Origin of the sequence: Halopenitus malekzadehii (genome assembly GCF_900108505.1) — an archaeon.
Taxonomy (GTDB): Archaea; Halobacteriota; Halobacteria; order Halobacteriales; family Haloferacaceae; genus Halopenitus; species Halopenitus malekzadehii.
In genome coordinates this window covers 1-56,650 of the sequence record NZ_FNWU01000010.1, presented here as the reverse complement: position 1 = coordinate 56,650, position 56,650 = coordinate 1, and the positions used below count along the sequence as shown (strand labels likewise).

50 protein-coding genes, 4 tRNA genes and 4 pseudogenes (1 of these 58 cut by a window edge) are annotated in these 56,650 nt (G+C 65.4%); 24 read left to right on the top strand and 34 right to left on the bottom strand.

All coding sequences use genetic code 11. The features are described 5' to 3' along the window. Positions 1–1,850, bottom strand: the 5' portion of a protein-coding gene (locus BLW38_RS16305) for a hypothetical protein (protein WP_092817521.1). It extends 22 nt beyond the left edge of the window; only the first 1,850 of its 1,872 coding nucleotides appear in the window; its start codon is at positions 1,848–1,850; the stop codon falls past the left edge of the window. 248 nt (positions 1,851–2,098) lie between these two features. Here BLW38_RS16305 and BLW38_RS12340 point away from each other — a divergent pair, with 248 nt between their 5' ends. Further along, the gene (locus BLW38_RS12340) at positions 2,099–2,629 is read left to right on the top strand and encodes a hypothetical protein (RefSeq protein ID WP_092817520.1); all 531 of its coding nucleotides are present in this window, start codon (positions 2,099–2,101) and stop codon (positions 2,627–2,629) included. Between the two features lie 119 nt (positions 2,630–2,748). On the opposite strand, the gene BLW38_RS12335 is transcribed toward BLW38_RS12340, so the two are convergent. Next, positions 2,749–3,570 carry a restriction endonuclease gene (locus tag BLW38_RS12335; RefSeq protein WP_177167497.1) on the bottom strand — a complete coding sequence of 274 codons (822 nt, stop codon included), beginning with the start codon at positions 3,568–3,570 and terminating at the stop codon, positions 2,749–2,751. Between the two features lie 749 nt (positions 3,571–4,319). Here BLW38_RS12335 and BLW38_RS12330 point away from each other — a divergent pair. Further along, entirely contained in the window at positions 4,320–4,727 is a 408-nt protein-coding gene (locus BLW38_RS12330) for a hypothetical protein (RefSeq protein WP_092817518.1), read from the top strand. A gap of 491 nt (positions 4,728–5,218) precedes the next feature. Here BLW38_RS12330 and BLW38_RS12325 read toward each other — a convergent pair. The 3 genes from BLW38_RS12325 to BLW38_RS12315 form a co-directional block, all read right to left on the bottom strand. Beyond that, positions 5,219–5,292, bottom strand: a tRNA-Phe gene (locus tag BLW38_RS12325). 270 nt (positions 5,293–5,562) lie between these two features. Continuing rightward, positions 5,563–5,633, bottom strand: a tRNA-Pro gene (locus tag BLW38_RS12320). 80 nt (positions 5,634–5,713) lie between these two features. Further along, complete coding sequence (locus BLW38_RS12315; RefSeq protein ID WP_092817517.1) at positions 5,714–7,792, bottom strand: DEAD/DEAH box helicase; 2,079 nt, start codon at positions 7,790–7,792, stop codon at positions 5,714–5,716. A gap of 138 nt (positions 7,793–7,930) precedes the next feature. Here BLW38_RS12315 and BLW38_RS12310 point away from each other — a divergent pair, with 138 nt between their 5' ends. Further along, a complete protein-coding gene (locus BLW38_RS12310) occupies positions 7,931–9,016 on the top strand; it encodes a geranylgeranyl reductase family protein (protein ID WP_092817516.1) in 1,086 nt (361 codons plus the stop codon). Positions 9,017–9,033: 17 nt separating this feature from the next. Here the strand turns inward: BLW38_RS12310 and BLW38_RS12305 are convergent, their stop codons facing one another. From BLW38_RS12305 to BLW38_RS12290, 4 genes are all read right to left on the bottom strand, one after another. Then, on the bottom strand, positions 9,034–10,989 hold the full coding sequence (locus tag BLW38_RS12305; protein WP_092817515.1) for a PAS domain S-box protein: 1,956 nt from the start codon (positions 10,987–10,989) through the stop codon (positions 9,034–9,036). Positions 10,990–10,999: 10 nt separating this feature from the next. Continuing rightward, a complete protein-coding gene (locus BLW38_RS12300; protein ID WP_092817514.1) occupies positions 11,000–12,448 on the bottom strand; it encodes an ATPase domain-containing protein in 1,449 nt (482 codons plus the stop codon). Positions 12,449–12,592: 144 nt separating this feature from the next. Beyond that, on the bottom strand, positions 12,593–13,723 hold the full coding sequence (gene ygfZ / locus BLW38_RS12295; protein ID WP_092817513.1) for a CAF17-like 4Fe-4S cluster assembly/insertion protein YgfZ: 1,131 nt from the start codon (positions 13,721–13,723) through the stop codon (positions 12,593–12,595). Positions 13,724–13,841: 118 nt separating this feature from the next. Next, the gene (locus BLW38_RS12290) at positions 13,842–14,138 is read right to left on the bottom strand and encodes a DUF6432 family protein (RefSeq protein WP_092817512.1); all 297 of its coding nucleotides are present in this window, start codon (positions 14,136–14,138) and stop codon (positions 13,842–13,844) included. Between the two features lie 198 nt (positions 14,139–14,336). Between BLW38_RS12290 and BLW38_RS12285 the strand changes: the two genes are divergently transcribed. Then, the gene (locus BLW38_RS12285) at positions 14,337–14,678 is read left to right on the top strand and encodes a dihydroneopterin aldolase family protein (protein WP_092817511.1); all 342 of its coding nucleotides are present in this window, start codon (positions 14,337–14,339) and stop codon (positions 14,676–14,678) included. Positions 14,679–14,789: 111 nt separating this feature from the next. Here the strand turns inward: BLW38_RS12285 and BLW38_RS12280 are convergent, their stop codons facing one another. The 3 genes from BLW38_RS12280 to BLW38_RS12270 all read right to left on the bottom strand — a co-directional run bounded on the left by BLW38_RS12280 (position 14,790) and on the right by BLW38_RS12270 (position 17,413). After that, entirely contained in the window at positions 14,790–15,860 is a 1,071-nt protein-coding gene (locus tag BLW38_RS12280) for a lamin tail domain-containing protein (RefSeq protein ID WP_245710205.1), read from the bottom strand. Between the two features lie 190 nt (positions 15,861–16,050). After that, positions 16,051–16,338 carry a translation initiation factor eIF-1A gene (eif1A, locus tag BLW38_RS12275; RefSeq protein WP_092817510.1) on the bottom strand — a complete coding sequence of 96 codons (288 nt, stop codon included), beginning with the start codon at positions 16,336–16,338 and terminating at the stop codon, positions 16,051–16,053. A gap of 85 nt (positions 16,339–16,423) precedes the next feature. After that, the gene (locus tag BLW38_RS12270) at positions 16,424–17,413 is read right to left on the bottom strand and encodes a tyrosine--tRNA ligase (RefSeq protein ID WP_092817509.1); all 990 of its coding nucleotides are present in this window, start codon (positions 17,411–17,413) and stop codon (positions 16,424–16,426) included. A gap of 231 nt (positions 17,414–17,644) precedes the next feature. Between BLW38_RS12270 and BLW38_RS12265 the strand changes: the two genes are divergently transcribed. After that, positions 17,645–18,484, top strand: a complete 840-nt coding sequence (locus BLW38_RS12265; RefSeq protein ID WP_092817508.1) for a YqcI/YcgG family protein — start codon at positions 17,645–17,647, stop codon at positions 18,482–18,484. After that, on the top strand, positions 18,481–19,182 hold the full coding sequence (locus tag BLW38_RS12260; protein WP_092817507.1) for a cysteine hydrolase family protein: 702 nt from the start codon (positions 18,481–18,483) through the stop codon (positions 19,180–19,182). The genes BLW38_RS12265 and BLW38_RS12260 overlap by 4 nt, the downstream gene beginning before the upstream one ends. A gap of 596 nt (positions 19,183–19,778) precedes the next feature. On the opposite strand, the gene BLW38_RS12255 is transcribed toward BLW38_RS12260, so the two are convergent. Both BLW38_RS12255 and rnz read right to left on the bottom strand, forming a co-directional pair. Further along, the gene (locus tag BLW38_RS12255; protein WP_092817506.1) at positions 19,779–21,842 is read right to left on the bottom strand and encodes a DUF460 domain-containing protein; all 2,064 of its coding nucleotides are present in this window, start codon (positions 21,840–21,842) and stop codon (positions 19,779–19,781) included. Between the two features lie 189 nt (positions 21,843–22,031). Continuing rightward, entirely contained in the window at positions 22,032–22,967 is a 936-nt protein-coding gene (gene rnz, locus BLW38_RS12250; protein WP_092817505.1) for a ribonuclease Z, read from the bottom strand. Between the two features lie 182 nt (positions 22,968–23,149). Here rnz and BLW38_RS12245 point away from each other — a divergent pair, with 182 nt between their 5' ends. Then, positions 23,150–24,211: an AAA family ATPase gene (locus BLW38_RS12245; protein WP_092817504.1), complete on the top strand. Its 1,062-nt coding sequence runs from the start codon at positions 23,150–23,152 to the stop codon at positions 24,209–24,211. Between the two features lie 103 nt (positions 24,212–24,314). On the opposite strand, the gene BLW38_RS12240 is transcribed toward BLW38_RS12245, so the two are convergent. From BLW38_RS12240 to BLW38_RS15935, 5 genes are read right to left on the bottom strand one after another with little or no spacing between them, the layout of a single operon-like run. After that, the gene (locus tag BLW38_RS12240; RefSeq protein ID WP_245710209.1) at positions 24,315–24,593 is read right to left on the bottom strand and encodes a type II toxin-antitoxin system VapC family toxin; all 279 of its coding nucleotides are present in this window, start codon (positions 24,591–24,593) and stop codon (positions 24,315–24,317) included. Between the two features lie 20 nt (positions 24,594–24,613). Beyond that, positions 24,614–24,739 carry a hypothetical protein gene (locus BLW38_RS16695; protein ID WP_281241172.1) on the bottom strand — a complete coding sequence of 42 codons (126 nt, stop codon included), beginning with the start codon at positions 24,737–24,739 and terminating at the stop codon, positions 24,614–24,616. After that, a complete protein-coding gene (locus tag BLW38_RS12235) occupies positions 24,739–24,987 on the bottom strand; it encodes an AbrB/MazE/SpoVT family DNA-binding domain-containing protein (protein WP_092817503.1) in 249 nt (82 codons plus the stop codon). The genes BLW38_RS16695 and BLW38_RS12235 overlap by 1 nt, the downstream gene beginning before the upstream one ends. A gap of 44 nt (positions 24,988–25,031) precedes the next feature. Continuing rightward, complete coding sequence (locus BLW38_RS12230; RefSeq protein WP_092817502.1) at positions 25,032–26,255, bottom strand: RNA-guided endonuclease InsQ/TnpB family protein; 1,224 nt, start codon at positions 26,253–26,255, stop codon at positions 25,032–25,034. 3 nt (positions 26,256–26,258) lie between these two features. After that, positions 26,259–26,408, bottom strand: a complete 150-nt coding sequence (locus BLW38_RS15935) for a DUF2080 family transposase-associated protein (RefSeq protein ID WP_143040876.1) — start codon at positions 26,406–26,408, stop codon at positions 26,259–26,261. Positions 26,409–26,781: 373 nt separating this feature from the next. On the opposite strand from BLW38_RS15935, the gene BLW38_RS12225 reads away from it, so the two are divergent. Together BLW38_RS12225 and BLW38_RS12215 are read left to right on the top strand one after the other, a co-directional pair. Then, complete coding sequence (locus tag BLW38_RS12225) at positions 26,782–26,964, top strand: hypothetical protein (RefSeq protein WP_245710203.1); 183 nt, start codon at positions 26,782–26,784, stop codon at positions 26,962–26,964. A gap of 191 nt (positions 26,965–27,155) precedes the next feature. After that, positions 27,156–27,896, top strand: a complete 741-nt coding sequence (locus BLW38_RS12215) for a protein sorting system archaetidylserine decarboxylase (protein ID WP_245710207.1) — start codon at positions 27,156–27,158, stop codon at positions 27,894–27,896. A 19-nt stretch (positions 27,897–27,915) separates the two neighbouring features. Here the strand turns inward: BLW38_RS12215 and BLW38_RS12210 are convergent, their stop codons facing one another. Further along, positions 27,916–28,581 carry a riboflavin synthase gene (locus BLW38_RS12210; RefSeq protein WP_092817501.1) on the bottom strand — a complete coding sequence of 222 codons (666 nt, stop codon included), beginning with the start codon at positions 28,579–28,581 and terminating at the stop codon, positions 27,916–27,918. A 93-nt stretch (positions 28,582–28,674) separates the two neighbouring features. Between BLW38_RS12210 and BLW38_RS12205 the strand changes: the two genes are divergently transcribed. From BLW38_RS12205 to BLW38_RS12195, 3 genes are read left to right on the top strand one after another with little or no spacing between them, the layout of a single operon-like run. Then, positions 28,675–28,875, top strand: a complete 201-nt coding sequence (locus tag BLW38_RS12205; RefSeq protein WP_092817500.1) for a hypothetical protein — start codon at positions 28,675–28,677, stop codon at positions 28,873–28,875. 5 nt (positions 28,876–28,880) lie between these two features. After that, complete coding sequence (locus tag BLW38_RS12200) at positions 28,881–29,144, top strand: hypothetical protein (RefSeq protein ID WP_143040875.1); 264 nt, start codon at positions 28,881–28,883, stop codon at positions 29,142–29,144. 24 nt (positions 29,145–29,168) lie between these two features. Further along, entirely contained in the window at positions 29,169–29,471 is a 303-nt protein-coding gene (locus tag BLW38_RS12195) for a DUF7533 family protein (protein ID WP_092817498.1), read from the top strand. Between the two features lie 26 nt (positions 29,472–29,497). Here BLW38_RS12195 and BLW38_RS12190 read toward each other — a convergent pair whose 3' ends face one another. Both BLW38_RS12190 and BLW38_RS12185 read right to left on the bottom strand, forming a co-directional pair. After that, on the bottom strand, positions 29,498–30,298 hold the full coding sequence (locus BLW38_RS12190; RefSeq protein ID WP_092817497.1) for a DUF7260 family protein: 801 nt from the start codon (positions 30,296–30,298) through the stop codon (positions 29,498–29,500). Positions 30,299–30,478: 180 nt separating this feature from the next. After that, a complete protein-coding gene (locus BLW38_RS12185; RefSeq protein WP_092817496.1) occupies positions 30,479–31,639 on the bottom strand; it encodes a hypothetical protein in 1,161 nt (386 codons plus the stop codon). A gap of 247 nt (positions 31,640–31,886) precedes the next feature. On the opposite strand from BLW38_RS12185, the gene BLW38_RS12180 reads away from it, so the two are divergent. The 6 genes from BLW38_RS12180 to BLW38_RS12155 all read left to right on the top strand — a co-directional run bounded on the left by BLW38_RS12180 (position 31,887) and on the right by BLW38_RS12155 (position 38,690). Further along, positions 31,887–33,104: a substrate-binding domain-containing protein gene (locus BLW38_RS12180; RefSeq protein WP_092817495.1), complete on the top strand. Its 1,218-nt coding sequence runs from the start codon at positions 31,887–31,889 to the stop codon at positions 33,102–33,104. 54 nt (positions 33,105–33,158) lie between these two features. Beyond that, the gene (gene pstC / locus BLW38_RS12175) at positions 33,159–34,289 is read left to right on the top strand and encodes a phosphate ABC transporter permease subunit PstC (RefSeq protein ID WP_092817494.1); all 1,131 of its coding nucleotides are present in this window, start codon (positions 33,159–33,161) and stop codon (positions 34,287–34,289) included. Continuing rightward, a complete protein-coding gene (pstA, locus tag BLW38_RS12170; protein WP_092817493.1) occupies positions 34,289–35,908 on the top strand; it encodes a phosphate ABC transporter permease PstA in 1,620 nt (539 codons plus the stop codon). The genes pstC and pstA overlap by 1 nt, the downstream gene beginning before the upstream one ends. Before the next feature lie 100 nt (positions 35,909–36,008). Further along, a complete protein-coding gene (gene pstB / locus BLW38_RS12165) occupies positions 36,009–36,908 on the top strand; it encodes a phosphate ABC transporter ATP-binding protein PstB (protein ID WP_394327083.1) in 900 nt (299 codons plus the stop codon). A 4-nt stretch (positions 36,909–36,912) separates the two neighbouring features. Beyond that, complete coding sequence (gene phoU, locus BLW38_RS12160) at positions 36,913–37,587, top strand: phosphate signaling complex protein PhoU (protein WP_092817491.1); 675 nt, start codon at positions 36,913–36,915, stop codon at positions 37,585–37,587. A 20-nt stretch (positions 37,588–37,607) separates the two neighbouring features. Next, complete coding sequence (locus tag BLW38_RS12155) at positions 37,608–38,690, top strand: AbrB/MazE/SpoVT family DNA-binding domain-containing protein (RefSeq protein ID WP_092817525.1); 1,083 nt, start codon at positions 37,608–37,610, stop codon at positions 38,688–38,690. A gap of 9 nt (positions 38,691–38,699) precedes the next feature. Here BLW38_RS12155 and BLW38_RS12150 read toward each other — a convergent pair whose 3' ends face one another. Further along, entirely contained in the window at positions 38,700–39,902 is a 1,203-nt protein-coding gene (locus BLW38_RS12150) for a M24 family metallopeptidase (RefSeq protein ID WP_143040874.1), read from the bottom strand. Between the two features lie 23 nt (positions 39,903–39,925). Next, complete coding sequence (locus tag BLW38_RS12145) at positions 39,926–41,776, bottom strand: UvrD-helicase domain-containing protein (RefSeq protein WP_092817489.1); 1,851 nt, start codon at positions 41,774–41,776, stop codon at positions 39,926–39,928. Positions 41,777–41,992: 216 nt separating this feature from the next. On the opposite strand from BLW38_RS12145, the gene BLW38_RS12140 reads away from it, so the two are divergent. Next, positions 41,993–42,065, top strand: a tRNA-Arg gene (locus BLW38_RS12140). A gap of 264 nt (positions 42,066–42,329) precedes the next feature. Here the strand turns inward: BLW38_RS12140 and BLW38_RS12135 are convergent. The 4 genes and pseudogenes from BLW38_RS12135 to BLW38_RS12120 all read right to left on the bottom strand — a co-directional run. Then, a complete protein-coding gene (locus BLW38_RS12135) occupies positions 42,330–42,971 on the bottom strand; it encodes a hypothetical protein (RefSeq protein ID WP_092817488.1) in 642 nt (213 codons plus the stop codon). Positions 42,972–43,060: 89 nt separating this feature from the next. Beyond that, positions 43,061–43,426: pseudogene (locus tag BLW38_RS12130) on the bottom strand (TSUP family transporter); the annotation flags it as partial. Between the two features lie 65 nt (positions 43,427–43,491). Continuing rightward, the gene (locus BLW38_RS12125; protein ID WP_092817487.1) at positions 43,492–44,757 is read right to left on the bottom strand and encodes an RNA-guided endonuclease InsQ/TnpB family protein; all 1,266 of its coding nucleotides are present in this window, start codon (positions 44,755–44,757) and stop codon (positions 43,492–43,494) included. 150 nt (positions 44,758–44,907) lie between these two features. Then, positions 44,908–45,258, bottom strand: a pseudogene (locus BLW38_RS12120) (sulfite exporter TauE/SafE family protein); the annotation flags it as partial. Positions 45,259–45,601: 343 nt separating this feature from the next. Here BLW38_RS12120 and BLW38_RS12115 point away from each other — a divergent pair. Then, positions 45,602–46,156: a hypothetical protein gene (locus tag BLW38_RS12115; protein ID WP_092817486.1), complete on the top strand. Its 555-nt coding sequence runs from the start codon at positions 45,602–45,604 to the stop codon at positions 46,154–46,156. A 98-nt stretch (positions 46,157–46,254) separates the two neighbouring features. Further along, the gene (locus BLW38_RS12110) at positions 46,255–46,728 is read left to right on the top strand and encodes a DUF5790 family protein (RefSeq protein WP_092817485.1); all 474 of its coding nucleotides are present in this window, start codon (positions 46,255–46,257) and stop codon (positions 46,726–46,728) included. A gap of 69 nt (positions 46,729–46,797) precedes the next feature. On the opposite strand, the gene BLW38_RS12105 is transcribed toward BLW38_RS12110, so the two are convergent. From BLW38_RS12105 to BLW38_RS12090, 3 genes are all read right to left on the bottom strand, one after another. Continuing rightward, positions 46,798–47,550, bottom strand: a complete 753-nt coding sequence (locus BLW38_RS12105; protein ID WP_092817484.1) for a creatininase family protein — start codon at positions 47,548–47,550, stop codon at positions 46,798–46,800. Between the two features lie 431 nt (positions 47,551–47,981). Further along, positions 47,982–49,994, bottom strand: coding sequence for an ABC transporter ATP-binding protein (locus BLW38_RS12095; RefSeq protein WP_092817482.1), 2,013 nt, complete (start codon positions 49,992–49,994; stop codon positions 47,982–47,984). A gap of 94 nt (positions 49,995–50,088) precedes the next feature. Further along, entirely contained in the window at positions 50,089–50,562 is a 474-nt protein-coding gene (locus BLW38_RS12090) for a DUF192 domain-containing protein (RefSeq protein ID WP_092817481.1), read from the bottom strand. 61 nt (positions 50,563–50,623) lie between these two features. Between BLW38_RS12090 and BLW38_RS12085 the strand changes: the two genes are divergently transcribed. Next, a tRNA-Val gene (locus BLW38_RS12085) sits at positions 50,624–50,697 on the top strand. A 200-nt stretch (positions 50,698–50,897) separates the two neighbouring features. On the opposite strand, the gene BLW38_RS12080 is transcribed toward BLW38_RS12085, so the two are convergent. Then, positions 50,898–51,947, bottom strand: coding sequence for a metallophosphoesterase family protein (locus BLW38_RS12080; protein ID WP_245710202.1), 1,050 nt, complete (start codon positions 51,945–51,947; stop codon positions 50,898–50,900). Positions 51,948–52,098: 151 nt separating this feature from the next. Beyond that, a pseudogene (locus BLW38_RS15930) lies at positions 52,099–52,209 on the bottom strand (RNA-guided endonuclease TnpB family protein); the annotation flags it as partial. 253 nt (positions 52,210–52,462) lie between these two features. On the opposite strand from BLW38_RS15930, the gene BLW38_RS12075 reads away from it, so the two are divergent. After that, positions 52,463–54,772 (top strand): PAS domain S-box protein, encoded by a 2,310-nt coding sequence (locus BLW38_RS12075; protein ID WP_177167496.1) that lies wholly within the window; start codon positions 52,463–52,465, stop codon positions 54,770–54,772. Between the two features lie 340 nt (positions 54,773–55,112). Next, positions 55,113–56,132, top strand: coding sequence for an NADP-dependent oxidoreductase (locus BLW38_RS12070; RefSeq protein ID WP_092817479.1), 1,020 nt, complete (start codon positions 55,113–55,115; stop codon positions 56,130–56,132). 195 nt (positions 56,133–56,327) lie between these two features. Here the strand turns inward: BLW38_RS12070 and BLW38_RS12065 are convergent. After that, positions 56,328–56,650: pseudogene (locus BLW38_RS12065) on the bottom strand (transposase); the annotation flags it as partial.

Below are 56,650 nucleotides of genomic sequence, written 5' to 3'. Positions count from 1 at the left end.
ACCGCCATTCGATCCCGCCTCGACGGCGGCGCTCGACCCAATACGATAGGCGAGATAGATCCCGACGAGCGGGACGATCGCCAGAATCGGCGAGGGCTGGAGCTCGTAGAAGGGGGCATCCACCAGTTCAACAGCCGAAATCCGACACCGATCGAGACCACCGCCAGGCCGGCCGCGACGAGGCCGCTCGGCAGGCCACCCCGCTCGCCGGTCCCGACCGCGACCCCGAAGCCGGCGGCGATCGCGGGCAGAATCACGAGGAGCCCGTAGACCGTCTCCGTTTGCACCGAGACCCACGCGAAGACGGCCGCCCCCAGGAGATCGAGGACGATCCCCAGAACGATTCCAGCGACGATGCCGCCGCCGATCAGTCCCTCTGGAAACGACCCATCGGACCGGTCGTCGGCGGCGGACGGCCCCTGGGCTGCGGCAACGACCGTCTCGGGCTGCGGGATCCCCGCGGTGGCGGTCCAGGCGAGGTAGGTTCCGACCGCGGTCGCGGCGATCGCGACCGGGCTGACCGTCACGAGGGCCACGAGGAGGCCGAGCACGTACCAGACCGTCCCCGCCGCGTGGACGACCGGCGAGCGCTGGGGGAGCCCGAACCCGTGGCCGAGATAGACCGCGCCGGCCACGATTCCCCAGACCCCGAGCGCGGGGAACCCCCACAGCTGTACCCCGACGAGCAACGATGAGAGGACGAGGAGCCCGCCGAGCGCGTAGCTCAGGTAGCTCAGGTAGGTGAGCCGCTCGTGGCCGGCCTCCCGCGGATGAACGAAGACGGGAGCGACCGCGAGAAGGTCCCGAACGTCACCGGGTGTTTCGATCTCCGCGTCCTGGAATCGATCCCTGATCTCGGCCATCGACATCCGGCCGTCGGTCACGTCGCTCCCGGGGTGACCGGGTTGCCTGCCGGCAACCTCGCCACCGACAGCCTCGCCATCGGCAACCTCGCCACCGACAGCCTCGCCATCGGCAACCTCGCCACCGACAGCCTCGCCATCGGCAACCTCGCCGCCGACAGCCTCGCCGCCACCGGCGCCGCCGACCACACCCGTACGCGCGTCGTTTCGCACCGACTCGACGTACTCGTCGAGGAAGACGACCTCGGTCCCGCCGCGGGCTCGCAGTCCGACGCGGAGGACCTGCACCCCGCCGATGACGATCGCGATCGCGCCGAGGCTCGTCGTCAGCAGCGAGAGTCCGCTGAGGGTAAACAGGGTCCAGCCGACGATCCCCGCGAGCCACGCCTCGGTGGTCCGGTAGGTCCGGATCCCGTACCAGGCGATCGCGAACCAGGCCGTCGTCACGAGGAGGGTCGTCGTGCCGCCCAGCGCCGTCGTGGCGAAGTCGAAGAACCCGACGACGATCCCCAGCGGCGTGCCCGAGGCCGCCGCCGTGAGCGGCGCGGAGACGACGGAAACGACGAGGAAGAACCCGAGGATCGCCGTGAGGTACGTGTTCGCCCTGTTGAACTCGCGGAGCCGATCGCTCGACTCGGCAGCCGTCTCGGCGACGGCCTCGGGTTCCGACCGGCCGCCGTGGTCCGCGTTCGATCCTGTCGCTGCGCGGCGTCCCGCGCCGGCGCGCCTGGTGCCTGCCGACCGGGAGCGACGGTCGTCGACGAGGTAGCGGAGCGCGATCCGTGAGGCCGCCCACGTCAAGAACGCGACCGCGGTCACCGCGGGCGGTACGAACAGCACCGCGGTTCCGAGGACGGGCACGTCCAGCGATCCGACGCCGAGCGCGTAGAAACCGACGACGGCCACCACCGTCATCCCGAACTCGATCAGCGCGACCGCGCCGGCAAGCTTCGCGAGCCAGCCGAGTTCCGTGTTCCCCCAACCCATACTCGGAGAATGTTGTTCATTCACAAAAATTTTTAAGCAGGGATAACGGCGGGCGAGAGGCTCCATCAAACGACTTCACAGCGGTCGTGACCGCCGCGCAACGGAATCCGACCTCCAAGAGAGGAAAGAAACGAAAGAGGAAAGAAACGAGATCTGAAAGTGTGCCGACAGCCGACAGCCGACTCGTGACGGCGCCCAGCCAGATTCGGGTCCGGGAAGCCTATGACCCTCACGGTCGCTGAGTGCGTATGGACGCGAACGAGATCCGAACGTGGAGCGACCGGTACGACGAGGTGTACGACGACGACCTGCGGGCGATCGAGGAACGCCTCCACGAGGCGCTTGCCGACCAGGAGTCCATCACTCGCGAGCAGCTCGAGGACGTCGTCCGGTGGAAACTAAACGGACAAACGGGACGGCGTGACCGCAACGTCGAACAGGTACGGTCCGTCCCCGACGAGTTCGTTCGGCGTGTGAGCGAGGCGGCGTTGCTGGTCGACGATCCGACGCTGCAACTGAAGACGCTGCGGTCGATTCCGGGGATCGGCGGCGCGACGGCAACGGTCGTGTTGATGTTTTATGACCCCGAGAACTACGCGATCGGCGACCGCTACATCGTGCACGAGTTCTTCGGGGAGGACCGGGGGATGCGGGTCACCGACTATCCGAAGATCCTCGCGGAGCTCCGCGAGCGGAACCCTGGCGATTTCGACCTCCGGACCGTCGAGAAAGCCTACTACCAGAGATATCGGGTCGAGAACGACGTCGGGAACTGGTGAATCCCGCGCGAAGACACGGTCTCGGCCTCGATACGGTGATCGTGGCACCGAGACGGTCGACGACCAAATGAGATGCAATTTTTTGTGGAGGCGTCAGGAGGTTCGCGGTCGCTGGGTAGTTACTCTTGGATGAATAAATCAACAAATTGAGGTGAGACGGAGAAAACTTCGGGCAAGAACTCGCGCATTGTGCGTAAAATTTCGTCGGCTTCAGGGGGTCTACCACCCTGTCTCCCGACAAATAATCGACCACCACGTTCCTCATCCACACCAACTACTTCAAGATCGTTTCTATTAGCAATTGATTTAATATTCTCCCAATCTTGAGTATCAAACTGTCCAATACTGTTGCGTTCGTTAATAAATCCGTGCAAATTGTAAATATCATCGGTGAGTTGAGGTGATATGACATACCCTGAATCTGAACCGTCCAAATAGACTCCCACAGAAACCGTGCCAGAGTTCTGTTTTGATAGCCGTATCGCCTGATTCAGTATGTCTTTTTTACTTCTATCCCGAATCTCTGACAAGGTTACGTCAGAGTCGTGTTCCGTTTCCGCAGGAATATATTTCTGTAACAGATCATCCGTTTTCAACTCTGTAATCATGGATATGAGCCGTTCGCTGTTGACTGTTTTAACGTTAAGATCAGCCGCAGCCGCTTCCGCTTGCGGAGTGAAATCGCTGGTCGTCACCACAACGACGGCGTCTACGTTATCCGTCCGGTGTCTTAAACTGCTGTACTGCTGTATGTCCGGACGCCCCACCTTGGTGCGAGATGAATATCGCTTTGCTTGTATCAATTGTTTTTGATAGAATGGCGTGTCTTTTTCAGCAATAACATCCACACCACCATCGTTTGAGCCGGACGTAACCGTCGTACTCCATCCGTGTTTCGCCCACAGATCAGCAACCAACTCCTCAAATTCATACTCGTCCATCTCCTGTAATTTTTTGAGGAGTTCCGTATCAGTCAAATTTATATTATCCATAGTGGTCAGTCGTCGGAGGAACGGGAAACAACCATCGGTGATTTATAAAGGCTGCATCCCGACGTTAATTTCGAATCCAATCCGAGCGGAGAAGGGATGCCGCCTCCCGAATTTGAACGGTGTCTCAGACGCCGACTGGCTGCCCTCAAGCGCCGGACGGATTCCGCTCAGACGCCGCTCAGGGCTTGAACCATCGCCCCGATGGTGGGGAACCGTTCTGTGGGGAAACTAACTATGGCAGAACTGGAACACCGCGGTGCCGCAGAACTTCCGCAACTCGCGCCCACTGTCTATGACGAGCGGTTAAGGAACGCCTTGAGATAGTATTGCACCCATCGGGCGGTTGCTCAAGATGACCGCCGACGCTTCTCATACTGTCTGAGAACGAGCGAGGTTCAAACTGATTCACTTGCTCGATTAGATTTGCGTGGATTTGAATAGTCGTTGGTGATGGTAGTCCACTGCCTCTGAATTCGCTCAACGATTTTCTTGCGTCTTTGGCGCCTTGATCCCGTATATTCGACTTCCTCGTCCTTAGGTAGCAAAACGTCGTACACATAACTCCCCGAATTATAGTATAGTGTATACTGTCCCTAAAGTGCTGAAAATATGTGTTTCAGGCTCTCTAATTAATTTAGTCTCGAATCTAAAAGTGAGCCAAAAGACATAAATCAATTCGAAATGTAGTTGTGAGTGCGATGCCCGAAGTACGAACTGAGCTCGATGACGAGGTGTACGAGATGGCGAAGCAGATGAAAGAGGAACAGGGTCGGACTTGGAACGGCCTCATCTCCGCTGCTCTCAGGGAGTTTGCAAATTCGGACTCCCCTGATGAACGTCTACTGGGCCTGAAGCACGACTGGGACGAGGACCAACGGGTTTTCCCTGAACCCGGTAATGACCGACTTGGGTCTTTCAAGGCCGGTTGGACCAAAGCAGAAAACGGTCAGGAGTTCGGTCAGAGGGCACTGAATGGGCTCTCGTGGCATAACCTCGGCTGGAGGTTAGGGATGCTATTCGGCGAGACGCCGACTGAACTGAAAGAAGAACTCTACCAGTGGTGTGTCCAGCAGCAGAAAGAGACCCGAAAAGATACGAAAGAGTAGAGTTTTCGGTAGTGCGGAAAGGTACCATTCTTCCATTACCGCAGACACCTGAATACCGATAGATTGTGTGTCAGTAGTGTCACGACAGTTGTCGAGAGACATCTATCCACCTCCAGTATCGAACCTCTCCTTCGACTCAATTGAACAGGGCCTGTGACAGTTGTGACCCCCACCGGTACTCATATCGACCACCTCGTCCGAGGATTGCTGTGTACCGAGTCGTTCCTCATCGGGACAGTGGTACGTTCGGACGAGGGTGGACACCGCTTAAGCGTGCGCGCACAGACCGATTCTCTTGATAGCCCGTTTCTCCCACAAAAGGGCGGTATCTGGCCTCTGCCAAGGAATTAAGCTTTCTCCGGGCGTTTCAAACAGTACAGAACGCAACACGCCGTCGGGGTCCGTCCAGTGACCGGTCCCCATCGCACAAGGGAAACCGGAATCGCAGGACGGCATTGGCACTCTCAAATCTCATTCGAGCGGTAAGGGTATGCCGCCTCCCGGATTTGAACCAGGGACAGCTCGATCTTCAGTCGAGTGCTCTCCCAGTCTGAGCTAAGGCGGCTCGCATTCGAACCAATGCCGATTCGGGACAAAAGGATTTCGAAACCCGGCGCGGGGACGTCGACCGGAATCCTCAGGAAGCGGGCCGGTCATCGCCGGACAGTGAACCCGGTCCGGGGTTCGATCCACGATCGGACGGGTGATTATCTGATCCGGGGGCAGTATACGGAGCGATGGGATCGAACGAGACGACGGACGACGACGTTACGGCGAATGCCGTGACGTGGTGGCGACGCCCGGACGAGCGAGGAGATGGATCGCAACAGGAAGATGGGACCGCCCGGATTCGAACCGGGGTCACGGGCACCCAAGGCCCGGAGTATACCACTAACCCACGGTCCCGTAGCCCCATCTACAGCGATTACGCGCTAAAGGGTTTCGTTCGTGGGACCGTGCCGATCGCCTGGGTCGCCGCCGATCGTCTACCGGTCGTCCTCACGGAGCTGCAGCTCCGCGACGAGGTCGTAGGGATCGGTTCCCTTCCGAACCCCATCGAGGATGCGGAACGCCTCGTCCGGCGAGAGGAAGTGCCGGGTGACCGCCCGGCCGAGTGGCGTCGGCTCGAGGCCGTCGATGAAGCCCCACTCCAGCAGCTTGCCGACGGCGTGTTTCGTGGGGACGTCGCCGATCATCCGGTCGTTGAGCCGCTTGGCCCGATCGCCGGCGACGGTGATGTTCGCGAGCGTCTCCTCGACGGCGGCGGTCTGGTCGTAGACCGTGTTCACGTCCTCCATCTCGCCTTTCAAGAGCGTGAACGCCACCTCGTCTTCGCTGCGATCCATCGAGTTGTGGTAGGTGCAGTCGGGTTCCACGAGCAGGTAGACGGTGCCCTGATCGTGGTAGTCGGGCCGGCCCGCCCGCCCGAGCATCTGGGAGAACTCCTGGACGGAGAGCCACTCGATGCCCATCGCCAGCGAGTCGAAGACGACCTGGGAGGCCGGGAAGTCGACCCCGGCCGCGAGCGCAGCGGTCGTGACGACCGCCGCCAGGTCCTGGTCGAGGAACCGCCGTTCGACCTGCTTGCGCCGACCGTGGTCGAGGCCGGCGTGATACGGGGCCGAGTCGTACTCGAGCTTCCGGCTGATCTCGTGACAGCGCCGTCGGGAGTTGGTGAAGACGATCGTCTGGCCGCGATAGCCCTTCGAGGATTTCGTGTCGAACGCCCGCTTGACGAGGGTGTCCGCGATCCGTGTCTTCTGTTGGCCGTCGGCAAACGTGACGTGGCGCTCGATCGGGATCGGGCGCTCCTCGAACTCGATGAGGGTCGCCCCGAGCTGTCCGGCGAGCCACTCGGGGTTCCCGACGGTCGCGGAGAGGTAGATCCACTGGGCGCCGTCGTATGACTCGCGGGCGGCGACGCGGCGCTCGCTGTAGTGTTTCAGCCGCGAGATGAGCCCGTCGAGGCGGTGGCCACGCTCTCCCTCCTTGAGGGTGTGAACCTCGTCGATCACGACCGTCCCGACGTCGCCGAGGTCCTTGCCGGTCCGCAGCGCGTGGTCGATCCCCTCGTAGGTCCCGACGATCACGTCCGCGTTCGGATCGAATCGATTGCCGTCGTCGTCGATCCGCGAGGATCCGACCCGGATCGAGACGTCGAGGACGTCGCCGTACCGATCCTGGAAATCCTCGTGTTTCTGGTTGGCCAGCGCGACAAGCGGGACGAGAAACAGCAGCGTCCCGTCGCCCTTCAGGGCGCGGTCGATCCCCGCCAGCTCGCCGACGAGCGTCTTGCCGGTCGCGGTGGCGCTCACGACGAGCTGGTCATCGCCCTCGAGCAGGCCGTTGCGCACGGAGAGGCTCTGGACCGGCAGCAGTTCCTCGAAGCGTGACTGCACCCGATCGGCCAGTGTCGGGTGGAGGTCGAGGTCGGCGGTCCGGACCGGGCTCACGTCGTCGACGGTCGCCGAGACCTCGTCGTATTTGGTGAGGTCGGGATCGAGTCCGCCAGACAGCAGGTTCGCGATCCGGTCGAGGTCCTGGACCTCAAGCAGCAGCTCCTCGAGGCGGTCCTCGGCGGCGCCGGTGAACCCGCCGCCGTTGGTCCCCCCGACGCCGCTGGCGAAGGAGAGCTCGCGGTCGAGCTCCCGCCTGGCGCAGTCCGGACAGATGTGCTCGTCGTTGTGGACGATCGCCGTGTCCGCGGTGATCGGTGAGTAGCGACCATCGCTTGCACACCGGCGACAAGTGCGGACGACCGCCGCCTCGAGCTGGTAGCCGTCGAGTGCCGCCTGGAGACGTTCGCGTCCCTCCGGAGAGGTCTGCTGGGAGATCCGGATCCGGGAGGCGGCCCGCGCCAGGTCGACGAACTCCTCCGGCCGTCGCGGCTCGGCGTCGTCGCCCCGAATCGCGTGGAACTTCCCGGGTCGAGGGCCCGCGTCGGTGTCCTTGAGCTCCAATCGCCCGTGGAGGACACGCGACCCGTCACGGATCGCGGCCACGACGTAGTGACTCCGCGCCTCGTGGAGGAACAGCGTGTCGACGTCGGCCAGCTGCTGTGACACTACCGGTGCGTAGGCGATCGGGGTACTTCAGCGGTTCGTCTCGGGGGATCCCCGGAGGCACAGTCGATCACGGGAGGGACACCTCGAGACGCCCACCGACGAGAAAGCCCTTTGGGCGCCGGCGCCCTCCCTCGGCGTATGTACGACTTCGCCGTGGTCGGCGTCGGCCCCGCAGGCGCGCGGTTCGCCCGTCGAGCCGCCGCGGCCGGCCACGACGTCATCGCCCTCGAAAAGGGGGATATCGGCACGCCGTTGGCCTGCTCGGGCCACGTCTCCACGGACATCTGGGAATACCTCCCCGACGACGCCGCGGACGATCTCCGCCAGAATCGGGTCCGCGGCGCGCGATTTCACGTCGGCGGCCCGGGATCCCGATCCTACCCGTTTTATAAACGCGAGGCAGTCTCGAACGTGATCGACCGGGTCGAACTCGACCGGACGCTGGCCGAGTGCGCTCGTGAGGCCGGCGCCGATGTCCGGGAAGGACACACGGTGACGGGGATCGAGGAGCGCGACGATCGAGTCGTCCTCGAAATCGCCGCGGACGACGAGCCGACCGCGGAGACGATCACGGCGCGGATGGTGGCCGGCTGCGACGGTCCCGTCTCCCGCGTGCGGCGGTCGCTGGATCTGCCGGAGCCGGCGGAGATGCTCCACGGCGTGCTCGCGTTCGACGATGCGCCCGACGACGGCGACTTCGTCGACGTCCACCTCACCGCGCCGAGCTTCTTCGCCTGGCGGATCCCCCGTGGGGAGGCGGGCGTCGAGTACGGGCTTGCCGCCCCGCCGGGCAAGGACGTCACCGAGCTGTTCGATGCCCTCACTGACGCCTACGGCGTCGAGACCGACCGCTTCTGTTCGGGGGCGATCCCGATCGGCCCTCCCGAGACGGTCACGAGCGACCGGGCGTTCCTGATCGGTGACGCGGCCGCACAGACGAAGCCGTTCACCGGCGGCGGGATCCTCTACGGCATAACCGCCGCCGACGTCGCGGCCGAGCGGATCGACCCCGCGGACCCGGCAACCCTGGCCGACTACGAATCGGGCTGGCGCACGGAACTCTCCAGGGAGATCCGACTGGGGAAGCTGATCCGGGCGTGTTACTCGCTTCCCGAGCCCGTCCAGCGCGTCGGGCTCCGCACCCTCTCGGGGGAGATCGGCGTCCATATGGACCGGCCGTCGTCGTTCTTTTCGCGTGAGCAGCTCCGACGGCTGCTTCCGTGAGGCAGTCGAGGACGGCCTCAGGAGCCGTTGGGTTCCGAGTCCGGATGTAGGTCCTCGACGATCGGAAGTCGAAGCGTGATGACCGCACCGCGAGGGTCGTTCGCGGCGTAGGAGACCTCGCCGTCGACGTCGGTGACCGCCCAGCGAACGAGCCACAGGCCGAGCCCGGAGCCGTGGTCGGTCGGCGTCTCCGCGGTTCCTTCGAGCGCGTTCCGTTCGGTTGCGGGGATCCCGGGCCCATTGTCCGCAATGCGGAGGACAGCCTCGTTCCCATCGACGCGAAGCGTGATCCCGATCTCAGGGTCACGATCGGCGTGTGTGATCGCGTTCGTCAGGACTTCCTCGATCGCGAGCTGGAGCCCGCCGTTCGACCGGACCATCGCGGGAGAAAGATCGCTGTGGAGCGTCACCGCCGGGTCGGTCTCAGCCACCGTCTCGAGCAGATCCACGAGGAGACTATCGAGCCGGACCCGCTCGAGGGGGGCGTCCTCACGCATCGCCGAGCGGAACCGGCGGGCCGCGTCGGACAGCTCCATCAGGCTCTCGGCGGCGTTCCGGATCGCTGCGGCGTGCTCGACGGCGTCGCCGTTGCCGCCCTCGATCTCGGCAGCGTGGCCGGTCACGACGTTGAGCCGGTTGCGAAGGTCGTGGCGCAGGACGCGGTCGAGCACCGCGAGCCGCTGTTCCCGCTCGTGTCGGTCGGTCACGTCCCGCTGGAACCCGAGGAAGTACTCGACCTCGCCGTCCGATCCCTCGATGGGCGTGATGTCGAGCTGGTTGTACCACTCGGTGCCGTCCGTGCGGCCGTTGCGGATCTCCACGGAGATCGGCTCGCCGGCTTCGATCGCCGCCCGAATTCGGGCAACTGTGTCGGGATCGGTGTGTTCAGTCTGGAGGAACCGCGGGTTCCGACCGAGCACCTCCTCCTGGGATCGACCGGTGATCCGCTCGAACTCGTCGTTGACGTAGATGAGCGGATTTCCGGATAGCGACGGGTTGGTGATGGAGATTCCGACCGTAGCGGTCTCCATCGCCCGGCGATAGAGTTTGAGCTGATCCTCGCGGGCCTGCCGCCTGGAGACGTCGTGGGCGACGATCTGGACGGTGCGGCCCGAGAATTGGCCGATCCCTGCCGGCCAGGTCGCGTCTTCGTCGTCGACGCGCGCCACCGCAAGCTCGGTCGGAATCGTGTAGTCGTTTCGTCGGAAGTCGACGTCAACGAACTCGATCGATCCCCCCGGCGACATCGCACCGATGAGGTCGAGGACGCGATCCCGGTCGGCGGACGCGACGAATCGCGCGAACGGCTCGCCACGAAGGCCGCCGTCCGCGCCGAGAAGCCGCTCGGCGGCGGCGTTGGCGTAGGTGATCCGTCCGTCGTGAACGAGAAAGACCGCCGCGGGCGTGTGTTCGACGAGCTGTCGGTATCGTTCCCGGCTCCCGGCGAGATCACGCGAGAGCCGGCGCGTGCGGAGCGCGCTTTCGAGCCGGCGTTTGAGGATCGGCGTCCGAAGGGGGATCGAGACGACGTCCGTGACGACGGCGGCAAGCGGTGCCGGCAGCGCGGCAAGCGTCTCGCCGGTGTCACCGGGCGTGAGCAGCAACACGGGAAGCAGCGACTGCGACCGGCTGTGACGTTCGAGGATCGGGTCCCGAACGTCCCCAAGCGTCCGGCGGTCCACGATACAGAGGTCGAACCGGACGGCGTCGATCGCCTCCGGGTCGACCCGAACCGGATCGTAGCCGTGCTCCTCGAGCCAATCCGCAAGCAGTTGCTCGTGGCCGCCTCGGCTGAGACAACACCCGATCCGGGGCCGACGGTCGCCGTCGGTCGGATCGAGGCCGGACCGCTCGGCCGCGAGCCCGAACAACGGCGGCGGATCGGCGCTCATCCCGGCGTCGCCCGACCGTCGTGGCGGTCGCTCGGGGAGCCCATCGAGCGCGGAGCCGTTTCTCGGGTCATCGTCGGTCATCTGACTGATATCAATCGTCCTCGACGAACTCGGGCGTTCCGGTCAGGATCCCGCGGAGTCCGGTCAGCGGTTCTCCGAGAACGATACCGTCGCCCGTGATCTCGAACTCTCGGAGCGTCCGCTCGAAATCGCTCGCGCGTTTTTTCAACACGCCAGCGGCCTTCCGGAGTTCGCCGGCAACCTCGATGTAGCGCAGAAACATAATGTTGTCAGCGAGATAGCTGATCCGGGAACTGGTCGGAGTGAACTCGCCGGTGACGGTCCCGACGTCGTCGACGAGGATCACGGTGACACCCATGTTCCGGAGGTACCGACACAGCGCGTGGAGCTCCCGAACGAGGTCGTCGTCCTCGCCGCGCAGCGAGAGCCGGTAGCCGGAGATCCCGTCCAGCATCACGACGCGGGCATCGCGGTCCTCGACCTCGGTGCGAACCTGCGCCGCGAACTCGTCCGGCGAGACCGACAGTGGCTCGATCTCCTCGACCGCCAGCGAACCCTCCTCGACCATCTCCTCGACCGGCACGCCGATGGAGCGCGAGCGGTGGGCAAAGGTCTCCCGTGATTCCTCGAACATATAGATGACCGACCGCTCGCCACGGGCAGCGGCTTCCTTCATAAAGTGGGACCCGGTCGTCGTCTTCCCGACGCCGCTGGGGCCGGAGATGACGGAGACGGTGCCGCGTTCGATCCCACCCGACAGCAGGGAGTCGAGCGAGTCGACCCCGGAAGAGACCGTCTCCGCCGTGAACGCTTGCGAGTGGATCTCGGGGGTGAGCCGTGGGAACACGCGCAGGCCATCTCCATCGATCCGGACCGTGTGAGCACCCGACTCGAAGTCGGATCCACGGAACTTCGTCACCTCGAGCGTCCGCCCGGTCTCGCCGTGACCGAGTCGGATGCTGCCGTCACAGAGATACTCGAGGTCGTCGACCGACCGGTCGGGCGTCGACTGGGTGGTAAAGAGGACGGTCGCACCGGAATCGGTGAGGTAGCGCATAAAGCCGTTCGCCTCGCGCCGGAAGGCGGTGTCGTCGGAGACCAGCTGGCGAAACTGCGTGAGCGGATCGACGAAGACTCGGTCGGGCTGGACGCGGTCGACGGCGTCGACGATCCGGTCGGCGACCCGGCCAGCCTCCGTCTCCTCAGGGCCGAACAGGCCGTAGGTCCGATCCTCAGTAAAGGAGTCGGCGTCCGCAGTGAGATCGAGAAAGGAGACGTCGCCGAGGTCGAACTCGAGCGACGCGAGGTTCTCGCGAACGTGTTCGGTCGACTCTTCGAAGTTCACGAACAGCGTCGACTCGCCCGCCGCGACGCCGGTCGTGAGGAAGTGCGCACCCAGTATCGTCTTCCCGGTTCCGGGATCGCCGCGGAGCATATATGACCGACCGGGGCGCAGACCGCCGTCGAGCACTCGGTCGAGCTCGTCGATCCCCGTGCCGACCCGATCGGAAGTAACCATTCGATCGGAACACGAGGGGAAGGATATTGAATGTTCCTCCCTTCGGATCGAGCACGACCCGGTCAGGGAAACCGAAATGGGTCCCAGTTCGGTCGGTGAACGGCGCAACGTTCACAGTTCGGTCGTGGGGCGGCGTGGGAACCCTCAGTCCGAATACCTCGGCAATCGCGCCGATCCCGCGCTTCCCTCGTGAACCGGGAGGTCGACACGACGCGCCGGGACGTCCGCCTCGTGGACGCGAACCGCGACCGTATCGCCCGACTCCACCGCGCCGTACTCGACGTATCCGAACGCGATCGGCACGTCCAGCGTCGGGCTCTCGACGGCGCGCGTGATCTCGCCGATCGCGGCGTCGCCGTCGACGATCGCGGCGCCGGCTTCCGGAAGAGATGCGGGCTCGCTCCCTTCATCGAGAGCGCTCCCCGACTCGAGCGCGAGCCCGACCAGTCGGCGGCTCGGCCGCCCCTGGTTCTCCACGCGTGAGACGACCTCCTGGCCGACGTAACACCCCTTCTCGAAGTCGAGCGCGTTGCGGATCCCCGCGACGTTGGGGATCCGTCCGTCGAGCTCGTACTCGAACAGCGGCGTCCCCGCCTCGAGGGTCAACGCGTCCCACGTCCGGTAGCCGAACGGCGCCGAGTTGAGCCCACGGACGAGCAGCGTGTCGAAGACCTCGGAGGCGTCGGCGGCCGCACAGACGACCTCGTAGCCCTCCTCGCCGAGCGGGGCGTCGGTCGCGATCACGGTGACGCCGGCGTCGACCATCGTCCCTCTGACGAACGAAAGCGCGGGCTCCGGCGATCCGGCGCCGTTGAGCACGGAGGCGATCTTCTCGGTCGCGGTCGGTCCGTGGACGCCGAAGACGCCGAACTCGGCGGACGCATCCCGGATCTCGACGTCCTGGATGAAGACGTTCTCCCGCCACTGCTCGACCAGCGGTTCGGCTCGGTTCGGCGGGGTAAACACGAGCAGGCGCTCGCCGGCGTTGTAGACGTACATGTCCGTCTCGATCCCGCCCTGGGGGTCGAGCAGGAGCGCGTAGACGCCCTCGCCGTTGGCCCGGGGAACCGTGTTCGAGACGGCGTCGTCGACGAACTCGACCCGGTCCTCGCCGGTCACGACGACGATCCCGTAGCCCATCTCGATCGTTCCGACCCCGTTCCGGACCGCCCGCCCGACGCTGTCCGGGCGGCCGTAGTGATCGACGACCTCCCGACCGCCGCGGTCGACGAAGGCGGCACCGTGGTCCGTGTGGGCGTCACTGACGAGCGTCATACCGATCCGAAGTTGGCGCGGGGTCAAAAGCCCCGTGACCCGAAGCGACGCGAGACGTCGTGGCCGGGGACGTCGTGGATGGGGACGTCGTCGTCCGCGGCCACGGGCGGGGGGACGGTCACAGGCCGAGCTTCGACCGGATCCGCTGGAGCACGCCGGGGTCGTCCAGTTCCGGCGTCGCGTCGGGGACGACGCGGTCGTGGGGATACACGCGCAGGCGCGTCTCGGCCTGCTCGACGGTGATCAGGCCGTCGTCCTTCAGCTCGCCGAGCGCCGCCTCGATCCGGTCGATGTCGGCGTCGACGGCGGCCCGAAGCTCGAATACCGTCATTCCCTCCTCTCGGCGGTCGACGAGGGCGTCGAGGATCTCGACCTCGACCTCGGGTCGGTCGCGATACGCCGGCTTCGCTGCCATATCGGGGGCAACGGTCGGATCGGGTTTACGTCTACCGGCGTCGATGATCTCCCGGGTCGACGTTGGCGACCGTCCGGAACCGGCGTCGGCGACCGTCCGGAACCGGCGTCGGCGACCGTCCGGAACCGACGTCGGCGATCAGCCACGCTCGCCCGTGGATCAGGGTTTATAACCGCAGGGCGGACGAGGGACGGGGTAATGCCCACCGACGCCCAGCAGGCCTGCTTCGAGGCCGGGATCAAGTTCGGGTCGCTGTACCACCAGTTCGCGGGCACGCCCGTGAGTCCGGCGAGCACGCGCAGCCTCGAGCGCGCGATGGCCGAGGCCATCGAGAACCAGCCGTTCTGTGAGGCGGTAACCGTCACGATCCACGACGACCGCGTCCGGGAGGCGATCGACCACGAGAACGGTTATACCGAACTGACGGGATCGCTGATGGATGTCACGATGCGGATCGACTACGAGGGCGTGACCGTCCGAACGCGTATGGAGATGGCGGACGGCTACCCGCTGATGACGCTCGTCGCCGTCGAGGAGTGACACCCGTCGCCATTGATGAGTGACGCCTGTCGCCATTGAGGAGTGGCGACCGCCGACGCCAGCGTGGTGACGCCTGTCGTCGAGGGATACTGCTCGGTCCGCGACGCCGCCTCAATACGCGTACTCGATCCGGACAGTCCCCGACTGATCCCGGAGGATCACGGTGTCTCCGTCGTTGTTCCAGACGGCCGAGTCGGCGTCCCAGTACAGCTCGGTCCCGGAGTCCGTCCCCGCGCCGGAGTAAACGGTCACCCGGTCCCCCGGTTCGAGGACGACACCCTCGGGAACCGTGTGCGTGTTCCCGGCCGCGTCGGCGAGGGTCCACCCGTCGAGTGAGACCGGCTCATCGCCGCGGTTCTCGAGGACGATGAACTCCCCGTTGCGGTTCTCGTGGTCGTTGCCGGGCGCGTCCGCGGTGACCGACGCGACCGCGATCCCATCGTCCGTCGTGGTGGTTCCGCCACCGGCCTCGTATCCCCAGACGCCGAGGCCGTCATCACGGGCGGCCGCCTCCGCGGATCGGTAGGCGGACCGCTCCGTGAACGGCGTGTCGTACAGCCGGGCGTATCCGCGGTCGATCAGCCGGCGGTTGAACGAGACCTCCGTCGTGTCGTTCTGCGAGACGTACACCAGCAGCCGGCCGTAACTCCCGCGAGCGTCCGCGTTCGGGTCGGTCTCGATGTACACCTCCTCGCCGTCGAGGCGGTCCTCCGCGTACGCGCTCGCCCGATCGGCCCAGCCGGACAGCCACGCCCGGCCGTCGGCGTCGTCGGGGATCGACTCCCACTCGTCGGGCGAAACCGACCCGGACCCAGTCTCAGGCGTGTCGACGCCGAGCAGCCGGATCGTATCGCGCGTTCCGTCCGGCAGTCGGACGTGCATCGTGTCGCCGTCGACCACCTCGGTGACCGTCACGGTCGTGCCGGCAGCGGCGTCGAACTCGGCGGTCGCGGTCGAGGCCGGTCGGTCGGCGCCACCGCCGTCACCTCCCGGCAGCGACGGAACAGCGGCGATCGCCGGACCGCCGACGATCGCGGCGACCGCGATCACGCCGACGAGGAGGACGACGCCGACGCCGGCCGCGACCTCAAGCTCCCCACGATCACGGCCCGGCGTCGCTCCCGGATCGGGATCGGAACCGGAGTCGGGAGTGGAAACGGCGTCGGGCCGGTTCGTGTGCATCACGAGTGATGACTCGGCGAGCGCCCTAATCGTTTCCCATCCGAGGCGTGAGTGGGAGTCTAGCTGAAGAGGCGGACGCGTTGCCGAGGAGGATGCGTTGTCGAGGAGGATGCGGACCGGCACGGACGCATCGCTGGGGACGGGATCGTCGAAAAACCGCGATCGAGCCGTCGCCGTCAGCGCGGCGACGCTATTGGATGTGTCCTTCCTCGCGCAGCTGGTCCGCCTCGCTCTTCTCGTAGCGCCAGGCGATGTCGGCCTTCTCGTCCTGCCAGTCCCACGGTTCCACGAGGACGATGTCCCCCTCGCGGATCCAGATGCGCTTTTGCATCCGGCCGGGGATACGGGCGGTTCGCTCCGTGCCGTCTGCACAGCGAACGGTGACGCGATTCGCTCCGAGCATGTTCGTGACCTCGGCGAACACCTCGTCCTCGTCGGGCATTCTGAGGTCACGTCGGCCCTCGCCGTCGTCGCTCATGGGCCCCGGTTCGATCCGTCGCGGTTTAAACCCGCCGGACGCTGGCTGGCCCGGAAGCGGCCGTGGGAGGGGCTGTGGAGACGGCCTACTGATCCTGGAGCTGCTCGCGGCCGGGCGCGATGAGCCGATCGAGGGCGTCCGCGAGGGCGGATTTCGCGTCGGCCGGGTGGAGCTCACCGGACTCGAGGTCGGCCTCGAGGGCGTCGTAGGCCTCGTACTCGAGGTCGCCGCCGTACTCGTCGGGGCGCTCGACGACGACGCTATCGAATCGGGGGAAGACGTGGTACTCGAAGATCTGGAGGACGGGGTTCTCCCGCTCGCGGCCCTCGTCGTCGGGGTCGGGATCGGCCGTGGGCGGACAGTACGCCTTGTTCACCTTCTCCTCGATCTCCGCCGTGGCGTCCTCCATCGAGATGGTGACGCCGGTGCTCGAGGACATCTTCCCGATCCCGGAGGCGAGATCGGCGATGAGCGGCGTGTGTAGGCTCGTCGGCGGCGTGCGGTCGATGCTCGGCAGGACGTCCCGCGCGAGCATGTGGACCTTCCGCTGTTCCATCCCGCCGACCGCCAGATCGACGCCGAGGTAGGGAATGTCGAGCGCCTGCATCAGGGGGTAGACGGCCTGGGAGACCTTTACGGAGTCGCCGGACTTGATCTCGGCCATCGCCCGCTCGGCGCGCGCGAGCGTAGTCTCGAGCTCCAGGGCGTGCAGGTCCAGGGTGTAGTCGTCCTCGAGCTGGAAGTCCGACCCGAGCACGAACTGCGTCTTGTCGGCGTCGAGACCATAGGCGATGAACTGGTCGCGCATCCGCTCGGCTGTCCGGCGGATCGCCTCGAAGGACCCCTTGTCGTTGAGGTAGGCGTGAACGTCCGCCAGGAGGACGGTGACCTCGAAGCCGGCCTCCTGGAGGTCGATCAGCTTGTTCGCGGTCAGCATATGCCCGATGTGGAGGACGCCCGAGGGCTCGTAGCCGACGTATGCCCGCTTCCCGTCGGGGTCGTCGGCCAGCGCCTCGATCTCCTCCTCCGTGACCACCTCGGCGGCGTTCCGGGTGATCAGCTCGTAGGCGTCCATACACGCTCGGTCGGGAACCGTTCGGATATGCCTTCTGAAAGCGACCCCGAACGATGGTCCGGATCCAGTGGATCCGATCGACGCCGTCGGAGCCGACTCGGCCGTGATCGGGCAAGACGTGGTCGGACAAGCCGTGATCAGGCGAGCTATGATCGGGCGAGCCGTGATCGGGTGTCCACCGATCCGGGACTCGCCGATGAACGGAAATACGTCCGTCCCGGATCGGGACGTATGACCGACCCGATCGTTGGCGGGCTCCACACGCAGGAGACGATCGCGGCGCGCGTCGACGACGGAACCGCGCCCGACTGGGTGGCCGACCACTGGCGGACGTTCCGTGAGGGGCTGCTCGGCGAGCGGAACGGGTCCCCGTTTCCGTGCTACTTCGGCGCGCGCTCGGTGGAGGCGGGTGCACCCCTCTATACCGCCGTCGACTCGATGACCGATCCGGCGGCGCTGGTGGATCTAGGCCGAACGCTGCAGGCGTATCTCGACGTCTATCCGGAGTACGACGACCACGCCTCGCTGGTGACGTTCTTCAAACCGCCGGACCGACCGCTGTCGGAGGCCGCCTATCACGAGCACCTCTGGAACGTCCTCCAGTTTCTCCACGTCCACGACCCCGACCCGTGGCCAGACGGGATCCCGACCGACCCTGACGACCCCTACTGGGAGTTCTGTTTCGCCGGCGAGCCGATCTTTCCGACGTGTCGGGCACCGTTTTATGCGGACCGCAAGAGCCGGTACTGTCCGATCGGCCTCGAGATCACCTTCCAGCCGCGAGCCCTCTTCGAGGAGCTGGACGTCACTGCCGACACCGAGAAGGGCGATCGTGCCCGCGAAATCATCCAGGACCGGCTCGCCGACTACGACGGCGTCTGTCCGCACGCCGACCTCGGCGACTGGGGCCATAAGGGCGACCGAGAGTGGTCCCAGTATATGCTCTCGTCCGACGAGGACCAGGCTCCGTCGGAGCCGCCGATCGCGATCAGCCGCGAGCATCCCAAGTCGACGCGGCTGGTCGAGACGGAGCCGGTGACTCCGTCGATCCCGCAGGAGGCGCAGCGATGACCGACGAACGGGGATCGACGGGAGCGGCGAACGGAGATCGCGGAACCGGGCCACGGGACCACGAATCCGGGGCACGGAACCACGAATCCGGGGCACGGAACCACGAAACCGGGCCACGGAACGGCGACGCCCCCGTCCTCGTGCTCGTCGACTTCCAGCGCGGGTTCGACGAACCCGGCTGGGGCACCCGCAACAATCCCGACGCCGAGGCGAACGCGCGAACGCTGCTTGCGGCCTGGCGTGAGTCGGATCTCCCGGTCGTACACGTGCGCCACGACTCGACTGAGCCGGACTCGCCGCTTCGCGGGGACCAGCCCGGGTTCGCGTTCAAGGAGGGATTCGAGCCCGCCGACGGTGAACGCGAACACCTCGTCACGAAGCGGGTCAACGGCGCGTTCGTCGGGACCGACCTCGAGGAGTGGCTCCGCGAGCACGGCTCCGATAGGCTGGTGATCTGCGGGCTCACCACCGACCACTGCGTCTCGACGACGACGCGGATGGCCGAGAACCGCGGCTTCACGGTGACCGTCGTTCGGGACGCGACCGCGAGCTTCGACCGCGACCTCGACGGCGAGTCGTTCGGCGCCGACCTCGTCCACCGGACCGCGCTAGCGCACCTCGAAGGCGAGTTCGCCCGGATCGAGACGGCGGCGTCGGTTCGAGAACGGGCGATCGACCACGGCTCGGAGTCGGCCTGATCCCGGACGGGACCGTTCCCGGTGGGACTGATCCCGAATCGGCATCGATCGGTTTTTACTATTAAGAGTGTTTAAGGAATACACTTATATACTACTTGAGTGTCTTTTTCTCACGTGAGAAAGGAGACAAAAGGACTCCTACGAGTCATAAAATGACAGAATCGTTTGATTGGTGAGTGGCGAAGGGACCGATGGAGGAGAGGTGATCGACCACGGGACGAACGAAAGCGATGGAGGACCGACGACCGCCCGAGACGTACCGGCCGCCGACCCACGACGCCTGATGGCCAGACACACAGCGAGGTCCTGAGACACGTCCGCACTGTGGATCTGCACCGGGATCGCCCGCCGACCGGCCCCGCTCCAACCGATCCGCCGTCTCAGCCGACGGCGGTGCCACGCGCAAAATCGCCGCTGGCTCCACGACGACACGGGGGCTCGGCGGGGCGATCCCACTCAGACACGTTTCCGCTCGTTCATATCGCCCGTTCGGCCTGACGACCTGACGACCTGACGACCTGACGACCTGACGACCTGACGACCCGACGACCGACGTCGCCGCTGACCTGACGACCCGACGACCGGCGCCGCCACCCTCACGACCGCTCGGCCCGGTGCTCGGAGATGATCTGATCGACGAGCTCGCTCTGTTGCTGGCGTTCCCGCTCGCGTGCCCGTCGCTCCCAGTCGTCGATGGCGGCCTCGACGTCGCTCTCGCGGGCGACCGCGAGGTCGTCGACCTCCTGCAGGGCGACGTCGTCGGCCGGCGCGACCGGGACCGACTCCTCGAAGAGGACGGCGTCGGCCGCCTCGGAAAGCGTCCCCTCCTTCAGAACGAGGCGGGGTTCCGTCTCCGCCAGCAACGCGGCAGTCTGCCGGCCCGCACCCGAGGCATCCCGGAGATAGACCACGTCGCCGGCGGCGAGGCCGTACTCGCGGTCGGCCGTCTCGATCGCGGCGCGGGTGAACTGCTCGACCGCCTTGACGGCCACGAGGTCGCGCCCCGCCGCGACGTCGGCGAAGTCGGAGTGGTCGAGCTTCCAGAGCGCCTTGAGCCGCTCGAGCTTCTCGGCGAGGCGGTCGGCGCGCTCGCGGGCCTCGTCGCGCTCGCGCTCGAGCCGGTCCGTCTCGCGCTCGAGCCGGGAGACCGCGCGCCGCTCACGGGCCTCGATCCGCTCCTGGCGTTTGGCCTCGGAGAGTTCGGTCTCGAGGTCCTCGATCCGGTCGTCGCGGTCGTCGAGTTTGTCGGTCAGGTCGTCGACGTGCCCCTCGAGTCGCTCGACGCGGTCGCGGAGCCGGCGTATCTCGCGTTCCTCCTCGGTGCGTTCGGGTTCGGCGTCGCTGTCGCCGCCACCTCCGTCTCCCTCGTCTGCAGACCCCTCACCGCCCCCGTCGCCCGCGTCGTCGCGGAGATCGTCGATGACCGTCTCGACCGACTCCTCGCCTGACACGACGCGGGCGATCACGGCCTCCCGGTCGAGCCGTGGTGGGGTCTTCTCGGCGATCCGGTCGAACTGGTCGGCGTGGTCGTCGAGCGCGTACAGGGCCGCCGCCAGCGCGTCCCGCTCGTGGTCGTTGTCGGTCGCGAACTCGCGGGTCCGGTGGAGCTTCTCGTCGACCGGGAGGTCGCTGTCGGGGATCCACCCGGCCGCGTCGAACGAGCGCCGGATCGACTCAACGGTATCGGGCATCGGCTCGACGTCGGCCGCGACGATCGTCGGGCGACCGCGCTCGATCACCCACTCGATGACCTCGGCGGTGTCGGCGGTTCTGGTGGAGTACACGTCGTGGACCGTTTCGTCGAGGCCGACCACGGCCGCCGCGGTCGTCGTGCCGGGATCGATCCCGACGATCACGTGGTCGCGCCGCTGCACGAGCGGTTCATAGGCGATCCCGTCCCGCCGTTCGCGTTCGACCTCGACGCGGACGTCGCCCGCCCGGGAGTTCGAGACGGGGATGTCCTCGGGGCGGGCCGAAACCGTGAAAACGGCGTTGGCGTAGCCGCCGTACTTCTCGGTCACCTCGCGGTCGTACTCGAGGTTCGCCGACCGGAGCTCCGATTCGACCTGTCGGCTCCGCTTTTTCACGTTGCCGTGGATCCGGCGGGTGTACCGGTCCTGGCTCCACCCGCCCTTGCCGGTCGATCGACCCCGAGCGACCTTCACGGTGGTCTCGTCCGTGAACGCCGTCACCTCGTGGCCGACGTTGGCCGCCGCGAGCCGGGCGGCCGCCTCCGCCTCCGCCATCGGGTCGGAGTCGTAGGGGATGCCGTGGCGGGAGGCCACCCGCGAGAGGGGTTCGGGTCGTTCGGCGCCGGTCACCTGGACGAGCCGAGTTCCGTCCGGTAACGACCGGAGGAGCTGGACGAGCTCGCCCGTGTCGGCCGCCAGCTCGTAGGCGTTGTCGGTGGCGATCCGGGCCGGCTCACGCTCGTCGATCAGTCGGAGGAGCTTCCGGAGGGAGACGACGTCGCGGTCGACCCGGGCGATCGGTCCGTCGACGTCGGGACGCTCTGCCTCCGGCACCGCGTCCTCCTCGGCTGCGGACAGCGGGGTGAGGGTGACGAGCGCGTACGCGGGAGCGTCCCCGCGGACGTCGCCGCTTTGGACGTCGACTCCGAACACCGGACGGTCGAGGGCGCGAACGGTCCGGGCAGTCACGTCCGGCGGTAGGCGATCGACGGATAAATACTCCACGGCGAGGGGGATCGACGCTGACCGGGAGTCGGAGGACCGGTTCCAGTACGCCGTGTTCGATGATTAATGGATCCGCGACGAATGGCTGTTTGCCGGATCGGCAACGAATGGCTGTCTGCTGGGTCGTGATCGACGATCTCGACGATCGGTGGCTCAGTCGTCCTCGGCGTCCGGATACGGAACGTCGATCGTCCGGCCATCACCCGGAACGAAACACTCGCGGGCAAAGGCCTCGCGGGCCTCCCGTTCGATCGCCGAGGCGTCGCCGGCGTACCGCGAGGAGACGTGTATCAGCGCGAGCCGCGCCACGCCGGCGCGGTCGGCGATCCCGGCGGCTTCACGACCGGTCGAGTGGGCAGTTTTGCGCGCGCGATCCGCCATATCGTCGGCAAAGGTGGCGTCGTGGATCAGCAGGTCCGCGTCCGCGGCGACCTCGACGGTGCGCTCCTGCGGGCGGGTGTCGGCGGTGTAGACGATGCGGCGGCCCGGACGAGGCGGACCGACGACCTGCTCGGGACGGACCACGGTGCCGTCCGCGAGTTCGACGGGCTCGCCCTCGTGGAGCCGGCCGAACTTGGGCCCAACGGGGACACCCAGCTCCTCGGCCTTCGGTCGATCGAACCGCCCCGGCCGGTCGTCCTCCTCGAGGACGTACCCCTGTGATCGCGTGCCGTGTGACGTCTCGAAGGCGTGGACTGCGTACTCGTCGGCGTCGAGCGCGACGGTTCCGGGTGCGACCTCGGAGAACCGCACCTGAAAGGCGGGGTCGTGACCCGCGGCGTGAACGAGGTCGTGGAGGTGTCGGGTCGTGTTCGGCGGGCAGTGGATCGTCAGGGGCTCGGTGCGATCGTTGAAGTCCATCGTCTGGATCAGGCCGGGAAGTCCGAGGACGTGGTCACCGTGGAGGTGTGAGATGAAGATATGGTCGACGGTGAACCCGGTACCGAACCGCATCATCTGGCGTTGGGTCCCCTCGCCGCAGTCGAAGAGCAACCGATCGCCATCGCGGTTGCAGAACACGGCGCTTGGGGCTCGTTCGGTGGTCGGGACGGCGCCGCCGGTCCCGAGGAAGGTCACGCGCAAGGACATACCGTCAGGTGCGAGCGGCGCTTATAAACCGGTGTCGAAAGGGGGGCTGGCGGACGCCGCCGACCGGTCGACCGGATCACTGCCACCGATCGGCCGACTGGGCCACTGCCATCGACCGAGACGCAGCCGATCGACCTCACCGATCGACCGATTCTTGACTGCGGGTCCCCGAGGACCCAGTAATGGACGGACCGCTGTGGACGAGCCGGCACGCGCCCGACCTTGCGGAGATCCAGCAGGCCGAGGCCAGGGAGCGGTTCGATCGCGCGCTCAGCGAGCCGATGAACCTCGTGGTGCAGGGGCCGCCGGGCGTCGGCAAGACGGCCGCGACCCGGGCGCTCGCCCGTGCGGCGCACGCCGATCCCGACAACGACCTGATCGAGATCAACGTCGCCGACTTCTTCGGGCGGACGAAAAAGGAGATCCGCACCGACCCGCGTTTCGAGTCGTTCCTCACGGGGCGCAGCGGGATGGCGAAGCGCGACATGATAAACCGGGTGCTCACGGAGTCGGCCGCCTACGCGCCGATGAGCGGCGACTACAAGACGATCGTCCTCGATAACGCCGAGGCGATCCGTGAGGACTTCCAGCAGGCGCTGCGGCGCGTGATGGAACGGCACCACCGGACGACGCAGTTCGTGATCACGACCCGCCAACCGACGAAGCTCATCCCGCCGATCCGGTCGCGGTGCTTCCCGATCCGGCTGCGTGCGCCGACGATCGACGAGACGATCGACGTGCTCGCGACGATCTGCGACCGCGAGGACGTCGACTACGACGACGACGGCCTCGAGTTCGTCGCCAGCGCCGCGGGTGGTGACCTCCGGCGAGCGATCCTCTCCGCGCAGGCGACCGCGGTCGAGGGTGGGGAAGTGACAATGTCGACCGCCTACGAGACGCTCGGAGAGATCGGCCACGACGAGGCGATCCGCGAGGCGCTCGCGGCCGCCGTGGACGGGGACCTCGCCGACGCCCGGAGCACGCTCGGCGACCTGCTCGACGACGAGGGGTACGACGGTCCGGGCCTCCTCCGCGAGATCCTCCGGGTAGCCCGCGCCGGATCGACGTACGGCGGTGCGGAGCTCGCACGCCTCCACACGCTTGCCGGCGACGTCGACCTGCAGCTCGCCGAGGGGCTCGACGACCAGCTCCACCTCACGCACCTGCTCGCCGCGTGGGCGGCCGGCCGGGAGACCATCGCGGTCGATCTCCGGGACTCCGAGGCGACGAGCGTGGCAGCCTGAGGGATCGGGACGCGCGGCGGCCTGAGGGGTCGACGTTCGTGGCCCGACGGTTCGGGGCGGTGTAGCGGCCTGAAAGCGTATCAGAAGTGCTACAGAGGGAGCATCACTCGAATGGGTTATCCGGAGTGGTGAGACGAGTGAGTTCGGGAATCCCGTCAAATCCGTCGTCGAAGCTGTACAGATGGTCGATCCCCTCACGCTCCATCGTTGCGACGATGACGGCATCAGTCAACGAGAGCGATTCGTACCGTCGAAACACCGATCGACCGGCGTTAAAATCCGCTTTTGAGGTCTGCAGAAGTGAGAATCCGCTGCTCTCGATGAGCGCATCAAGAGTCTCGATAGCCACGTCGTGTCCCGCTCTCGCCTGGAGATAATTGATGACTTCCTCGAGAACGTCGCTCAGGACGTATGCCGTCGGGAGGGTCGATCTATCGCGTCCGCGATCTCGGTCCCTCGCTCGTGGTTCTGGTCGCGTGAGAGACGGGCAGCGATGAGGACGTTCGCATCAACGACGACCGTCGACATCACGAGTCCCCAGCGATGAGATCGTGGTCCTCCGCGGCGTCGGTTGATTCGCCGATGTCAACCGGATCCAGCCGTGAAAACGCGCCGTAGCGCTGTTTGACGAGTTCGACCGAGATCGTCCCGTCCTCGTCCACGTGCCAGCGGAGTTTGTCACCCGCTTCGACGCCGGCGGCTTGACGTACCGCCGCCGGAACCGTGATCGAGTAGCTCTCGTTGACCGTCGTTTCGTTCTCGATCTCGTGGGACATATCCGGGTGTACGCGGCACTTACGAAAGTGACTTCCTCCCCACCCTACTCGCTCGCTTTCGCTCGCTCGTTGAGGGTGGGGCTTCCTGTTTCCACGACGCGCTTTGCAGGGACCGAAGTGGTCCCCGTAGGGAGCGCAGTCTCCGCAGGCGTTGATTCGGGACAGCCCGTCCCTACTTGCTTGAGACCGCGAACGAGGATGTTGTAGGCCGCGTTCCAATCCCTGTCCGCCGTGAACCCACACGCCGGGCAGGAGTGTTCGCGGACCCACAACGGCTTGTCTGTCTCGACACCGCAGGCCGCGCACTCCTTGGTCGTCCCTGCCGGCTCGACCGCGACGAAGTGCGTGCCGTCGCGTTTGCACTTGTATTCGAGCATCCGCAGGAATGTTCCCCACGCTGCTCCGGCCCGGTTGCGGGAGTTGCCGGGGAGTTCGATCAACCCCTTCGCGTCGAGATTTTCGACGGCCACGAGGTCGTACTCCCGGGCGTAGTACGCCGAGAGTTTGTGGAGGAAATCGCGGCGTTTCCGTTTCAGGTCGGCGTGGCGTCGGGCGACGGTACGCTGTTGGTCGCGGTAGTTGTTCGACCCGTGCTCCTTCCGTGAGAGGTTGCGTTGGGCGCGTTTCAACCGCTCGCGTTCGTCGCCGAGGTCCGGCGACTCGACGGCGGTTCCGTCGGTGTCGTGGGCGTACTTCAGGACACCTACGTCGATGCCCACTACGTCGGTGAGTTCGTCGGGTTTCTCGGGCGGGTCGTCGGGCGTTTCGACGCCGAGGATGGCGTACCAGTCCCCGGTGGGTTCCTGCTTGACAGTGACGGTCTTCACGTCGGCGTCGTCGGGCAGGTCGCGGTGGAGGGTGAGCGGTATCTCGCCGAGTTTCGAGAGCCACAGTCGCGTCCGACCACTCGTGTTCTTGAGTTCGAAGCCGGATTGACTGTAGGTGAAACTGCGGTACTCGTCCGGTCCCTTCCAGTTGAGGGTGCCGACGCGGTAGCCGTTGTCTTTGCGACCGCGAAGGGTCGAGAGGTTGTCGTACAACCGCTGAACGACTTTCTGAAGGACTTTCGAGTGAACGTCTTTCAGGTCGGTCCACCAGTCCTTGAGGTCCGGCAGGCGCTTCTGTTCCGAGTAGGCCGAGGTGTCGTCTCCCCGGTTCAGTCGGTGGAGAAAGTGATTGTAGACCTGCCGGCAGGTATCGACGGTCCACGCTAACCGCTCTTTGAGGGCGTCGGTCGGATTGAGCCGATACCTGTAATTGTAGTTCATGGCCTACTCGTCGTCTGAGCCACGGTCGGACACACGAACGACCTTCACGTCCTCGCCGAGCCACCGTTTCGGGACGTAGACGTGAGCGCCGTTGCCGGTGGCTTTCACGTCGCGGTCCACGACTTCGTGACCGTCGAGTTCGAACTGGCCCATACACTACGTATAGACTGAGTAGGTACATAAGCGTTACGGAACGTGGGGCTGCGGACCGGCTGTATCGCACGCAAGAGAGACGATGACGGCGCTGTATCCCCACCCTACTGCGCTCCTTGTCCGCTTCGCGGACTGCAGTGCTCCTTGAGGGTGGGGCCTTAGCGCCTGTATTCAGGTAAAAAAAAAAACGTGCCGGGATTCACTGCGGTCCGGTATGAGCCATCTCGCCTTCGTCCGCGGACCGTCGTCGTGGACGTTGACGTGGAGCTGTTCCTTGGAACGTTGTTTCCACGACCAACGGCGAAAACTGGAAGTTCTGTGGCGGCCACGAGAGGGGACGGACGTACAACGTGTACACTGGATCGATGACCTGGTGACCCTCGGTTGGCACAAGGACGATGACCATCCGGATCTCGGGACGACACACTTTCAGCGAGAGACAGGTGAGGAAACGATCCACGACCCCGGACACATCGAGGTCGAAGCGCCACTGGGATTCCTCGAGATCTGTCTCGATCGACTCCCCGAAGAGCTCCACGAGACGACCGAGTGCTGACGACGGCGTGAGCCGCCTCGGATCTCGACCCGGAGAGGTCCCGTGGAACTACTCGTCACCCGCAGCGACCCCCGGTCTTTTGACCGATGCGGCGCGTAAGTCGATCCACAGTGTCCCACGACCGATCGACCACGCCACAAGCCGGTTCGGATGCCCCTCCGTCGGAATCTCGGTCGGACGCCCAGCCGCCGCTGGCCCGTCTCCTGCCGTTCCCGGTCGTCGACGACGCCTGGCGGCTCGCCCGGCCGCCGGCGCTACTCGGCGCGGCGGTGCTCGTCTTCGTCCCGCCCGCGGGCCTCGCCCTCCTCGCGCTCGCGATCGGGGTCCTGTGGTTCCATCGCGATCCGCCGCGATCGCCGCCGGACCTCGACGGGTCGGGAGGGTCGAACGGGACGATGGAACCGGATGACGCGAGGGAGTCGGACAGGACGACGGAGCCGGACAGGACGACGGAACTGGACGACTCGGGAGAACCGGATGAACCGACGGAACCAACAACGATCGCCGCCGTCTCACCTGCTGACGGGACGGTATCGGTGGTCCGTGAGGAGGGCGACCGCCTGCGCGTCGGGGTCTTCATGAACGTCACCGACGTCCACGTGAACCGCGCACCCCTGTCGGGAACGGTGGCGGCGGTTCGCCATCGGCCCGGCGCTTATAAACCCGCCTTCAGCAAGGACTCCGACCGGAACGAGCAGCTCGTGATCGACTGCGACGATCACGAGGTGTTCCTCATCGCGGGCTGGTTCGCCCGCCGGATCCACCCTCACGTCGCGGCCGGCGACGAGATCGAACGGGGCCAGCGTATCGGCCACGTCTCGTTCGGCTCACGCGCCGACGTGCTGTTCCCGCCGTCGGTGAGCCGGTCGGACCTGTGCGTCCGGGAGGGCGAGACGGTTCGGGCCGGCGAGACCGTGCTGGCGCGGATATGAATACGTCCCGCGGGACGTCCTAGACGTACCCGTCGATCATCCCCTCGACGTACTTCGCGATCACGTCGACCTCCAGGTGGACCGGGTCGCCGGGCTCCTTCTCCGAGAGCGTCGTGAGTTCGTAGGTGGTCGGAATGATCGCCACGTCGAAGGCGTCCTCACGGCGGTCCGCGACCGTGAGTGAGATCCCGTCGAGGGCGACCGAGCCCTTTTGAACCACGTATCGTGCATGGTCGACGGGGAGCGCGAACGTGAACCGCCAGTCCTCGCCGACGGGCTCGATGGCCTCGACGGTCGCGACCGTGTCGACGTGGCCCTGGACGAGGTGGCCGTCGAAGCGCCCGTCGGCCAGCATCGCGCGCTCGACGTTGACGACGTCGCCGACGCCGAGGTCGCCGAGGTACGTCTTCGCGACCGTCTCACTCGCGAGGAACACCTCGAAGACGCCGACGTCGTCGCCGGCGCCGGCGTCCGTGGAGCGATCGGGGCCCGTCGCCGTCCCGTCGTCCGCGACGCGCACGTCGTCCCCGTACGCCTCGACCGTCAGACAGACGCCGCTGACGCTTATCGACTGGCCGTGATACAGCTCCGAGAGGCCGGGGGCAGCGATCGCGATCCGACGCCCGTCCGCGGTCTCCTTGACGCCGACGACCTCGCCGGCGGTCTCGACGATCCCGGTGAACATAGGATCGCTTCGAGCGGGGGCGTGAAGTCGGTGTCGTCCCGCTGTAATTACATATAATGAATATTTATAAGCTCGGAGCGACGACCGGGTCATATGAGCGAGTACACGACGATATCGCTGCGCAAGGAGTTCGTGGCGGACGTCGAGGAGTACATCGAGGACGAGCCGTTCGGCTCGGTCAAGGAGTTCGTGAAACACGTCGTCGTCCGGGAGATGGAGTCGACCGACGAGATCTCCGAGTCGGAGGCCCGCGAGATCGGACAGAAACTCCGCGATCTCGGGTATATGGAGTGACGACCGTGTCGTCGTCACCGTTCGGGCTCGAGAAGGACGCCGTCGAGGACGTCGTGGTCGCGATCGCGAGCGCGTTTCACGTCGACGACGCCACGAGCCCCTCGCGGGAGGACCTGCGGCTCGCGCTCATCCCGGCGTTATTCATCGGTATCTACGGCGTCGGCCGGCTGGCGATGGGTCCCACGGCGATCCCAGCTGCGGGCGCATCCCTCGTCTGTGGCCTCCTGATCGCGGACGGCCTCTTCTGGCACTCGCCGCGGCGCTTATAAACCGGCGGCGGATACCGATCGGCGATGCGACTCGGCCTCCTCGACACGATCGGCCTCGCGACCACGCTGATCTTCGCGATCCCGGTGGCCAACTACGGCGTGGTGCGTGTTCTCGACGGGGAGACGACGCTCGGCGTCGCGATGGTCGTGATCGCGGTCGCGATGGTCGTCCTCCCGCAGTACTTTCTGGATCCCGAGCGGATCCTCCGCGGACTCCTGGCGGGGCTGCTCCCGAGCCGGCTCCGAGCGGCCGGAAGCGACGACGCCGAGGAGCCGGCCGCGGGAAGCGCCGATCGGGCCGACGTCGACGGATCGTCCGAGGAGTGAGGGGATCGACGGCCGTCTGACGGGGATCACCACTCCGCGATCGCCGTCTCGACCCGAGACCGGACCGACGCGGCACGGTCGGTCAGATCGGCGATCATCGCCAACACGGGATAGGTCGCCTCGCAGTCGACGTAGAGGTATCGTGGAACGTCCCGGGTTTCGCCCGGAACGCGAAGATCGCGGCGCTGGCGACGGATGGCCGCTTGTCGTTTCTGCGCGACCGTCTCACACCGGTCACGCAACGTCCCCGCCCGGGCGTGGTATGCCTCGAGGGCGCCGAAACCGCTGTCGTCGACGTCGACACCCCCCAGGTCATCGACGTCGCGGGCCAGCGCCGGGAGCCGGGTTCCGAGTTCGTCGAGAGAGGTCGCCTCCGCATCGAGCGTGTCGAGCAGATCCGCGCGGCGGTCGCGACGAACGCCGGCGACGCGCCCGAGTTCCCGCTTGATCGCGGGATCGAAGGCGGTCCCGGTAGTGAGCGTGACGGACAGTTCGCGCCCGAACTCCGCCGCAAGGCTTTCGGGATAGGTATCGTCGTAGTCGACGGCGTAGTGTGGGACGCTCATCACCGTCTCCTCGTAGGCGTCGCGCACCGCACACAGTCCGGGCGTGGCAACTGACACGTGGGCATCGCCGACGAGAGGCGTCGACACCGAGGTCCGAGTCGTCTCCCGCGGACCGATCTCGGAGAGCCGCTTTCGAAAGGCGGCGAACGCCTGCCGTTCGTCGACGACACGACGGCGCTCGGTCCGAACCGTCTGCCGGAGGTCCGCGAGCCGATCGCCGATCCGCTCGTCGTTCGGTCGCGTCGCCGATCCGGTTGCCATACGTTGACGCCTCGCGGATCGGGGTTAAACGCTTATAAGATATCTATTGCGTTCCGTGGAGTGGTAGCCGTCGATCCGAGCGGTAGGGATGGCTATATAGCACACGGAGCGGGGCCACAGGCGTGAACGGAAACGGTGCCGCGAGCAGAGCACGCAGGAACGGAGCGCGTCGACGGATTCTCACCGCTCGATCCCGGAGAGCGCCTCCCGAACGCGACCCCAGGGAACGGGCGGGTCGAACCGCGCCAGCGCCCGCTCGGTCGCGGCGAGCCGAGCGCCGATCCGGTCGTCCCAGCCGGGTGCAGCCAGCTCCGAAAGCGTCACAGCAAGCGCGGCGCGGCGACGCTCGGCGGCGTCGATCCGCCCCGGGATCGGTGCGGGAACAGACACGTCCTCGCGGTCAGTCATCTCCTGTATGTCCGCCGTCTCCGATCGGAGGTCGGCCACCAGCAGGTCGAGCACGCGCGTCCGAACGAACGCGTCCGCCCACGCATCCTCGTCAGTCCGGTCGACCTCGAGCGTCCGGTCGCCGTCCTCGTCGATCCACTCGCCACCGTCGTCCATCCACTCATCATTCCCGTCCATCCACTCACCACCGTCGTCCATCCACTCGTCATTCCCACCATCCATCGTTGGCGGGGTCCGAGCCGCCGTCGAGGACTCCTCCAGCCCTTCGACCACGGTCGACAGCTCCTGGAGCGACTTCTCGAGCGCCTCGACGTCGGCCGCGAGCGCCTCGGTGCGCTCGGCGGGTGACCCGAGCCAGGACGCGAACGCGTCGACGTCGGTCGCGAGGTCGTCCGCGACCCGGACGACGCGCTGTGCGTCAGCGGCCGCCTCGCGCAGGTCGACCGCCGATCGGTGGATCTCCACGGGCGTACCGAGCCGGTCGCGGGCGGTCCCGACCGTCTCGCCGAGCTCGGCAGTGCGGCGCTGCAGGGCAGCAAGGCGATGCTCGAGCGTCCGAAACCGACCCCGAACCGTCCCGAGATCCGACATCGGTTCGGCCGCCGCCCTCACGTCGTCGACCGCCCGGGTCGCGAGGTCGACACGCGTCTCCGCAGTGGCGAGGATCTGGGAGACGTCCGAGACGGTGGCGTCGACCGCGTCGTGGGTGAGAACGCCGTCGTCGGAGACGGGGTCGAGGTCCCGTCGGACCGCCGCGGGATCGCGATCGGTTCCCGCGGCGACCGCCGTGGCGACCGATTCGACGGTCGGGTCGTGATCGAGGAGCGACTCCGCAGTCGACGTGTCGGTAGCAGTCGGATCGGCGGCGGTCGATGCCGTGTCGGCGGCAGCCGCATCGGCGTCGGTCGGAGCGGAACTGTCTGTCTCGGTCACGGGCAAGGGTTCCGCGCGACGTCGTGTATATCTTCCGTCAGAACCGATCGGTTCGGACCGTTTCACACGGGATCACTACTGATCCCTATATAGGACTCGTAACCATCAATAGCCGTCCATTCCCCGGAATATCGGACCGTACGGTTCGGTGGGGTCCCGGACCACTACGCGCGAGTCCGGACCGATACGAATGGAGATATATCAGAAATATAAACCCGTTTACAAGGACCCGCGGATCGTTTCAGTGATGTCAGACCGTAACTGGGCTGAACCCGGCGTATCACGGCGAAAGTTCCTGGTCACCTCCGGCGGCGTGATGGGGGCGGCCGGGTTGGCCGGCTGCAGCGGAAGCACGGGGACGGACGGCGGCAACGGTGGCGGCAACGGGAACGGCGGCAACGGTGGGTCCGGCAATGGGAACGGCGGCAGCGGAAACGGCGGGAACGGCGACGACACCGAGACGGGGAGCGGGAGCGGCCCGGCGCTGCTCACCGCCGAGGGATCCTCGACGGTCTATCCCATCTCGAACACGGGCAGTTCCTACTGGAACGCGAACGCGCCGCCGAGCGACGGCGAGTACTGGGGGTCGAACGACGAAACGTCGGTCCCAGGCTGGGACGAGATCGAGACGGACATGTACCTCGCCGACTACTTCGCGAGCCAGTTCGGCTTCGAGCCGACCGGCCAGCGCTCGAACCCGCCGTACAACACGACGGTGAGCCTGAGCCACTCCGGAACGGGCTGTGAGGCGGTGCGGGACGAGCTGGTCGACATCGGCAACTCCTCGGGGCCGATCACGGCGGAACTCGGGCTCAGCGAGTCCGAGGCGGACGAGCAGTTCGTCGACCACGTCGTCGGCCGGGACGGCCAGCCCGTCGTCGTGAGCAGCGACGTCTACGAGAACGGCGTCCAGCAGCTCACCGGCGAGCAGATTCGTGGGATCTACCAGGACGAGATCACGAACTGGTCGGAGGTCGGCGGTCCCGATCAGGAGATCTACGCGATCGGTCGTGCCGAGGGGTCGGGAACGGACACGTCATTCCGGCTGAACATGCTCGGCAGCGCCGACGCGTCGATGTCCGGGGTCGACACCCGGTTCGGACAGAACCAGCAGGTCGCCGAGGCGGTCGCGAACAATGACGGCGCAATCGCGTATATGGCACTCGCGTTCACGAGCGACGCGGTCCAGCCGATCGCGATCAACTTCGAGGGGACAGTCTACGAACCCGACCGGGACGCTGAGAACACGATCTTCGACAGCGAGTATCCGCTCAACCGCGACCTCCACATGTACACGAAGGTCACCGATGCGACGCCGAGCGGGACCGACCGCCGCGAGGGCGCGTTCCTGAACATGTTCTTGACCGAGTTCGGCCAGACGGTCTTCGTCGAGGACAACAACTACATCCCGCTGCCGACCGCCGACATCGAGTCCGAGGCGGAGAAGCTGCCGGACCCGGCCTGACGAGCGAGAACTGACCCGTCGGGACACGTCGATCTTTAGCACTATCCATTCATTATGACACGAACGACCGATACACGAGACGATCCGGCGAGACGTGCGAGACGGTGGCGAAAGCGGATTCACGCGTTCCGGTCGGAGACATCAACCGCCGCGCTCGTCACCGTCGGCACGATGACGGTCGCGCTTGTGGCCTCGCTCGTCGGGTTCCTGCTGGCCTCGCCGTTTACGGCCCTCCCCGTCGCCCTGTTCCTCCTCGCCGCCGGCGTTGGCTGGGTACGGTATCAGGGATTGACCGCCCGGGTGTTGACCTTCGCGATGACGATCGCAACGGTACTCATTCTGCTGTTGATCACCGTTTACATCACCGTCGAGTCGATCCCCGTGATCCGCTACGAGACCACGACCGTGTTCGGCGTCCCGGTGCCGGGGCTGCGGCTGTTCACCGAGACGCGGTGGGACGCGGTCGCGGAGCCCATCCGGTACTCGATGGTGCCGATGATCCACGGGACCGTGATGGTGACGACGATCGCCACCGCGGTCGCCGCCCCGCTGGGCGTCGCCGCCGCGCTGTTCCTCTCGGAGATCGCGCCGGGAGCAGTCCGCGAGGTCGTCAAGCCGGGCGTCGAGATCCTCGCCGGCATCCCGTCGATCGTCTACGGGTTCATCGGCTTCACGATCCTGAGCCCCTGGGCAAGCGAACAGTTCCGGACCACCGGCCAGGGATCGTACCTCTTCGTGGGAATCGTGGTCGGACTGATGGCGCTCCCGACGGTGGTCTCGGTGGCCGAGGACGCGTTGAGCAGCGTCCCCGAGTCGATGAAGAGCGGCTCGCTGGCGATGGGGACGACCGACTGGCAGACGATGACGTCGATCACGATCCCGGCGGCCTTCTCGGGCGTCTCGGCGGCGGTCCTGCTCGGCGTCGGGCGGGCGATCGGGGAGACGATGGCGGCAACGGTGATGCTCCGGGGCGTCCCGCAACTGACCGAACCCCTGTACAACGTCTTCTACGGCCAGGAGACGCTCACCTCGCTGATCGCGAACAACTACGGGAACGCACACGGACTCCAGATGGACGCCCTCTTTCTAGCGGGCGTGATCCTGTTCATCACGGTCCTCGCCATCTCGATCGGCTCACAGTACATCGAGTGGCGGATGCACCGGAAGCTCGGGGGTGAGGTCTGATGGCGGGAGCAACGCGAACGCCCCTTGTACGCGCGGACGCCTCACGTCCCGAGGCGGTCGCCAGTCTGGCGATGGCGATCGCGGTCGGCCTGATCGCGGTCGGGATCGCCTCGCTGTTCGGCCTCGTTCCGATCGACGCCGCGATCGGCGGCGTCCCGACGGTGACCGCTCTCGGCGGCCTCCTCGTAGTGCTCGGCGCGGCAGTCATCGGTCTGGGCGTCGGATCGGCGCTCGGGTACATCGAGACGGAACCCAGCCCGAACGCCGGTCTCGTCGCGACCGTCGGGTTCGCGTTCGTCTGGTTCGTGCTCGGCGGGCTGACCGCCTCGCTGGTGCTCGAAGGGGGACTGGCGTGGCTTCCGGCGGGGGCGGTGACGGGTGGCGCCGCGTTCGCGATGACGGCGGCAACACGGGAGGACATCGGATCGACGCTCCCTGCCGGTGCGGTGGCTATCGTCGTCGGCGGAACGTTCCTGACCGGGACGATCGGCCCCGTGTGGGTGTGGGATCTCGGGTTCGAACAGCAGGCGTCCATGACCGCGACGTTCCTCGTCCCGGCGGCGACGATCGCTTGCGGACTGCTCGCCGGCTGGGCCGCCGCGACGGCCTATGGCGGCTTCGGCGCCCGCGGGCGGCGGATGGGCGCGTACCTGCTCATCTACGTGAACGCGAGCGCCATCATCGGCGTGCTGTTCCTGTTGATCGCCTTCACCGCCGTTCGCGGCATCCCGGGCCTGCTGACCGGCGCGACGGTCGGCTCCGGCGTCGGGCCGACGGTGTCGGTCCTCGGCGTCTCGGTCACGCTCCCGGTCGCGGTCCCGTTCGTGATGAACGGCGTCTCGCTGCTGAACGACTTCCAGGGTGTTCTCCCGGCGATCGTCGGCACGGTCTGGCTCGTCGTCGGCGCGGTCGTGCTCGCGGTTCCGCTGGGCGTCGGCGCCGCGGTGTTCCTCACCGAGTACGCCGAACGCGGGCGGCTGACGCAGGCGGTCGAGGTGGCGACCAACGGGCTCTGGAGCACCCCGAGCATCGTCTTCGGCCTGTTCGGGTTCACCTTCCTCGTTCCCCGGTTCGGCGGGAACAAGTCGCTGCTTGCGGGAATGGTGACGCTCGGATTCATGCTGCTTCCGCTCGTGCTCATCACGAGCCGGGAGGCGCTGTTGGCGGTGCCGGACGAGTATCGGGACGCCAGCGCGGCGCTCGGCGTCTCGAAGTGGCAGACGATCCGGAGCGTGGTCGTTCCGGCCGCGCTTCCGGGAGTCGTCACGGGGACGATCCTCGGCGTCGGCCGGATCGCCGGCGAGACCGCGCCCATTCTGTTGACGATGACCGGCGGCACCTTCGTATCCGGTGACCGGGCGGCCGACGTCATCGGCGGCTTCGCGTTCACCAGCCAGCCCCCGTTCGTCACGAACCCCGAGTTGCTGCAGGCGACCACGGCGTTACCCTTCCAGCTGTACGCGCTCATCACCGCCGGCGTCGGGCTCGGCGACAACGTCTCGAACCCGGTCGAGTTCCAGTGGGCGACGGCGTTCGTGCTGTTGCTCGTCGTGTTGTCGTTCTACGCGGTCGGCATCGGCGCACGATACTACTTCCGGAGGCGACTTCGACATGAGTGAAACCACACCGACGACGAAGACGGACCGACCCGCGAAAACGGACCAGTCGACGGAGGCGGACCAACCGACGGAGGCGGACCAACCCGCGAATGAACCGGACGTGACGACGGCCGCCGACGCCACGAACGGCGACGGCGCGACCCACACCACGGCCGGCGAGACCGACGAGCAGGTGCGCGAGGAGTGGCGTGAGTACGACTTCGAGGGGATGGCGAAGTTCGCAGTCGAGGACCTCGACGTCCATTACGGCGACGACCACGCGCTGCAGGGCGTCTCGATCGAGATCCCCGAAAACAGCGTCACCGCGCTCATCGGGCCCTCGGGCTGTGGAAAGTCGACGTTCCTTCGGAGCCTCAATCGGATGAACGATCGGATCAAGAGCGCCCGCGTCGACGGCTCGGTCCGGATCGACGGGCAGGAGATCTACCAGGACGGGGTAAACCTCGTCGAGCTGCGAAAGCGGGTCGGGATGGTGTTTCAGTCGCCGAACCCGTTTCCCAAGTCGATCCGCGAGAACATCGCGTACGGCCCGGAGAAACACGGCGACATCGAGACCGGTCCCCTGGCACGGCTGCTCGGACGCAGCGACGCGGCTGCCCGCGACCGGCTGGTCGAGGAGTGTCTCCGGGACGCCGCCCTCTGGGAGGAGGTCAACGACCGCCTCGACGACAACGCGCTCGGGCTCTCGGGCGGCCAGCAGCAGCGGCTCTGTATCGCGCGCTGCCTCTCGGTCGATCCGGAGGTCATCCTGATGGACGAGCCCGCCTCCGCGCTCGACCCGATCGCCACCGCGAAGATCGAGGACCTCATCGAGCAGCTCAGCGAGGAGTACACCGTGGTCATCGTCACGCACAACATGCAGCAGGCGGCACGCATCTCGGACCAGACCGCCGTCTTCCTCACCGGCGGCGAGCTCGTCGAGTACGGAGACACCGACCAGGTGTTCGAGGACCCACACAGCGAGCGCGTCGAGGACTACATCACGGGCAAGTTCGGGTGATCGAATGCCACGGGAACGCTACCAGGACGCCCTCGAGACGCTCCGTTCCGACGTCCTCGAGATGGGCGAACAGGTTGATACGCAGCTCGAGACGGCCCTCGAGGGGCTCTCGAACGGCGCGGAGTCGCCGGCACAGTCGGTCATCGAGGGGGATGCCGCGATCAACGAGCGGTATCTGGCGCTCGAGACCGACTGCGTCGACCTGTTCGCGCTCCAGCAGCCGGTCGCCGGCGACCTCCGGTTCGTCACGGCCTCGTTCAAGATCATCACCGACCTCGAACGGATCGGCGACCTCGCAGTCAACCTGGCACGGTATGCACGCACGAGGGATCGCTCTCTCGATCCCGACGTCGCCATCGACACGATCGGCGAGGAAGCGCGGTCGCTTCTTGCTCGCAGCCTCACCGCCTACGGCGACGAGGACGCGGCGGCGTGTCGGCGCATCGCCGCCGACGACGACGGGATCGACGCGCTGTGTCAGCGAGCCAGCGAGAGCGTGACACGGGACCTGATCGAACGACGCGTCGAGGACGACCCGTGGGCGGTCGAGCGCCTGCTCGATGACGTTTCGAGCGTCCTATTGACGATCCGCGATCTCGAACGGGCCGCCGATCACGCCGTGAACATCGCCGCACGAACGCTGTACATGGTCGACGGCGACCCCGAACTGATCTACTGAGAGAAATGCACACCAACACGGTGGAAACGCGCAAGGTACAGACGGTCGGAAACGGAACGTACACCGTCTCCCTGCCGAAGGAGTGGGCCGAGGCGGAGGACGTCACGGCCGGGGATACGGTAACCCTCCATCGCCACACCGACGGCATCCTGGCGATCCAGGCACGGAACCGAAACGGCGTCCACGGCCGGAACGACGACGCCGACACGCGATCCGAGGTGAACGTCCGAAACGGATCCAGCGTTCGAACGACTGCGCTCGATCCGCCGTCCCTCGAGGGCACGCTCCGGGCGGCCTATGCGGCCGGCATACGGACGGTGGAGATCGCCCACGAGGAGCCGCTCGACGCCGAGCACCGACACGCCGTCGAGTCGGTGTGCAGGAGCCGGATCGGGACGTCGACGGCGAAGACGGACGTCCCCGGGACCGCCGTGCGAATGCTGCTCGATCCCGAGGAGGTCTCGGTCACCCAGTCGGTCCGTCAGCTCGCGTTTATCGTCGAGGCGACACAACGGGCCGCGATCGAGTCGGTCGCGGCGGCAACCCAACGGGCGGCCGTCGCGGAACGCGCGGAACACGCCGAGCGGCTCTCGGCGATGATCGATCGGACGGTGGCACTCGGGATGGCCGATCTCGAGGCGGCCGACGCGATCGGCGCGTCGCGGTCGGCACTGTTCGAGTCGTGGACGGCGATGCGCGAGCTGGCGCGCGTCCGCGAGGCCGCCGCCGACGTCGCCGAGGCCGGATCGCGAATGGACGACCCGCCGGCCGAACCGCGGCTCGACGAGCTCCGGGAGATCGCCGCGACGGTCCGGTCGGGCGTGTCCGACGGGACTTCGGTCATCGTCGGCGATACCGGCGACGAGACGGCACGGCAAGTGCTCGAGGACGCGGAGCAAGTCCGTGAGCGCATCGATGCGTTCGATCGCCGGCTGGCAACCGCCGAGGATCCCACGCCGGAGCTGCGGGCAGTGCTGTCCCGACTCCGGCGCACCGCCGAACGCGGCGGGGCCATCGCGGAGTTGGGTCTCCGACGTCCGATCCGGCAAGCGGGCGAAACGACGGGCCGGACGGCGGAGGCGCCCGGATCCGCGTCGCAGTAGCCCCGCCACTCAATACCGGTCCGAGGCAAGGGCCGTCGGGCACTCCGACAGGCGCTCGACGACCGAGTCACGAACGACGACGAGGTCCCGCAGCCGGATCGCACCGTGGTCGGGATCGCGAACGCTCGCCTCGACCGCCAGCACGGTTCCTGGCCGAAGCGACGCGCTCGAGTCGGGAGCGGGCTGTTCCCGGCGGGCGAGCCCGACGCCGTAGCCACCGGCGTGGGTGGTGCCGGTGGTCCGGTCCGTGAGGGTCGGATCGAACCCGTAGGCGCCGATCTCGGCGGCGACCTCCTCACGCAGCAGCGATACCGGGTCGCCGGGATCGACGGTCTCGATCCCGGCCGCGAGCGCGGACTCGACCGCGAGATGGGCGCGTCGTTCCCAGCCGCCGTCCCCGTCGACGACGACCGTTCGCGTCAGGGTCCCGTGATAGCCCGCCGGGCCGCGCGGCGCGAGCGAGACGACGATCGGCTCGCCGGCTCGAAGGGCGTCATCGTCGGTCGACGGCGACCGAACGGCCGTGTTCCCGGCAGGATCGACGCCGGCGCGAGCCAGCGCCGAGTTCGCCTCCCGTCGGAGCCGGTCGGCCGACAGGGAATCACCCTGCCACCGAAGCGATCGCGAGGCGTCGGCGACATCGCACGCGGCCAGGATGGCGAACACCGCACGCATCGCCGTCACGGCGGCGGACTGGGTCGCCTGCAGACGGTCGATCTCGACGGGGGATTTGACCACACGCGCGTCCCGAACCGCGGCCGTCGAGCTGACGTCGTGGCCGGCGCGCGCGAGGTAGACCGCGGCGTCGTGCGGAACGGCTCGGGGGACGACCACGTCGGCGTTCGAGCCGACGAGCGACGTGATCGTGGCGGCCGCGCGCTCGCCGACCGGGGCCCCGTCGTCGGCGTCGATCGGCCGCACGCCGCGATCGATGCCAGCGGCCTTCGAGGTCTCGTGAAATCGGGTTGTGGGCGCCGTGAACTGCTCCGAGCAGGGATCGGCCGGGGGACACACCACCGCCTCGGTCGCGGTCACGACGACCGCGGCCCGCGCCTCGAACGATCCGAGTCGGGCGAGATACTGCAGATCCGCGTCGAAGCGGTCGCCGACGACGACGAGCGCGTCCGCGTTCGCGGCCGCGAGCGCGTCGACGACACGGGTAACGGACTGGCTCACGAGGCGCTCGCGGACCCCGGTGTCCGGTCGAGCCATCGCGGCTGGATCCGGCCCGACGGTCACGGCTCCGGTTCGGGAGCGGCCAGTTCGGCCTGAACCTCCTCGACCAGCTCGGCGGGCGGCTCATCGCGCAGCTCATTGAACAGCAGGACGCTCACGGGGAGCGTCGGCGCGCCGGTGATGAGGTTCTCGAGGATCACGAGCCGCTCGCGGGCCCGGGACATCCCGACGTAGAAGACGCGGCGCTCGTTGTCGGTGAGCACCGGCACCGGACTGGTAGATTTGGTGAACTCTTCGACGCCGTCGACGTCGGTCGGATCATCCACGGAGGCGGCGAGCTGTTCAACCACCTTCTCGGTAAGGTCCGTCGAGACGAAGACGTGGTCGGCCTCGCGGCCCTTCGCGGAGTGGATTGTGCCGATCCGGACGCGACTCGGGTCGACGTCCTGGTAGTCGCCGTCGAAGTAGGCCTCCACCGAGTTGCGCTGGAAGCTCGTCACCTTCCGGACCATATCGCTGGCGCTCGCCCGGTCGGGCATAAACGGCGCGTACTCGTCGATCACGTCGGAATCGACCTTGATATCGGTGATATCGTCGGTGTCAGCCGTCTCCTCGCGATCGTCGAGGTAGTCGTAGAAGTCGTCGCGCTCGTTCGTCCCGAACGTCGACTCCTGAAGCATATCCGCAAGCCGGCGGGCCTCGAGACCGGTAACGGGCTCGCCGTCGTTGTACTTCTCGATCGCCCGGACGTAGTCGGTGAGCCGATCCGTCCACATCCGACCGTCCGTGAGCAGCTTGAACGGGATGCCGTGGTCGATGAACTCGTCGATAAAGTCGAACATCTGGTAGCGCGCCCGGAACAGACACATCACGCTGCCGTCGTCGTCGTCGATCGTGTACCGGACGTTGCGGACGAGCTCGAGCATCGAGGGGCTCTCGATGGCCTCGACGTCCCCGCCCTCCTTGCGCGGCCGGAGATCCTTCTCCTGGCGCTTGTCGATGTGGCGAATCTCCGCGTTGACGACGTTGAGGATCCGGGAGGGCAGCCGGTAGGAGTTGGGGAGCACGACGTCCTCGTCGACGTCGGTATCGAGCAGGAGGTCGGGATCGGCACCCTGCCAGGCGTAGACGACCTGGTCGTCGTCGCCGGCGATGAGCGCCTTCTCCACGTGGGGGAGCCACTCCTCGAAGACGTCGTACTGCAGGGTCGTGATGTCCTGAAACTCGTCGATCACGAGGTAGTCGACGTTCGGAACGAGCGAACGCTGGGCGACGCGCTCGAGCATATCCGCGAAGCCGACGAGCTCGTGCTCACCCTTGTAGGCCCGCCAGGCACGGATCGTCTCGGGGACGTCGATCCGGTCGTCGTCCGCGGACCACGTCGGCGTGTACTTGTTCCCCTCCTGGGCGTTCGGGTCGGTCTCGGGCGGCAGGCGAACCTCCTCGACGTCCCACTGGAAGGGCACGTCGTACCAGTCGGCGACGTCGCGTTTCGTCCGCTGGAGCCACTGGGAGGTCGCGATGATCTTGTTGCCGATCGTCGTCGATCGCGCGGTTCGGCGGTTGGCGCCACCGTACTCGTCCTCGAACTCGATCCCGAACTCCTCACAGAAGTCGGATTTGTCGTCCTCGCCGACCACGTCGCCGCGCGAGAGGTTGAGCAGCTCGTAGGCCTTCGCGTGCATCGTGCAGACGTTCCCCTGCAGCGAGCGCGGGGAGATGTCGAGTCGCTCGGCGAGACGATCGCGGACCTCCGCGGCGGCCGCACGGGTGTACGAGACCACGAGCACGTCGCGAACGTCGACGTCGTCGTCCTGGAGGAGGTCGTCGACGCGGTCGAGCAACGCGGTCGTCTTCCCGCTGCCCGGACCACCGAACAGACGGGTCACGGTCGGGTCGGCTTCGGTCATTGTACCCCTACAGGGGTCCCGGCCGGATAAACGACGTGGGTTCGGCCAGCTGCGTCGAATCGCGGCGTTCGGGGCCATCACCGTCGCAGATCGTGGTCCCTATCGCCACGGTTCCGGTGACCCGCTCCCGCGTCGGATCGGCGACCGTGTTCCCGGACCCCACACACGCCGACGGACCGTAACCATCTTAAGTATCTCCCGGTTACTGGAAGATGAGTCCTGGTAGGGTAGTGGACTATCCTCTTGGCTTGCGGAGCCAGGGACCGGAGTTCAAATCTCCGTCAGGACGTTCACTTCGTTCGTTTCACTCACTCCGTTCACGTCCTGACTAGCTCCACGCTCGCTTCGCTCGCGTGGAACTCCGTCAGGACGTTCACTTCTGATACGATGATCTTTGACCACGAGGTCACTGAAGAGGTGTGAAGTACCTCGTGGTCAAGTGGTTCGAGAGGCGGAGTCTCTCGTCATCAGCCATCACTTCTGGCGGATGGTCTGCGACCACGAGGCCACCGAGGAGTTGTGGAACCCCGGACGCTCACTTCTGACACGATGATCACGTGTCGCTGCGGACGGGCGTCGGTCCATCGGTGTTCTCCGGATAGTACGGTTCCGTGATCGAGGCGATCTCCTCAACCGTGGGAACGGCGCCAGGATCGACTCGCTCCACCGCGAACGGTTCGAGCTGATACACCTGTTCGCCGATGAGGCGGGCGTCGTCGTCGTAGGGCCAGAACATCGCCTGGCGGCAGGTTCGCTTATACATCGCGTCGGGATCGATTCCCTCGACGTCGTTCCGGTAATACGGCTTGCCGAGCCCGTCGGCGATGAGATCGTCGCCGGACAGAAACTCGACGTACGTCGCCAAGTCGGCGATCCCCCACTCGTTGACGAACAACTGGTGGCCGTCCTCGTCGGAGAGCAGGAAGACGTCCTCCTCGCCGGCCTCGTAGAACGCCTTCACCTCCTCGGTGCCATCGAGTACGATCGGCGCTTCCGTACCGAGACGCATCACGTACTGCGGATCGTCGACGATCATCTCGGGATCGAAGATGGCTTTCCAGTCGCCGCTCACTTCGAGGGCGGCGTGGTGGAGGTAGTTCCACAGCATCGCCCGTCGGTGCGGATCACGCTCCTCCTGTGCTGCCCGTTCGATGTCGCTGATGTGGCCGAGGTGGCCGTCCGGGTAGTGGGTCATATGAGAACTATTGCCACCAACCGGAATAAATATACCCGGGGGATCCGGTGACGTCCGCACGGATTGTCGAGCGAAGGACGTTCGCCGACCTAGAAGCCACCGGCCGCCATCACGAACAGCGCGACGGCGATGATCGCAAAGAGCACGCCGACGCCCTCCTTGATGAGACTCGTGTCCAGCGTCGCTGAGATGTACGGCGCGATCTGGCCGCCGGTGACCGTCGCCGGGACCGTCCAGACGACCATATTCCACGGAGTTGACGCGAGGCTCATACTGTGGCCGCCGGGGACGTACTGGCCGCCGAAGACGTGGACCAGTGACGCCAGCACCGCGGTCAGCGCGACGACGATGTGGTTGGTGCCGATGGCGACTCTCACCGGCACCTCGGTCCGAAGCATCGAGATGATGCCCAGTTCGCCGATCCCGAAGCCAGCGAGTCCGTAAACTACCCCACCCTACTCGCTCACGGCTTCGCCGTTCGCTTCGTTGAGGGTGTCGTCAGAAGCGGAGCTTCTGACTGCTAACCAGAACCTTCAGTTCTGGTGATGGGGCTTTCGCGTGGACTCCCGCTCTGGCCGGAATTTTCGGCAGGAGATTCATATTCTCCGTTCGCGTTCAGCGTCCCGCGATTCAAGCGCACGCCTACGGGTGCGCCTCCGCCGTCCCCAGTTTGGTTACGGCGGAGATACCGCAGTCCGACGTTTTTCGCCGCGTTGTAGTCAGCGTGGTTCTCGTAGCCACATTTCAGGCACGCGAACACCTCGCCGTCGCGGTTGTCCGGATGCGTAAACCCACAGTGTGAGCAACGGCGTGACGTATTCTCCGGGTCCACCTGCTCCACGTCGATGCCGTTGGGTTCGGCCTTGTATTCGACGTACTCGTACAACCGCTCAAAGGCCCACTTGTGTCCCCACGAAGCACCCGAGAGGCGGTCGCGGATGCCGGTCAACTCCTCGAAGGCGATGACCGTACAACCGTTTTCGGCGGCTTCTTCGATGATGCCGTTCGCAATCCGGTGGAGCATCAGTTTGAACCGCCCCGTCTCTTTGCGCCCGACCGACTGGATGTTCTCGTGGGCGTGACGTGACCCACACTGCTGGAAGGATGCACGGCGTTTCTCGTACTCGCGCCGCCAGTGGTCGAACTCGCGACCGCTCCAGAACGTGCCCGTCGAAGTGACCGCGAGTTGGTTCACGCCGAGGTCAACGCCGAGGACTGTCCTGTGCCCGGTCGTCGCCTGTTCCGGCGTGTCGGACTCCACCACCGCCTTTGTGCGAAGATGGAGGAACCACTCGCCGTCCCTGTTGTGGAGTTCCGCTCCCGTCACCACGTAGTCGTCGTTGTCGAGATACCGGCTGTGAGGTGTGTCGCGGTCCTCGTCTGGCAGAACGTACACGACTTCGATACGTCCATCTACGGTCGCCAGCGACACGTACTCGTCGTGGAACGTGGCGCACCGCTTGTCGTACACCACGGTCGGCTTCGAGAAATGTGGTTTGCCAGCGTACTCGCCCTGTTTCCAGCGAGCGACGACGCCCTGAACGGCGTCGGCGGCCTTGTTGCGGGCGTTCTGGACGAGATTGGCGTGCAACCGTGTCCGGTCGCGGACCTCGTCGTAGGTTTCCTCCTGCAACTGTGCCTTGCTGGTCGTCTTGTATTCGCCCTGCCAAGCGTGGTCCACGACGTAGTTGGCGGCCCACAGAAACTCATCAACTGTTTCGCGGAGAAGTGCGGCGTCGTCGCTGTCCACGTCGAGTTTGACCGGGACAGTGCGCCGCACCTCCATACGTCAGATGTGTGGCTGGTGGTTTATTAGCGTTGGGGAGAAAAGGCGGCCACAGTCCGTGGTCTGCGTAGGAATTGTCGGCTTCCTCTCCGGCCTACTCGTTCGCCTCGCTCACTCCTTGCGGCCGGAGGCTCCGCCTCGAAACCGCGGCTGAATGAACGCGAGCGCGGAACTGGAGAGGCCGAACGACTCGCTGATGAGCCCGACCTTCACGAGCGTCTCGGGCGTGAGTGTCTCACCGGCGATGAGCGGGAACAGGAAGATGAGGAACGGGACGAAGAGTGCGGATCCGCTGATACCGACCGTATTGACGATGGTAGCGCCGACGAGGAAGGCGAAGAAGAGCCACCAGTACTCCAGCCAGTAGCTCAGTCCCGACGCTTCCGTCGGAGCCACGAAATACACGCCCACCACGAACAGCAGCGGGGCGAGGAACACAAACACGTGCTGATACTTGAGGAAGGTCTTCTGGACAGTATCTGACGGCGAGGACGTGCTCATTGCGAGTTAGCGCTACGGTCAGGAATTCTGACATAAATGCGTTTTCTTTCATAGTATGTGTCTCGATGATTCGTGTAGAATTCCAAGATACCGTGTGTCCTGATGTAACAAATCCGGACCTGTATTCAGCATACACGTTGTGTCAATTTATAACACATTCAACGGAGCACACCATCGACTCGCGGCGACTGGAACGGTCGATCAGCGAACTCGGGCACGGTGAGGGAGCCACGTTGGTCGAGTATCCGCCGTGCTGCGGTCCGGAGACGTCGTCGTGATTCGTCGGCGGAGAACGTGCTCGGCGAGGACCGCATTTATAAGCGACCGAGCTAACCCGAGAGATATGCGGAGACGGATCTCACGCCGCGCCCTCCTCGGAACCCTCGGCTCGATCGCGCTCGGCGGCTGTCTATCCGGCGGCGACCGAGCGACGCCGACGCCCGCGCCGGATACGGACGGTGACGGCGTTCCGGATCACGGCGACGACTACCCGACCGACGACCGACGAGCAGTCCGAACGTTCCGGTCCACGGGAGCGCCGACGCTGCAGCCGGGCGAGTTCACGGCGATCGCGATCACGAACGCGCCGACTGCGCGCGGAGACGTCCTCCACTACGAGGTGACCGTCGCCGGATCGACGCCGGTCGACTGTCTCGTCCTCGAGCGGGACGCCTACGACGCGTACATCGAGGGCGCCCGCGACGTGCGGATCGTGAACGAATATAGCCGGATCGGGGTCCGTGAGGCCGAGATGACCGTCGAGCTCGACCGGGGCGAGTACCTGTTCGTCCTCGACCATACCGCGTTGAAGACGGATCCAGGATCGAATCCGGTCACCGTGGAGCACGTCGTCGAGATCGCCGAACCAGCGCCCACGACGAAAGCGGAGCCGAAGTGATCGGCATCGATCGATGTGGCCGTACCCTTCGTTTCGTTGCGCGTTTCACTTCCGCTTTCGGGGTCGCTTTTAAAGGGTGACGGGGAGAATCGGTACGTATGAGCCAGTCGACGTTCGACGACGACGACCTGTTCGGCGAAGCAGCCGCCGAAACGCGCGCGGAGGTCGAGAGCCACCTGGAGGCGGCACGCGCCGAACTTCCCGACCCCGACTCGATCTGGGAGACGGAGGCTGAGAACGTTCTGGGCGTACTCAACGGCCTCAAATCGGCCCTTGACGCCGGCGAGGCGACCGACCATCTCCGACAGGCGAAGAAGGCCTACGTGCTCGGCGAGCGCGCGGACGCCTTCGAGGACGCCGAGGACCTCGAGGCGGCGATCGACGACCTGGCCGACCAGATCACCGACCTCGAGGACGCCGCCGAGGACGTCGGCGACCTCACCGGCACGGTCCCCGCCATCCGCGACGCGCTCCAGGACGCGGCAGCGAACGAGGCAGCCGAGACGGACACGGACGCGGATATGGACGCCGAGGAGGCGGACGCGGCCGAGGCCGAAGAAGCCGAGGAGTAGCGCTCCACGGTCGCTCGGACTGTACGTCGGACGAGCGTCGATCAGGCAACGCCGGTCAGGCGATATCGATCAGTCGACGTCGAGGTCGCGGTCGGCGACCGCCGCCGCGAGCTCCACGAGCGACTTGCTCGCGAGCTCGAGCAGACGCTCACCGCGCTCGCGGTCACCCTCCCGCGGATCGCCGACGACGCCGTTAGCCGTGAACGCGTCGGAATCGTGCTCCAGGTTGACGCCGGCGACCCACTTGCCCCAGCGGTCGGCCGCGTCGGCGGCTGCCGCCGCGATCCGGTCCTCGCGAACGAGGTCCGGGTGGGTCGCCCGGAGGAGCGCCGTCTCGAGGGGACCGCCGTGGCCCATATCGCCGGCGTGCTCGCCGACCGCCGCGAACCAGGTGAACGCGACCGCGTAGCCGCCGTGGTCCGGATCGCGGGAGAACCGGCGGGCAACCTCCGCGAGGGCGTCGACGTTGCCACCGTGACCGTTCACGAACACGACGCGGCCGATCCCGTGGTGGACCAGCGAGGCGGCCGTCTCGCGGACGTACGCGCGGAAGGTGTCCGGGGACACCCACAGCGTCCCGTCGAAGCCACGGTGCTCCTCGGCGATCCCGACCGGGATCGTCGGCGCCACGAGGAGGTCGCCGGAGCGAGACTCCGCCGTGGCGTATCGATCCGCCGTCTCGGTCGCGACGGCGGCGGCCGTGAGCGCATCGGTTCCAAGCGGCGCGTGGGGGCCGTGCTGTTCGGTGCTGCCGACCGGAACGAGCGCCGCGTCGATCGTCGCGTCGCGGACGTCGGTCCAGGTCGAATCCGAGAGGTGCATATCAGCATCCAGGGGGTCCGGGGTCTTTATTCAACACATTTCCGAGAATACGAACACCAAACGGGGCGGTATAGAACAGTTAGAATGCGTATATCGCTCCTTGGGAGCCGATCAAGACAGAGTATGTGAGTACCAACCGAAGATACTTGGTCGACCTTGAGTTATCCCGAAAAGTGGAACAAAACCTGTTCACGTATCTGAAAGGGGTCGGGTTGGTTCTTGCTCTGTTTTTTGCCCTCTATCCAGCCATTCTCATCGTTCAATTACTAACGAACACAGTTACGGAATCCATTGTCCAAATAACGGTTCTGTTAGTCCTGTCCGTTATCGCGTGGGTCTGGATAATTCGTCTCTATCGGGCGTATCGCTCCGTTGGATTGACGATGAAAGCCTCTGAATAGCGAGGAGTCACAGACTGCATCCCGGAACCGTCAGTCGTCGTTGCCGGCCTCCGCATCGGTCTCGGTCGCGGACGTCCCGTCGGCCGCGGCCGCCTCGTCGGCGTCGATCGCCGCGGTTCGCTCGGTGGCGCGTTCGATGAACTCCTGCGGGAGGTCGTCGATCTCGCCGGCCTGGACGCCCCAGAGGTTCGCGTAGAGCCCGTCGGTCTCGAGCAGCTCCTCGTGGGTTCCGCGCTCGACGATCTCGCCACCCTCCAACACGAGGATCGTGTCGGCGTCCTTGATCGTCGAGAGCCGGTGGGCGATCGCGAAGGTGGTGCGGTCGGTCGTCAGCCGGTCCAGCGAGCGCTGGATCAGCATCTCCGTCTCGGTGTCGACGTCCGAGGTGGCCTCGTCGAGGACGAGGATCTCCGGGTCCGCAAGGACGGCGCGGGCGATCGTGAGCCGCTGGCGCTGGCCGCCCGAGAGTTTCACGCCGCGCTCGCCGACCATCGTGTCGTAGCCATCCGGCAGGTTCTCGATGAACGAGTGCGCCTCGGCGGCCTTCGCGGCCTCGACGACCGCCTCGTCGCTGGCGTCGAAGGTGCCGTAGGTGATGTTCTCGCGAACCGTCCCGTAAAAGAGGTACGAGGACTGGCCGACGTAGCCGATCGACCGCCGGAGCGACGGGAGCGTGACGTCCCGAACGTCCTGGCCGTCGATCCGGATGGCACCCTCGTCGACGTCGTACATCCGGAGCAGGAGCTTGAGTACGGTCGACTTCCCGGCGCCGGTCGGACCCACGAGCGCGAGCGTCTCGCCGCCCGCAACCGTGAAGTCGACGTCCGAGACGGTCGGCTCCGCGTCGTATCCGAAGGTGACGTCGTCGTACTCGACGCGGCCCTCCTCGACGACGAGCTCGTCGGCGTCGGGGTTCTCGCCGAGCCGGGAGGGCTCGTCCATCAGCCCGAAGACGCGGGCGGCGGAGGCGCGGGCGCGCTGGTACATATTGATGATCTGTCCGAACTGCGCCATCGGCCAGATGAACCGCTGCGTGTAGAGGATGAAGACGACGAACATCCCCGGCGAGAGGTCGCCCGAGAAGGGGCCCGGCGGCCCCTGAAAGACCCACAGGCCGCCGACGATGAAGGTGATCACGAAGCCGATCCCGGCGATCAGTCGGAGTGCCGGGAAGAAGGTGATCCGCGTCTCGATGGCGTCCCAGTTGGCGTCGAAGTACTCGCCGGAGACGTCGTCGACGCGGTCGGACTCGTAGCCCTCGGTCGTCGCCGACTTGATCACCTGGATGCCGCCGAGGTTGTTCTCGAGCCGGGAGTTCAGCTTCCCGACCGTCGACCGCACGGCGGCGTACTTCGGCTGGATCGTCCGCACGAACAGATAGGTGAAGCCGGCGATGATCGGGACCGGCGCGAGCGCGACGACTGCCAGCTGCGGGTTGATCCACAGGAGGATTCCGCCGATCCCGAGCACCATCACCGCCAGCCGGAACAGCGAGTTCATTCCGTCGTTGAGGAAGCGCTCGAGGCGGTTGACGTCGTTCGAGAGCACTGACAGCATCTCGCCGGTCTGTTTGTCGGCGAAGAAGGTCATGTTCAGCCGCTGCATCCGGTCGTAGGTGTCGGTCCGGACGTCGTGTTGCACGTGCTGGGCGAAGGCGTTGAATCCCCGATTGCGGAGCCAGTGGAACCCGGCCCCGAAGAGGAACGCGCCGGCCACAACCGCGACGATGAACCGGAACTGCGCGAACTGCTCGGCCGGGAGCCACGCCTCCGGCAGGAGGACGAGCGGGATCTGCTCGGCGAAAGCCGGCACCTCGCCCGCCTCACGCTGAGCGGGCGTGACGAAGATGACGTCGACGGCGATCCCGAGCATCAGCGGCGGCAGCAGGTCGGCGAGCCGCGCGACCACGCTCGCGAGGATCCCCACGATCGCGTGCCGGCGGTAGGTCCAGCCGTACTCTCGAAAGAGCCGCTTCATCGGATTTTCGACCGCTTCCCGCTGGTCCTCGAAGGGATCGTCGTCCTCCCACTCCGGGGCGCTCATTCGGATCCCCCTACCGGCGTCCCGGCAAAGAGGCTTCGCTTCGGAGAGTTACAGCGAGTCGCGCCGGACAGTCACAGCGAGTCGCGCCGGGCGGTCACAGCGAGTCGTCGATCACGACGCGGTCGCCGACCTCGATCCCGCGCTCCTCAAGGTAGCCGTACCGGACCTCGAGGACGTACTGGCCGTGACCGTCGTACCCCGTGTAGGGTTCCGACTCGGGCTCGGCCGAGTAGGCCGTCGTGATCGTCCCGTCGGCGTCGATAAAGACGATGTCGATGGCGAAGGACATGTTCCGCATCACGTAGGTCCGGTTGCCGGGATCGTCGTAGGTGAACAGCATCCCCTCGTTCGGATCGAGTGACTCGGTTTCGGAGAGCCCGGTGTAGCGCTTATCGAACGTGTCGGCGATCCGGACGTCGACGGTCGCCAGACGATCGCCGGTTTGCGCGTCCTCGATCTCGACCGTGGTTCGGTCGTAGTCATCATCAGGCTGCCAGAGATCGACGACGAGGAGTCCGAGTGCGGCGGCGACGAGGACCAGGACGATGGCGATGAGGCGGCGGTTCACGGGTGGGGTTCGTGGCGCGGAAAGAAACCGTTTTCCGCTCCGGGAGCGATCGAAACAATACGGGCTTGTGGTCTAGCTGGTTATGACGCGGCCTTTACAAGGCTGAGGTCGGCGGTTCGAACCCGCCCGAGCCCACTATCGGCGCCGCGAACAACTCGTGAGCGGCGCCGCTGTGCCTGTTCGAGGGCGGGGTTCGAAGCAGGGAGCGGGAGGTGAGCGAGCGGAGCGAGCGAAGTGAGGTTCGTTACCCAGGGAGAGTCGTCGTCGACGTCAACTCTCTCATCGGAACCAGGCTCAACGGATAGAGTTCCAGGAGACACTCGATATAGCCCGTCTCACGACAACTTCTGTCGCTCGATCTGAACCGCTTCCTCCGAAATCGTCACTAACCACGTCGATGGTTGATTCTCCCGAGTGGATTTGCTGATCTCCGCAGTCGGACCGGTAACGAGTAACGGCGTCTCGTAGCCTGCTATCGACCCACGGCTCCCGACGTGCATATGCCCCGAGACGATCAGGTCCAGCCACTCATCAGCTCGGTCGAGGAAGTCCCTGAGATCGAGGTGATTTGGATCGTTTCGATGGATCGGCGACCCGGTCTCGTCGACCGCCGGATAGGGCGTATCATGAAGGACGAGGATCGATGTTGAGGGATCCCCGCCGGCAACGGCCTCCGGTAGTGAACCCGAGAACTCTCCAGCTCCGTAATCGAGCCCCGATATGTGGACGGAATCCCGCCCGAGAGTCATCGTTTTCCCCCCGAGATGAATCCCGGGTCCTTGACGTAACGTCTCGTTTCCAGCCTCGTTGTCGTGGTTCCCGTGGATGAAGTACAACGGTATCCCCACGTCGTGGATCCACTGGATCTCTTTGCGAACGTGGTCTTTGTCCACCTGAGTTATCCTGTGGTCGAACACATCGCCGGCGTGCACCACTGCGTCGACGTCGAGAGCGCGAGCACGGGCAAGGCTCCGAGTAAACGTGCGTCGATTGTCTACCGCGTGGGCCCATCCCGGCTTCGTGCTGCTCGCCCGATGACGATATCCGACGTGCGTATCGCCGACGACGAGCACTTGGCACGTGTCCGGTTCGGGAACACGTTTGACAGTGAAATCGGCGTTACTGTGGATACGTAACTCGGGACCGGACGCGTCGATGTACCGCTTGGCTCGTCCACCCCAGATCTCGTAGGTTGAGTCGGGACGCCAGTCGGTCGTAACATCGTGCGTTTCCCAGAGTACGACTTGTAACTCCTCCCCGTCGGCGTCGGTAGCGATGAGTTCTACGTCGCGAGGTGGCTCCGGGTCGGTATCGATGGTACGGACAGTAACCGCTACCGGCCCTTTTACACCCTGATTGTGTCGAAGACCAGCACTCGTCGTCACGATTGATTGCAAGTCGGATATTGTTTTAGATGTATTGATCAAATCGACGTGAGAAGCGGCCGTTACTAGATGTCTGTTTTGTAATATGCATCGTCATTGTACGTGGGATGCACCTACTACACCGTATGATATGCAGGTGAACGACCCCACCCTACTCGCTCACCGCTGACGCGGTTCGCTCCTTGAGGGTGGGGCTTCCTGTTTCTACGACGCGCTTTGCAGATACAGGCGTATCCACAGGGAGCGCAGTCTCCACAGGCGTTGACGAGAGCGCAGCTCTCGTTAACGCTACTCAGTCGCTTCGCTCTCTGCGTTGTCGTCCGAAAATCTTCGATTTTCGTGATCACGAGAGAGCGAAGCTCTCTCGAACGACTCCTTGAGGAAGGGGACTTAGCGCCTAATTCCAGTTAATCCGCCGATAGTTGTATCTGTACTCGCTACAAGTATTTCGGACAGATATGTCTGGCAGTGCTATGGTCTATCACCGTCTCTATGAGGTGATGGACGATTCGGCTATGTCACTGGCCGAAAAACAACAACGGGCCCTCGCAATCGGCCGGGAGTTCTTAGGGGTTGAACATAGCCACATCCAACGCCGCGACGGCAATTCCACCACGGACACCGTCGTCGCCAGCGACGGAGACAACCCGGAGCTCACCGATGGTGTCACACTTGATCGCGAAACGACTTATTGTCGGCGCGTCATCGATTCTGATGGCCCCGTCGCACTCACTGACGCCCCCAACCAGGGCTGGGACGATGATCCAGCCTTCCAGCAACACGGACTCTACTGCTACCTCGGAACGACGATCTTCGTCCACGGCGACGTGTACGGCACAGTCTGTTTCTCCTCCCGAAATCCCCGAGAAACGGCTTTTGCCAGCGAGGAAAAGGCCGCCGTCGAACTCCTCGCAAGACTTCTCGGGCGAGAAATCGAAACGTCCCACCACGAACAGCGTATCACAGAAGCACAACAGGCCCAGCAACGAGTTGAAAACAAATACGAGGCACTCCTCCAGCAGGCACCTGACGCAGTGTTCCTCGCCGACACGGACACGGCCATTATCTCCGAGGCCAACGAGAAGGCAGCCGGACTGACCGGCTACGCACAATCCCAACTGGAGGGAATGTCGGTCCTTGACCTACATCCGCCAACCGAGCGTGACCGGTACGCGCAACTGTTCGACACGGAGTCGGTCGGTGAATCGGAGCTGTCCGGCGACCCGCGTGATCGGTTTGCGGATGGGATGCCACTATCCCTCAGATGCGCTGACGGAAGCGATCTCCCCATCGAGATGAGTATGGGTGTGATCCGTATCGACGGCCAAGAATTCATACAGGGCATCGTGCGGGATATTTCGGCCCGGCGCGAACGTGAAACGGAACTGGAGCGAACCAAGGAGTTCCTCCAGCAAACCCAAGAAGCAGCCAATATCGGCGGCTGGGAATACGATCTCCGCTCGAAAACGCTCCGGTGGTCAGACGAGGTCTATCGCATCCACGGCGTTCCGCTCACTCATAACCCCGATATCTCGGACGGACTCGATTTTTATCATCCGGAAGACCGCCCAATCGTCGAAGAAGCGTTTGAGAAGCTAACGACCGGCGGGGAGCCCTATGATCTGGAACTCCGGCTCGTGACCGACGACGACACGGTTCGATGGGTGCGGGTGATCGGACGCCCCCAGTATGCCGATGACGAACAAGAAATCGTGGCCGTACGGGGCGTTTTCCAGGATGTCACCGAGCGCAAAGAACGCGAGCTCGACCTGCAGATGAAGAGTCAGGCCTTAGAAGAGTCAACCGTCGGCATCACGATCGCCGACGCAGACCAAGACGACCTTCCCATCGTCTATGCCAACGAGGGATTCACGAGAGTGACCGGGTACCCCACAGGGCGAGTGCTGGGAGACAACTGCCGGTTCCTCCAAGGCGAGGAAACTGACGAAGCCACTGTTACCGAGATTCGGGAGGCGATCGATTCGAATACGCCGATTCGGACGGAGATTCTCAACTACCGTGCCGACGGGACACCGTTCTGGAACCAGCTGACGATCGCGCCAGTCACAGGTGTCGACGGTGAGACTGTGTCACACTTTGTCGGGATTCAGGAGGATGTCACAGCAAAAAAACGGAGTGATCGGCTGATTGAGGTGCTCAATCGCGTCCTGCGCCATAATCTTCGAAACGATATGAATGCGGTTCAGGGATTCGCCGACGAAATCGCACAGCGAACCGAGGGCGATCCCGCCGCGATGGCACGACGGATTCGCGATATTGCGACCGATCTCACAGACCTGAGTGAAAAAGCCCAAGACTTCCAGACGGCAGGAAATAACGCCGAACCGCTCGCTCCACGTGATATTCTGGCGGATGTCAAGGAGGTCGTGAGCGAGTTGCGAACAGAGTTCCCCGAGACCGAGTTCAGCATCGAGACGGATCCCTGCGAGGACGTGATGGCAACAGAACGTCTGCGATTGGCGCTTCGGGAGCTTGGGGCGAATGCCGCACAGTACGGTGGGTCCGCGGGCGTAACATACACGGTAGAGATGACTGAGGATGGTGAAGTGGCCGTTCGCGTGCAGGATGGCGGTTCAGGACTCCCCGAGATGGAACGACGGGTACTGGAAGCTGGCCGCGAGACGCCGCTGGAACACGGGTCGGGGTTGGGGCTGTGGCTGGTCAACTGGATCGTCACGGGACTCGGTGGGGAGGTGACCACCACCGTCGATGACGGGACGACGGTCACGGTGCGACTGTCGCCGACGACAGATGAAGCGGTTCCGGAGCACCGAGACGCGGCACTCAGCACTCGGAGCGAATGAACAGTCACATCATAGATCAAGCGGAGATCTGGGAACGAGCGGACGGGTATTTCGAGATCGACGACGAGCTGTCGGACATCCCGTGAGACGACCGGCGTCTCTGTCTCGACGCACACGACGTCGCGGAGACGACGGACCACCTGATGGAGTCAGCCACCACCACTCCGACCGATCTGGTTGACGACGGGTATCGGGAACTGATCCTCTCCGACACGTCGCTCGTGGATGTGGTGTCGCTCGCCACTCGTTCATAGAGGGCTGTCCGCCGAAGATTGGAGACAGACCGCCGCTCGATTCCGACGAGGGGAAGTCTCTTTGATGCGACGAGCCGAAAGGGGGTGTGAAAGAGACGAACCACAGTTGGTACTTCGTCGAACGGCCAACCGGTGAACCGGACGCGGACTGTTTCGAACTCAGAGAGGAGGCCGTCCCGGAGCCCGCCGACGGTGAGCTGCTCGTCCGTGTCGAGTACCTCTCCGTTGACCCGTATATGCGCGGCCGGATGCGGGACAGCGAATCGTACGCGGAGCCGTGGGACGTCGGCGACGTCCTGAAAGGAGGCGTCGTCGGCGAAGTCGTCGAGAGCACCAGCGAGCAGTACGACGACGGCGACCTCGTGACCGGGGAGGGAACGTGGGCTGAGTACAGCGTCCTCGATGCGGATGACGTCGCCCCAGTCGATCCCACGATCGCTGATCCGCCGGCCTATCTGGGCGTGCTCGGGATGCCGGGTCGGACGGCGTACTTCGGGTTGCTCGACGTCGGCGACCCCACCCCCAGCGACACCGTCGTCGTGTCCGGAGCGGCGGGTGCGGTTGGATCGATCGTCGGGCAGATTGCGACGTTAAGCGGCTGCCGCGTCGTCGGATTCGCCGGGTCGGACGAGAAGACCGACTGGCTCACCGAGGATCTCGGGTTCGACGCCGCGATCAACTACAAAGAGACCGACGACTACGAAGCGGCGCTTGCGGAGGCTGCACCGGACGGCGTCGACGTCTATTACGACAACGTCGGCGGACCGATCACCGACGCCGTGTTCACGAACCTGAACCTCGACGCTCGGGTGGCCGTCTGCGGGCAGATCGCACACTACAACGACGAAAGCGTCCCGACGGGCCCGCGAAAGCTGCCGCTGCTCATCGCGACGCGTGCGAAAGTCGAAGGCCTTCTCGTCGCCGATTACGCCACCCGGTTCGGGGAAGCGAGCGAACGGCTCGCAACGTGGGTGGCAAGCGGCGAGATCGAACACCGTGAATCGGTCGTCGAGGGCTTGGAGAACGCACCGGATGCGTTCCTCGGACTGTTCTCCGGCGACAACATCGGGAAGCAAGTCGTCCACTTGACATCCTCCCCGCGCTAAACAGTGGTTGCCGAATCAAATCTCATTCTGTACCACCCAAGCCGTTGAGCTCGCAAATCTCCCGATCGTGGGAGATTTCGCTGTAACAGATCCAGTGGGAGAGCGAGGGAACGCCGCGCCAGCGGCGTTCCCGAGCGATGCCTCTCCGAAATGAGGCGTACTCACCGGTCATCCCGGTCAGATTCGAGTGTGAACTCAGCCGTCGTCTGTTGAGAGAACGAATCTCCGGAAGATCCGTGTTGAGATCAGCGGTGTCTCTGGAACTGTTTCAGCTGAAGCTAAGATGTTGGCTAACACCCACAGATTGTACAGCGACACCGCAAACAGAAAGTAGAACAGTCGCACCGAGAACGTCGTCGCCGACGTTCTCGGGAGAGAATCACCGAGCTGTCGATATGACGTTTCGATCCCCCAGCGGCGGCGGAACGCCGCCGCGTATGCTCTCGCTGTCGATCGGTCTACGTCTAAGCTCGTCACGAACCAGACGTGCTCGTCTTCGCTTGTGCGGTGCGGAACCG

What these genes read in the sequence shown, in the direction of transcription:
- BLW38_RS12135 (WP_092817488.1), bottom strand. Translation starts at nt 42,971, where the DNA reads ATGACCCACTACCCGGACGGCCACCTCGGCCACATCAGCGACATCGAA.
- BLW38_RS12180 (WP_092817495.1), top strand. Translation starts at nt 31,887, where the DNA reads ATGTCAGACCGTAACTGGGCTGAACCCGGCGTATCACGGCGAAAGTTC.
- BLW38_RS12290 (WP_092817512.1), bottom strand. Translation starts at nt 14,138, where the DNA reads ATGGCAGCGAAGCCGGCGTATCGCGACCGACCCGAGGTCGAGGTCGAG.
- BLW38_RS12125 (WP_092817487.1), bottom strand. Translation starts at nt 44,757, where the DNA reads ATGGAGGTGCGGCGCACTGTCCCGGTCAAACTCGACGTGGACAGCGAC.
- BLW38_RS12245 (WP_092817504.1), top strand. Translation starts at nt 23,150, where the DNA reads ATGGACGGACCGCTGTGGACGAGCCGGCACGCGCCCGACCTTGCGGAG.
- BLW38_RS12330 (WP_092817518.1), top strand. Translation starts at nt 4,320, where the DNA reads ATGCCCGAAGTACGAACTGAGCTCGATGACGAGGTGTACGAGATGGCG.
- BLW38_RS16695 (WP_281241172.1), bottom strand. Translation starts at nt 24,739, where the DNA reads ATGTCGACGGTCGTCGTTGATGCGAACGTCCTCATCGCTGCCCGTCTC.
- BLW38_RS12285 (WP_092817511.1), top strand. Translation starts at nt 14,337, where the DNA reads ATGCCCACCGACGCCCAGCAGGCCTGCTTCGAGGCCGGGATCAAGTTC.
- pstC (WP_092817494.1), top strand. Translation starts at nt 33,159, where the DNA reads ATGACACGAACGACCGATACACGAGACGATCCGGCGAGACGTGCGAGA.
- BLW38_RS12145 (WP_092817489.1), bottom strand. Translation starts at nt 41,776, where the DNA reads ATGACCGAAGCCGACCCGACCGTGACCCGTCTGTTCGGTGGTCCGGGC.
- BLW38_RS12115 (WP_092817486.1), top strand. Translation starts at nt 45,602, where the DNA reads ATGCGGAGACGGATCTCACGCCGCGCCCTCCTCGGAACCCTCGGCTCG.
- pstA (WP_092817493.1), top strand. Translation starts at nt 34,289, where the DNA reads ATGGCGGGAGCAACGCGAACGCCCCTTGTACGCGCGGACGCCTCACGT.
- BLW38_RS12210 (WP_092817501.1), bottom strand. Translation starts at nt 28,581, where the DNA reads ATGTTCACCGGGATCGTCGAGACCGCCGGCGAGGTCGTCGGCGTCAAG.
- BLW38_RS12190 (WP_092817497.1), bottom strand. Translation starts at nt 30,298, where the DNA reads ATGGCAACCGGATCGGCGACGCGACCGAACGACGAGCGGATCGGCGAT.
- BLW38_RS12335 (WP_177167497.1), bottom strand. Translation starts at nt 3,570, where the DNA reads ATGGACGAGTATGAATTTGAGGAGTTGGTTGCTGATCTGTGGGCGAAA.
- BLW38_RS12265 (WP_092817508.1), top strand. Translation starts at nt 17,645, where the DNA reads ATGACCGACCCGATCGTTGGCGGGCTCCACACGCAGGAGACGATCGCG.
- BLW38_RS12340 (WP_092817520.1), top strand. Translation starts at nt 2,099, where the DNA reads ATGGACGCGAACGAGATCCGAACGTGGAGCGACCGGTACGACGAGGTG.
- BLW38_RS12110 (WP_092817485.1), top strand. Translation starts at nt 46,255, where the DNA reads ATGAGCCAGTCGACGTTCGACGACGACGACCTGTTCGGCGAAGCAGCC.
- BLW38_RS12310 (WP_092817516.1), top strand. Translation starts at nt 7,931, where the DNA reads ATGTACGACTTCGCCGTGGTCGGCGTCGGCCCCGCAGGCGCGCGGTTC.
- rnz (WP_092817505.1), bottom strand. Translation starts at nt 22,967, where the DNA reads ATGTCCTTGCGCGTGACCTTCCTCGGGACCGGCGGCGCCGTCCCGACC.
- BLW38_RS12270 (WP_092817509.1), bottom strand. Translation starts at nt 17,413, where the DNA reads ATGGACGCCTACGAGCTGATCACCCGGAACGCCGCCGAGGTGGTCACG.
- BLW38_RS12235 (WP_092817503.1), bottom strand. Translation starts at nt 24,987, where the DNA reads ATGTCCCACGAGATCGAGAACGAAACGACGGTCAACGAGAGCTACTCG.
- BLW38_RS12150 (WP_143040874.1), bottom strand. Translation starts at nt 39,902, where the DNA reads ATGGCTCGACCGGACACCGGGGTCCGCGAGCGCCTCGTGAGCCAGTCC.
- BLW38_RS12095 (WP_092817482.1), bottom strand. Translation starts at nt 49,994, where the DNA reads ATGAGCGCCCCGGAGTGGGAGGACGACGATCCCTTCGAGGACCAGCGG.
- BLW38_RS12195 (WP_092817498.1), top strand. Translation starts at nt 29,169, where the DNA reads ATGCGACTCGGCCTCCTCGACACGATCGGCCTCGCGACCACGCTGATC.
- BLW38_RS12260 (WP_092817507.1), top strand. Translation starts at nt 18,481, where the DNA reads ATGACCGACGAACGGGGATCGACGGGAGCGGCGAACGGAGATCGCGGA.
- eif1A (WP_092817510.1), bottom strand. Translation starts at nt 16,338, where the DNA reads ATGAGCGACGACGGCGAGGGCCGACGTGACCTCAGAATGCCCGACGAG.
- BLW38_RS12205 (WP_092817500.1), top strand. Translation starts at nt 28,675, where the DNA reads ATGAGCGAGTACACGACGATATCGCTGCGCAAGGAGTTCGTGGCGGAC.
- BLW38_RS12230 (WP_092817502.1), bottom strand. Translation starts at nt 26,255, where the DNA reads ATGAACTACAATTACAGGTATCGGCTCAATCCGACCGACGCCCTCAAA.
- BLW38_RS12075 (WP_177167496.1), top strand. Translation starts at nt 52,463, where the DNA reads ATGTCACTGGCCGAAAAACAACAACGGGCCCTCGCAATCGGCCGGGAG.
- BLW38_RS15935 (WP_143040876.1), bottom strand. Translation starts at nt 26,408, where the DNA reads ATGGGCCAGTTCGAACTCGACGGTCACGAAGTCGTGGACCGCGACGTG.
- ygfZ (WP_092817513.1), bottom strand. Translation starts at nt 13,723, where the DNA reads ATGACGCTCGTCAGTGACGCCCACACGGACCACGGTGCCGCCTTCGTC.
- phoU (WP_092817491.1), top strand. Translation starts at nt 36,913, where the DNA reads ATGCCACGGGAACGCTACCAGGACGCCCTCGAGACGCTCCGTTCCGAC.
- BLW38_RS12105 (WP_092817484.1), bottom strand. Translation starts at nt 47,550, where the DNA reads ATGCACCTCTCGGATTCGACCTGGACCGACGTCCGCGACGCGACGATC.
- BLW38_RS12305 (WP_092817515.1), bottom strand. Translation starts at nt 10,989, where the DNA reads ATGACCGACGATGACCCGAGAAACGGCTCCGCGCTCGATGGGCTCCCC.
- BLW38_RS12280 (WP_245710205.1), bottom strand. Translation starts at nt 15,860, where the DNA reads ATGCACACGAACCGGCCCGACGCCGTTTCCACTCCCGACTCCGGTTCC.
- BLW38_RS12300 (WP_092817514.1), bottom strand. Translation starts at nt 12,448, where the DNA reads ATGGTTACTTCCGATCGGGTCGGCACGGGGATCGACGAGCTCGACCGA.